The 57,671-nt window shown below is 42.7% G+C and carries 40 protein-coding genes and 2 pseudogenes (1 of these 42 only partly in view); 24 read left to right on the top strand and 18 right to left on the bottom strand.

The window, feature by feature from the left end; genetic code table 11:
* Positions 1–318 precede the first annotated feature (318 nt).
* Entirely contained in the window at positions 319–1,026 is a 708-nt protein-coding gene (gene rpe, locus RMZ42_RS09620) for a ribulose-phosphate 3-epimerase (protein ID WP_094349276.1), read from the bottom strand.
* 244 nt (positions 1,027–1,270) lie between these two features.
* Here rpe and RMZ42_RS09615 point away from each other — a divergent pair, with 244 nt between their 5' ends.
* Positions 1,271–2,866, top strand: a complete 1,596-nt coding sequence (locus tag RMZ42_RS09615) for a S8 family serine peptidase (RefSeq protein WP_322671205.1) — start codon at positions 1,271–1,273, stop codon at positions 2,864–2,866.
* 398 nt (positions 2,867–3,264) lie between these two features.
* Positions 3,265–4,596 (top strand): serpin family protein, encoded by a 1,332-nt coding sequence (locus RMZ42_RS09610; RefSeq protein ID WP_322671204.1) that lies wholly within the window; start codon positions 3,265–3,267, stop codon positions 4,594–4,596.
* A gap of 113 nt (positions 4,597–4,709) precedes the next feature.
* On the opposite strand, the gene RMZ42_RS09605 is transcribed toward RMZ42_RS09610, so the two are convergent.
* Positions 4,710–5,312 carry a hypothetical protein gene (locus tag RMZ42_RS09605; RefSeq protein ID WP_322671203.1) on the bottom strand — a complete coding sequence of 201 codons (603 nt, stop codon included), beginning with the start codon at positions 5,310–5,312 and terminating at the stop codon, positions 4,710–4,712.
* Between the two features lie 264 nt (positions 5,313–5,576).
* Between RMZ42_RS09605 and egtC the strand changes: the two genes are divergently transcribed.
* The 3 genes from egtC (at position 5,577) to RMZ42_RS09590 (ending at position 9,549) form a co-directional block, all read left to right on the top strand.
* The gene (egtC, locus tag RMZ42_RS09600; RefSeq protein ID WP_322671202.1) at positions 5,577–6,389 is read left to right on the top strand and encodes an ergothioneine biosynthesis protein EgtC; all 813 of its coding nucleotides are present in this window, start codon (positions 5,577–5,579) and stop codon (positions 6,387–6,389) included.
* 1,221 nt (positions 6,390–7,610) lie between these two features.
* Positions 7,611–7,820 carry a hypothetical protein gene (locus RMZ42_RS09595; protein WP_322671201.1) on the top strand — a complete coding sequence of 70 codons (210 nt, stop codon included), beginning with the start codon at positions 7,611–7,613 and terminating at the stop codon, positions 7,818–7,820.
* Positions 7,821–7,884: 64 nt separating this feature from the next.
* A complete protein-coding gene (locus tag RMZ42_RS09590) occupies positions 7,885–9,549 on the top strand; it encodes an FAD-dependent oxidoreductase (RefSeq protein ID WP_322671200.1) in 1,665 nt (554 codons plus the stop codon).
* Positions 9,550–9,891: 342 nt separating this feature from the next.
* On the opposite strand, the gene RMZ42_RS09585 is transcribed toward RMZ42_RS09590, so the two are convergent.
* The gene (locus tag RMZ42_RS09585; protein WP_322671199.1) at positions 9,892–10,212 is read right to left on the bottom strand and encodes a multidrug efflux SMR transporter; all 321 of its coding nucleotides are present in this window, start codon (positions 10,210–10,212) and stop codon (positions 9,892–9,894) included.
* Positions 10,213–10,524: 312 nt separating this feature from the next.
* On the opposite strand from RMZ42_RS09585, the gene eis reads away from it, so the two are divergent.
* A complete protein-coding gene (eis, locus tag RMZ42_RS09580; RefSeq protein WP_322671198.1) occupies positions 10,525–11,703 on the top strand; it encodes a GNAT family N-acetyltransferase in 1,179 nt (392 codons plus the stop codon).
* A 1,116-nt stretch (positions 11,704–12,819) separates the two neighbouring features.
* Positions 12,820–14,142, top strand: coding sequence for a serine hydrolase (locus RMZ42_RS09575; protein ID WP_322671197.1), 1,323 nt, complete (start codon positions 12,820–12,822; stop codon positions 14,140–14,142).
* Positions 14,143–14,411: 269 nt separating this feature from the next.
* On the opposite strand, the gene RMZ42_RS09570 is transcribed toward RMZ42_RS09575, so the two are convergent.
* On the bottom strand, positions 14,412–16,421 hold the full coding sequence (locus tag RMZ42_RS09570; protein ID WP_416211804.1) for a cytochrome-c peroxidase: 2,010 nt from the start codon (positions 16,419–16,421) through the stop codon (positions 14,412–14,414).
* 440 nt (positions 16,422–16,861) lie between these two features.
* Between RMZ42_RS09570 and RMZ42_RS09565 the strand changes: the two genes are divergently transcribed.
* From RMZ42_RS09565 to RMZ42_RS09545, 5 genes are all read left to right on the top strand, one after another.
* A complete protein-coding gene (locus RMZ42_RS09565) occupies positions 16,862–17,782 on the top strand; it encodes a DMT family transporter (RefSeq protein WP_322671195.1) in 921 nt (306 codons plus the stop codon).
* A gap of 512 nt (positions 17,783–18,294) precedes the next feature.
* A complete protein-coding gene (locus RMZ42_RS09560; RefSeq protein WP_322671194.1) occupies positions 18,295–20,070 on the top strand; it encodes an alpha/beta hydrolase in 1,776 nt (591 codons plus the stop codon).
* 252 nt (positions 20,071–20,322) lie between these two features.
* Positions 20,323–22,653 carry an ATP-binding protein gene (locus tag RMZ42_RS09555; protein ID WP_322671193.1) on the top strand — a complete coding sequence of 777 codons (2,331 nt, stop codon included), beginning with the start codon at positions 20,323–20,325 and terminating at the stop codon, positions 22,651–22,653.
* A 52-nt stretch (positions 22,654–22,705) separates the two neighbouring features.
* Positions 22,706–23,179: a response regulator gene (locus RMZ42_RS09550; RefSeq protein WP_322671192.1), complete on the top strand. Its 474-nt coding sequence runs from the start codon at positions 22,706–22,708 to the stop codon at positions 23,177–23,179.
* Positions 23,180–23,459: 280 nt separating this feature from the next.
* Entirely contained in the window at positions 23,460–25,202 is a 1,743-nt protein-coding gene (locus tag RMZ42_RS09545; protein ID WP_322671191.1) for an ATP-binding protein, read from the top strand.
* Between the two features lie 277 nt (positions 25,203–25,479).
* On the opposite strand, the gene RMZ42_RS09540 is transcribed toward RMZ42_RS09545, so the two are convergent.
* The 3 genes from RMZ42_RS09540 to RMZ42_RS09530 form a co-directional block, all read right to left on the bottom strand.
* Positions 25,480–28,275, bottom strand: coding sequence for a response regulator (locus RMZ42_RS09540; protein WP_322671190.1), 2,796 nt, complete (start codon positions 28,273–28,275; stop codon positions 25,480–25,482).
* A gap of 2 nt (positions 28,276–28,277) precedes the next feature.
* Complete coding sequence (locus tag RMZ42_RS09535) at positions 28,278–29,423, bottom strand: sensor histidine kinase (RefSeq protein WP_322671189.1); 1,146 nt, start codon at positions 29,421–29,423, stop codon at positions 28,278–28,280.
* Between the two features lie 215 nt (positions 29,424–29,638).
* Positions 29,639–33,250: an ATP-binding protein gene (locus RMZ42_RS09530; protein WP_322671188.1), complete on the bottom strand. Its 3,612-nt coding sequence runs from the start codon at positions 33,248–33,250 to the stop codon at positions 29,639–29,641.
* A 178-nt stretch (positions 33,251–33,428) separates the two neighbouring features.
* On the opposite strand from RMZ42_RS09530, the gene truB reads away from it, so the two are divergent.
* Positions 33,429–34,313: a tRNA pseudouridine(55) synthase TruB gene (gene truB, locus RMZ42_RS09525; RefSeq protein WP_322671251.1), complete on the top strand. Its 885-nt coding sequence runs from the start codon at positions 33,429–33,431 to the stop codon at positions 34,311–34,313.
* A gap of 231 nt (positions 34,314–34,544) precedes the next feature.
* Here the strand turns inward: truB and RMZ42_RS09520 are convergent, their stop codons facing one another.
* The 4 genes from RMZ42_RS09520 to RMZ42_RS09505 form a co-directional block, all read right to left on the bottom strand.
* Positions 34,545–35,324 carry a hypothetical protein gene (locus RMZ42_RS09520; RefSeq protein ID WP_322671187.1) on the bottom strand — a complete coding sequence of 260 codons (780 nt, stop codon included), beginning with the start codon at positions 35,322–35,324 and terminating at the stop codon, positions 34,545–34,547.
* Positions 35,325–35,525: 201 nt separating this feature from the next.
* Complete coding sequence (locus RMZ42_RS09515; protein WP_322671250.1) at positions 35,526–36,362, bottom strand: protein-glutamate O-methyltransferase CheR; 837 nt, start codon at positions 36,360–36,362, stop codon at positions 35,526–35,528.
* A 21-nt stretch (positions 36,363–36,383) separates the two neighbouring features.
* Complete coding sequence (locus tag RMZ42_RS09510) at positions 36,384–36,920, bottom strand: hypothetical protein (protein WP_322671186.1); 537 nt, start codon at positions 36,918–36,920, stop codon at positions 36,384–36,386.
* Between the two features lie 184 nt (positions 36,921–37,104).
* Positions 37,105–37,671 (bottom strand): HD domain-containing protein, encoded by a 567-nt coding sequence (locus RMZ42_RS09505; protein ID WP_322671185.1) that lies wholly within the window; start codon positions 37,669–37,671, stop codon positions 37,105–37,107.
* A 248-nt stretch (positions 37,672–37,919) separates the two neighbouring features.
* On the opposite strand from RMZ42_RS09505, the gene RMZ42_RS09500 reads away from it, so the two are divergent.
* The 3 genes from RMZ42_RS09500 (at position 37,920) to RMZ42_RS09490 (ending at position 40,199) form a co-directional block, all read left to right on the top strand.
* A complete protein-coding gene (locus RMZ42_RS09500) occupies positions 37,920–38,660 on the top strand; it encodes a DUF2993 domain-containing protein (RefSeq protein WP_322671184.1) in 741 nt (246 codons plus the stop codon).
* Positions 38,661–38,698: 38 nt separating this feature from the next.
* Positions 38,699–39,250, top strand: a complete 552-nt coding sequence (locus tag RMZ42_RS09495) for a DUF2231 domain-containing protein (protein WP_322671183.1) — start codon at positions 38,699–38,701, stop codon at positions 39,248–39,250.
* A 571-nt stretch (positions 39,251–39,821) separates the two neighbouring features.
* The gene (locus tag RMZ42_RS09490; RefSeq protein ID WP_322671182.1) at positions 39,822–40,199 is read left to right on the top strand and encodes a hypothetical protein; all 378 of its coding nucleotides are present in this window, start codon (positions 39,822–39,824) and stop codon (positions 40,197–40,199) included.
* 336 nt (positions 40,200–40,535) lie between these two features.
* Here the strand turns inward: RMZ42_RS09490 and RMZ42_RS09485 are convergent, their stop codons facing one another.
* Positions 40,536–43,808 carry an alpha-mannosidase gene (locus RMZ42_RS09485; protein ID WP_322671181.1) on the bottom strand — a complete coding sequence of 1,091 codons (3,273 nt, stop codon included), beginning with the start codon at positions 43,806–43,808 and terminating at the stop codon, positions 40,536–40,538.
* An 87-nt stretch (positions 43,809–43,895) separates the two neighbouring features.
* Between RMZ42_RS09485 and RMZ42_RS09480 the strand changes: the two genes are divergently transcribed.
* Both RMZ42_RS09480 and RMZ42_RS09475 read left to right on the top strand, forming a co-directional pair.
* A complete protein-coding gene (locus tag RMZ42_RS09480) occupies positions 43,896–45,533 on the top strand; it encodes a hypothetical protein (RefSeq protein WP_322671180.1) in 1,638 nt (545 codons plus the stop codon).
* 165 nt (positions 45,534–45,698) lie between these two features.
* Positions 45,699–45,995, top strand: coding sequence for a hypothetical protein (locus RMZ42_RS09475; protein WP_322671179.1), 297 nt, complete (start codon positions 45,699–45,701; stop codon positions 45,993–45,995).
* 3 nt (positions 45,996–45,998) lie between these two features.
* On the opposite strand, the pseudogene RMZ42_RS09470 reads toward RMZ42_RS09475, so the two are convergent.
* Both RMZ42_RS09470 and RMZ42_RS09465 read right to left on the bottom strand, forming a co-directional pair.
* Positions 45,999–46,196: pseudogene (locus tag RMZ42_RS09470) on the bottom strand (1-acyl-sn-glycerol-3-phosphate acyltransferase); the annotation flags it as partial.
* A 2-nt stretch (positions 46,197–46,198) separates the two neighbouring features.
* Positions 46,199–46,375, bottom strand: a pseudogene (locus RMZ42_RS09465) (IS630 family transposase); the annotation flags it as partial.
* A gap of 4 nt (positions 46,376–46,379) precedes the next feature.
* On the opposite strand from RMZ42_RS09465, the gene RMZ42_RS09460 reads away from it, so the two are divergent.
* From RMZ42_RS09460 to RMZ42_RS09445, 4 genes are all read left to right on the top strand, one after another.
* A complete protein-coding gene (locus RMZ42_RS09460; RefSeq protein WP_322671178.1) occupies positions 46,380–46,787 on the top strand; it encodes a hypothetical protein in 408 nt (135 codons plus the stop codon).
* Between the two features lie 291 nt (positions 46,788–47,078).
* Positions 47,079–47,261: a hypothetical protein gene (locus RMZ42_RS09455; RefSeq protein ID WP_322671177.1), complete on the top strand. Its 183-nt coding sequence runs from the start codon at positions 47,079–47,081 to the stop codon at positions 47,259–47,261.
* A gap of 132 nt (positions 47,262–47,393) precedes the next feature.
* A complete protein-coding gene (locus RMZ42_RS09450; RefSeq protein WP_322671176.1) occupies positions 47,394–48,170 on the top strand; it encodes a class I SAM-dependent methyltransferase in 777 nt (258 codons plus the stop codon).
* Between the two features lie 52 nt (positions 48,171–48,222).
* Positions 48,223–48,798 carry a hypothetical protein gene (locus RMZ42_RS09445; protein WP_322671175.1) on the top strand — a complete coding sequence of 192 codons (576 nt, stop codon included), beginning with the start codon at positions 48,223–48,225 and terminating at the stop codon, positions 48,796–48,798.
* Between the two features lie 112 nt (positions 48,799–48,910).
* Here the strand turns inward: RMZ42_RS09445 and RMZ42_RS09440 are convergent, their stop codons facing one another.
* Complete coding sequence (locus RMZ42_RS09440; protein ID WP_322671174.1) at positions 48,911–50,068, bottom strand: extracellular solute-binding protein; 1,158 nt, start codon at positions 50,066–50,068, stop codon at positions 48,911–48,913.
* A gap of 477 nt (positions 50,069–50,545) precedes the next feature.
* Between RMZ42_RS09440 and RMZ42_RS09435 the strand changes: the two genes are divergently transcribed.
* Positions 50,546–50,917 (top strand): hypothetical protein, encoded by a 372-nt coding sequence (locus tag RMZ42_RS09435; RefSeq protein WP_322671173.1) that lies wholly within the window; start codon positions 50,546–50,548, stop codon positions 50,915–50,917.
* A 203-nt stretch (positions 50,918–51,120) separates the two neighbouring features.
* On the opposite strand, the gene RMZ42_RS09430 is transcribed toward RMZ42_RS09435, so the two are convergent.
* The 3 genes from RMZ42_RS09430 to RMZ42_RS09420 form a co-directional block, all read right to left on the bottom strand.
* Complete coding sequence (locus RMZ42_RS09430; RefSeq protein WP_322671172.1) at positions 51,121–52,365, bottom strand: nicotinate-nucleotide--dimethylbenzimidazole phosphoribosyltransferase; 1,245 nt, start codon at positions 52,363–52,365, stop codon at positions 51,121–51,123.
* A gap of 84 nt (positions 52,366–52,449) precedes the next feature.
* Positions 52,450–53,190, bottom strand: coding sequence for a DUF2232 domain-containing protein (locus RMZ42_RS09425; RefSeq protein ID WP_322671171.1), 741 nt, complete (start codon positions 53,188–53,190; stop codon positions 52,450–52,452).
* A 13-nt stretch (positions 53,191–53,203) separates the two neighbouring features.
* Positions 53,204–53,905, bottom strand: coding sequence for a Crp/Fnr family transcriptional regulator (locus tag RMZ42_RS09420; protein WP_094349203.1), 702 nt, complete (start codon positions 53,903–53,905; stop codon positions 53,204–53,206).
* Between the two features lie 634 nt (positions 53,906–54,539).
* On the opposite strand from RMZ42_RS09420, the gene RMZ42_RS09415 reads away from it, so the two are divergent.
* A protein-coding gene (locus RMZ42_RS09415) for a hypothetical protein (RefSeq protein ID WP_322671170.1) crosses the window boundary here: on the top strand, positions 54,540–57,671 show its 5' portion. Its footprint extends 948 nt past the window's final position; the window shows 3,132 of its 4,080 coding nt (coding positions 1–3,132); the start codon lies at positions 54,540–54,542; its stop codon lies beyond the right edge, outside the window.

Here is a 57,671-nt window from a genome sequence, read left to right as displayed (position 1 = left end):
TTGTCCTTGGCTGGTAGAACTAGTAGCTCATACGCTTCTCTTTCGACTATTGTAATCCTAGTCCTCCCAACCTGGATTATCTTTGGTTTCTAAACTTTCAATTTATATAGAAACTACTGGAAGTTCAAAACTTGAATAGCTTCCAGTTTTTTATCTGTATACAAAAATAAATAAGGTAGACAAATTGCCTACCTTATTTTTTATGAAGACTAGACATTTGGTGAAATTAATCTAGAATCCTTGTAGAGACGTAGCACCGCTACGTCTCTACATTCTTTTTCACTTCCATGTTTAATGATTGGTTAATTCAAAAATGAATTAAACCTTGGCTAATTCTGGAGTAGGACTCTTGCTGTTGCGAATTGCTGTAATAGCCTCAGCATAATCTTTTGCGTTAAACACAGCTGAACCAGCGACGATCGCATTGGCTCCCGCTTCCAAAACTTGCCAGGTATTATTTGCCTTCAGTCCCCCATCCACTTCAATCCAGGGGTCAAGACCACGTTCATCACACATTTGGCGCAGCTTGCGGATTTTGGGTAATACACCAGGGATAAAGCTTTGACCACCAAAACCAGGGTTTACGCTCATAATTAGTACTAAATCGCACAAATCTAGAACATATTCAATTAGTTCTAGAGGGGTACCAGGATTAAGTACAACACCAGCTTTTTTACCAAGCTCTTTTATTTGCCCCAAGGTGCGGTGCAGGTGTGGAGAAGCATTATGCTCGCAGTGTACGGAGATAATATCAGCGCCAGCCTTAGCAAATCCCTCTACGTACTTTTCTGGCTCCACAATCATCAAATGGACATCCAGAGGCTTGGTTGTAATCGGACGAATCGCCTCCACAATCAGAGGGCCTATCGTAATATTAGGTACAAAACGACCGTCCATGACATCAACATGAATCCAATCTGCTCCAGCTGCATCTACGGCACGAATTTCGTCACCCAAGCGACTAAAATCGGCTGATAGGATAGATGGAGAAATTACAATGGGCTTTTGAGATAGGTTTTGGGTCATGGCTAGTGGGTTTTTAAGCGTCCTCGTCTGTACGCATTGTAACAAAACATTGAACAAGACTCATAATTTCGATCCCGGTCTTTTTGAGGAGTGGGGAGGTAGGGGAGCAGAGGGGCAGGGGAGTAATGAGTAATGAGTAATGAGTTGGAGCAGGGGAAGAAGAATTATTGACAAATGACAAATGACAAATGACAAATGACCAATGACAAATGACAAATGACCAATGACTAATGACAAATAACAAATGACTAAAAAACTAACCTGGATAATTTGGGGATTAACTGCTTCTTGTCTGAGTGCGCCGGTAATTGCTTCGGCTTTAGAGTCTGCTTTGGGAACTAACGGTATTGATGCTTTGAAGCTACACCAAGCTCCTTATAATTTAATCGGTCGCAAAATTGCTATTGGTCAAGTGGAAATTGGTCGGCCGGGAATGTTTGGGTGGGATAAGGCGGTGTCTAAAAATCGTGCCATATCTTTAGCAGCGGTTTTCTTACGCAATGGCCCAGCTAAGTCTAATACTGGTGTTGACCCCCACGCCTACAATGTCGCTGGTGTGATGGTGAGTCAAGATAAAGCTTTGCCAGGAGTTGCGCCGGGAGCGCGATTGTATTCATCAGCAGTGGGTTCCACTAAAAACATGGGCCAGCCAGAAGAGTGTTTATCGGCACAGCATATAGCGCTGCAAAATGGTGGCGATGTCCGTGCGATTAACTTTAGCTTTGGGGAACCTCTAAGCCGCGATCCTCGACCGGAAGCTACTTTAGACGGCAATGCTTTATTAACTTTATGTGTTGACTGGTCTAGTCGCGCTCATGATGTTTTGTATGCGATCGCAGGCAACCAGGGCAAAGGCGGCATTCCTATTCCTACAGATAATTTTAATGCAATCAACGTGGCTTTTTCATCCCGCCGAGGGGGAGTTTTTAACAAAGTAGACGTGGCTAATCTGGCGGGTGTTAACCAAGGGGTGAATCAAAGACTAGCTGGAAAGGAATTTGACCTTGATGGGCGTCGCGCTATCAGTTTAGTTGCTCCTGGTAATAATATTCCTTTGCTCAATCCAGATGGCAAATTGAACAAGGTTACAGGTACTAGTTTTGCCGCGCCTCAAGTTACAGCTACCGTTGCTCTGTTGCAGGAACTTGCAGACCGACAGATGCGGACAAAACAACCCCACTGGAGCATTGATTCTCGGCGTCATCAAGTGATGAAAGCTGTATTGCTGAATTCAGCAGACAAACTTCTAGATAGCGGCGATGGCTTAAGGTTGGGAATGACTCGGACGCTAATTGATAAGCAAAATCAAAACTGGCTAGATTCTGATGCTTATAAAGATCCAAAGATTCCCTTGGATGCCCAAATGGGAGCGGGTCATTTGAATGTATTTCGCGCTTATCAGCAATTTAGTGCTGGTCAATGGCAAGCATCAGCTGCGGTACCGGCTATTGGTTGGGATTATCGCACAGTTGATGTTGGAGCATCTGTTGACTATATATTAGCAAAACCGTTAAAGCAGGGAAGTTTTGTTGCTGTCACCCTGAGTTGGGATCGATTGGTAGAACTCAATGATAAAAATAAAAACCAGCAATATGATGTAGGCGAAAATTTTCGCGATCGCGGCTTAAATAATCTCGACCTATACTTAGTAAAAGCTGATGCTCAAAATTCTGATGCTGGTGCTGTTTGCTCCTCAATCAGCCAAATTGATAGTGTAGAACATATTTTCTGCCCCGTTACTGCTACTGGCAATTACAAAATCCGCGTCCAATTTCGTCAAAAGCTCAATGAAGCGACTCAACCCTACAGTTTAGCTTGGTGGAGTGTACCTATTAATTGAAAGAAGTTAGCACAAATATCTGTGTAAAATTACAGCGTTTTTCTCGTTCCTATACAGAGCATGGGAACGAGATTTCGTGCCTCTGAGAAATGTTATTCGATCTATAAAAACCTCACAGAAGTGGTTATTTTTGATCGCGTAGCTTACAATACGTTTATACGTAAAGATAAAAATTCTTTAAGAAAAAAGTTTTTTATAAGTCGTCTGTATAGCCGTCTCAATCAAGAATTAGCAACTCCACAAGTTGTGTTTAATTACTCTAAGCTACTAATTTGCTGTTACGAAAACTGTAACAGTCCCATTTTTCTATTGGAGTAAATGCAATAGTTAATCATTGACACAGCATCTGCGTCAACTCTAAGCACAAATCGGGAATCTTTGGCAAGTGAGGTAGCAGAATGAATCGCCATAAATTGAGTGATGCGAAAGAAAATTTCCTGCAAAGACGTTACGGTGTTAGTCTAGGCAGACGTTATGCTCTGGCAGCTGCAAGCGTTGTTCTATTCAGTGTATTAGGGTGTTCTCAAGTCGATAGTAATAAAAGTGCCATTGCCCAATCTAGTTTACCTCAGCCAGAAACTCCATTGCAAAAAAAAACAGCCAACACTGATACAAAAATTGTTGAGTCTAGCAACAAGTTTGGCTTCAAACTATTTTCAGAAGTTCTGAAAAACGATCGGGGTGAGAAAAATATTTTTATCTCACCTTCGAGTGTTGCGATCGCTCTTGCTATGACTTATAACGGCGCTAGCGGCTCGACTCAACAAGCAATGGCAAAAACCCTAGAATTACAGGGAATGAATCTACCAGAAATCAACTCTTCTTACACGGCGGTATTAAAACAGCTTTTAGACAATTCGGATACGAAAGTGCAATTGAAAATTGCTAACTCTCTTTGGGCAAATCAAAAAGTTAGCTTTGCACCAGACTTTCTCAAAAGAACCCAGGACTTCTATCAAGCCAAAGTCAGCAATTTAAACTTTCAAGATGCCGCTGCATCTAGCATTATCAATAATTGGGTCAAAGAAAATACTAACGGTAAAATCACTAAAATAGTTGAAAAAATTGAACCAAATCAGGTATTATTTCTGATTAATGCCATATATTTTAAAGGTAATTGGAGTAACGAGTTTGACAAGAAAGAAACTGCTCCATATCCTTTTTACATCACATCTAACAGGCCAAAACAACACCCAATGATGTCACAAGAGGGTGATTATAAATACTATAAAAGCGAAAAATTTCAGGCAGTTAGTTTACCTTATGGTAAAGATGGTAAGATAAGTTTTTATATATTCCTACCCAAAAAGAATTCTAACCTCAAAACATTTTATCAAAACTTGAATGTTGAGAACTGGGAAAAATGGATGACTCAGTTCAACAATCAAAAAGGGTTTATTCGCCTACCCCGCTTCAAAACAGATTATGAGATTACACTCAATGATGCTTTAAAAACTTTAGGTATGGGGGAGGCTTTCAGCAACAAGGCCAATTTTTCTGGCATGGGTAAAAATTTTGCCATTAGCCAAGTTAAGCATAAAACTTTTGTCGAAGTAAACGAAGAAGGCACTGAAGCGGCCGCGGCTACTTCAGTGGGAATAGTAGCAACATCTGCAAGACAAGAACCAGAACCATTCCGAATGATTGTCGATCGTCCCTTCTTCTGCGCCATCAGGGATAATCAGACGGGAAACATTTTGTTTATGGGTTCAATTATCGAACCACAATGAGGATGTAGGAGGGATTGAAGACTTCATCTTTAAAAAAAAAACTTCCAATAAATAAAATTTTCAGTGAATATAAATGATTAATTTACATTCATTGTATATGCTGATAGTAATTTTTACAAATCATTATCTGTAAAGGGAACTATCGATGGTGAAAATATTTTTAGTGATGGGGAAAATTCTAACCTCGCGGCATAATCATCTGTTTGTGATAGTTCCAGTTCAATTGTTTCTTGGTCTTTTTCATCAGAAAGCAACTGAATTTGATAACTTGTCCAGAATTGTTCGCCTAGTTCATCTTCTAAATCAAAAGGCTGTTCTTCATCACCCCATATATTCGACCAAAGGACTATTTGATTAGCCCGAAAATGGTTTTGACCTTTTGTATCTCCAACTACAAAATATACTTCGACATTTAAATTAAATCCCAAATCATCGACTTCTGCCTCTGTTATCTGACAGCTAACGACAATTAAACTATCTGGGTTAATATCTACTACTTGCTGTTGGCGTTGTAATAATTCTTGAAATACAAAACTAGGTAACAACTTTGAACTCTCCTCAAGTAAGTTTTTTTGAGTTTCTGGAGAGTAACGAGTTTTTAATTCTTGTGCGATCAAATTTAAAATATCTTTACTAGCTAAATTAATAACTATCTGTTTATTTGCAGGATTAAGGAAACATCCTTGATTAAGATTAATGTGTTTTTTAATTGGCATAGTTCTCTAAAATCCTTGGAATGCGAACGGATAATTCACAAATCAAGCTCAAACAAAGGTAAAGAATAAATATTACTTTAGCTTCTGTTCTATATCTTTAGCAAGACAACAAAACCATGACTAAAGTCACAGATCAAACATACACAAGATAAACAATAATTGTTAAATTAGTAATGATTTGCAATAATTGTCCAGTTAAAAGGTTCGATTTCTATCGGGACTTGTGACTGATTTTTCTTACTCTTTCAGCAACATCGTTTTTTTATGTGTAGATTAATTGGCTATCTTGGTAACGCCATCCTCTTAGATGAGTTGCTGTATAAACAAGAGCATTCGCTCTACAAACAAAGTTACAGTCCTTTGGAATTAAAATCAGGAGTAGTTTGTGGAGACGGAGTAGGTGTAGGCTGGTACGACGAAGTGGGTAAACCTTTTATTTACCGAAATACTATCCCGTTGTGGAACGAACCGAATCTGGAAGAGTTAAGCAACTATGTACAATCCAGTTGTACTGTAGGCTATGTCCGATTAGCTGGGACAGGTGAATCGCTCGACATTAGCAATTGTCAGCCATTTCGTAGTGGGAAACTTTTGTTTGTGCATAATGGCGAGATATCAAACTTTCAACAAACTCTTTGTAGACCAATACGTGAGAGCCTTTCTGATTCCACATACCGCCTGATTAAGGGCACGACTGACTCTGAACACATTTTCGCCCTACTAATGGAAATATGGCAGTCGTCTCCAGACAGCACTCTGTTGTCAGCATTAAGTAAAACAGTTCAAAAATTGACTAAGTTGGCATCAGAACACGACACCAGCTTTAGTGCCAATGTAATTGTCAGTGATGGTCAAGCAGTTGCAGCAATTCGCTATGCTTATCGCACACAAGCCCCTACTCTTTATTGGTCTTGCGATCAACTCAAGCAGCCAAACCAAGTTATTGTTGCTTCTGAGCCTTTATCCAATCACCAAAATTGGACTGCTTTTGGTGAGCAAAGTGCGCTATTTGTTGAAGCCCAGTCATTACAGCCAACAATTAGCCTGTTGGAGAGATTTGTTCCGATTGGGGTTTAAAAAAGCATTGCGATTTTGTGGAAATTGAGTTTTTCTCTCTAAAGTTGATGCGATGGTAGACAAGCAACAGCAATGCTTGTGCTAAAAGACAACAGTTGCAGGCAAGTCAGAGAGACAACATACGGATACTGTTGGCGAATGTAATACATTATTGTCTTATTAAGTATTACGTAAGCTCAAACCTTCAATCTGTAGTTGCGGCTTTGAGTTGTAACACTTTTGTCCGTGCGTTTGTAACACTTTCGCCAACAGTATCACATACGTCTTTCAACTCTTTTGGGAGCTAGCGTCACCGATAGCGAACGCGAGTGCGTCTTGTAGAGTTGCATTAACGATTCATATCATGTCCGCCAAATTACCCATAATAAAAGAACCCCACCCCCAACCCCTCCCGAAAAGCCTACGGTGTATACACAAGTCCTAAAATCATTGCCTGGTAAGATACAAGCCTTGGTAGGCAAGGTTTTGAGTTAAGCGAACTGATTATCAATAGTGTCAGCTTATTGATAGAGTCCTAACGGAAAATCAAAGATTTTAAAAAAAATTTTCTGTTGTTTTTTGTTGATTTGATTGCCAACTCGACTTGTGTATACACGGTAGCCCGAAAAGCGGGGAGGGGAGACAAAGCACAGCTTTGGCGGGGTGGGGTTCTTCGGGTTTAATAAGCAATCAAGCGGACATAATATCATCGGTGACGCAATCATCATTCCTCTATGGCTCGAATGGCACTAAGTTAAGATACAGCCCTTATCGTGACTGGTTCCCAGCCTGGAGGCTGGGAACTCATTCTGGGAGGCTCCGCCTCCATAGCTTGACAAGAGGTAGAACCTCTTTTGAATACATTCCCAGCCTGGAAGCTGGGAACGAGTCTAAACAAGCTTTTGGGCTTTACAAGCGTGCCATTCGGTCATGCATTAATTTTCGGAGATGTCTCTTGTACTCTGTCCACCACTATACTCATGCAAGCTAGAGCGATCGCATACTTACTTATAATTTGTAAGGAATGCCCTGTTGCCTGATTCAATCCAATTTTAGTTACCCTGAATGACCCAAATAGTTTTATGATTCTCTACGAAAGTATATTTGAAATTATTTTAGGTCTACCACCAAAATATTCTCAAGCTGATTCTGGAACATGATAAATCACCTTTAAGTGATTCGTGCAATACTGGTTTTGAACCTTCTTCCAGGGTCAAATAAAGTACAGGGAGATGCAAAAGTATGGCTGAACACTCATTTCACGACCAACTGAGTTTAGAGGAACAAGCTGAAAAACTCGGCAAGCAAGCATTAAGCTTGGGTTTGATTCCCAGCTTTGTAGTGCATTACTTTCCTGATACTTGGGTATTTTATATACCCAATGAAACTAAATCGGAACCGCTGACACCAGAAGAGGCATACTTTCGTTTAAAGCAACTGGTTAAACAGTAGATATTTTGACGACAAATTTTTGAAGACAACGGCTAGACACTGCAATTGTTAAGTAACAGTAGTTATGGCGAAACCAGCAATTTTAACCGTCGATGACGATCCAGAAGTATTGCAAGCGGTGTCACGAGACTTGCGTCATCAGTATGGCGATCGCTTCCGCATTGTTCGGGCAGATTCCGGGATCGCGGCTCTGGATGTGGTGCAGCAACTAAAATTGCGGAATGACCCAGTTGCTCTATTTCTAGTGGATCAACGTATGCCCCAAATGGGAGGCGTGGAGTTCTTAGAACGAGCAAAAAGTATTTTTCCCGATGCGAAACGTGCCTTGTTAACGGCCTATGCAGATACGGATGCTGCGATTAAATCGATTAATAGTGCCAAACTTGATTATTACTTACTCAAGCCTTGGAATCCACCAGAAGAGAGATTATATCCAGTTTTAGATGATTTGCTAGATGACTGGCTAGCAGGATTTCGCCCACCCTTTGAAGGCATTCGAGTCATTGGTAATCGCTGGTCGCCTTTTTCACATCAGGTGAAAGACTTCCTAGCACGTAACCAGATTCCATTTAAGTGGTTAGATGTTGAACTGGAGCCGGATGCAGAAAAATTAGTGGAATTCGCCCAAGCTGATTGTAGACAACAATTACCCTTAGTGCTATTTCCCGATGGTTCCCGATTAATTCAACCATCTAATTTAGAAATTGCCGCCAAAATTGGGCTGCAAACTCAGGCAGAGCGTCCCTTTTATGACTTAGCGATCGTCGGTGCTGGCCCTGCCGGACTGGCAGCTGCCGTCTATGGCGCTTCTGAGGGATTGAGTACTGTCTTAATTGAGCGGGAAGCGCCAGGAGGACAAGCAGGTACGAGTTCGCGGATTGAGAACTATTTGGGGTTTCCGATTGGCTTGAGTGGCAACGATTTGGCAAGGCGGGGAGTCACCCAAGCGCGGCGATTTGGAGTAGAAATTCTCACTCCTCAAGTAGTAACTGGGGTTCGACTGGAAGATCCTTATCGGGTTCTGCAATTAGCAGATGGTAGCGAGATTAGTTGCCATGCACTTTTAGTTGCAACAGGCGTTTCCTACCGTTGGCTCAATGTTCCAGGAGCCGAGAAGCTTACAGGAGCAGGAATTTATTACGGTGCTGCCATGACTGAGGCGATCGCCTGCACCAATGAAGAGGTTTACTTGGTAGGCGGGGCAAACTCTGCTGGACAGGCAGCAATGCACTTTTCTAAGTATGCCAGCAAAGTGATTATGTTAGTGCGGGGTCAGTCACTAGCATCAAGTATGTCTCAATATTTGATTGACCAAATTGCTGCAACTGAAAATATCCAAGTTTGCACGGGTTGCAGCGTCGTGGAAGTCAAGGGAGAAGAATATTTAGAAGCAATTACGATCGCCCATGCTAACACTGGACAAATCGAAACCGTGCCAGCGCGATCGCTGTTTATTTTCATCGGTGCTAGCCCCAAAACTGATTGGCTCGATGGCGTTATTCAACGCGATACTCAGGGGTTTATCATCACAGGGCCGGACTTAGCGCATAATGGCAAATCTCCTCGTGGTTGGTCTTTAGAACGCTCTCCTTTCTTATTAGAAACCAACATTCCCGGAATCTTCGCAGCCGGAGATGTCCGCTATGGCTCAATTAAACGGGTAGCATCCGGTGTGGGAGAAGGTTCGATCGCCATTCAATTCGTTCACCGCTACCTAAGTAATGTTTAGCTAAAGCAGCCAATACTAAGCTGTATAAAATAGATCTGCCTTAAAAATAGGGACTGGGGACTGGGAACTGGGGACTGGGGACTGGGGACTGGGGACTGGGGACTGGGGACTGGGGACTGAGGAAGAGATATTTTTATTGTTCCTTGTGAGTTCCACTCATAGAGTCTCTTGCAAAAGTTCTTTTTGCACTCTTGTGGGAAAAGGGAAAAGGAAAATAACAAACCTTTCCCCCTTTCCCCCGCCCCTTTTCCCGACAAATGCCAAGAAGTCTAATCTGCAAACCCTCTCCCTTGCTCCCCTGCCTCCTGCCTCCTGCCTCCTGCCTCCTGCCTCCTGCCTCCTTCATTGACTTGCGTTGATCCCAATTACCCCGATGATGATTAAGGCGATCGACACAAGTTTGATGAATGTGGCAGATTCCCGAAACCAAATAATCCCAATAAGAGCTACTAGAATAGTTCCTAATCCAGCCCAGACAGAATAGGCGACACTTACTTCAAGTTTCTTGAGAGCAAAGGTCAAAAAAGTAAAACAAAGTCCATAAAAGACAAATATTAATACTGAAGGAACTATTTTAGTAAATCCCTGTGATAATTTCATGCAAGTTGTGCCTGAAACCTCAAAGAGGATTGCTAATATAAGGTAAATCCAACTTGTTGACATATTTTTTGTAAGTGGTTAGTTAAGAGCAACTGCCCTAAAAATAGAATAAACACTCCTGAAGTAACTCATTAAAAATTTTTACAAGTGTAATATCAATTCTCGATAAAGATGCTTTGGAGGGAAGGCGTAGCCGAGAGATAAATATATGCAGCTTCATAAAGAAACAGTATAGGTATTCCAACATTTAAAACCAAACGTGCAGTAGTATAATTGAGGCTGATTCCGGGGCTTTATGGCGATGAAATTGCTCAAGCATTCGAGCAACATCTGCTGTAGTGTGATTGTGTTTTTGTCCTACTAATGGTACAAGAGATGACGGCTCAATTTGAATACAGCACTCTTGCCGATCCACAGGATATTCAACAGCTGATATATATCCTTGAGCAGTGTTTCATCAGCGGAGTTGGTGGTGAAGAAGCTTATATCAATCTCATTGGCGTAGAAAATTTCCGTATTATTCGGGGATTTGGGCAATTAGTTGGTGGATTGGCAACTCTGGATATGGGTCAATGGTGGGGTGGTGTGCGCGTACCAATGACAGGAATTGCCGTTGTGGGTATTGCTCCAGAGTATCGCGGTTCGGGAGCTGCGATCGCTCTCATGCAGCAGACGCTCAAGGAACTTTATGCTAGAGGTATACCGCTCTCTGCTCTTTATCCAGCAGTTCAAGGCTTGTATCGAAAAGTCGGGTATGAGCAGGGGGGTAGCTGGTGTAATTGGGAAATTGCAACTAAAAGTATCCAACTGCGGGAGCAACCTCTACCTTTACAACCAATAGTGAGTATCAATCATCAAGTCTTTCATCAACTATATCAGCAGCAGGCGAAACTAACGCATGGATATTTAGACCGACATCGAGCAATCTGGGAGCGCTTAATTCAACCAGATGAGAAGGAAACATTTTACGCATATTTTATCGGTACTAAAGAGAAACCCGAAGGTTACATCCTCTTCAGTCAACATTCAAAAGAAGATGGCGCAATTTTGCGAATCAAAGATTGGGTAATTCTCACAGTTGCGGCTGCACAAACATTCTGGTCTTTTCTTGCCAGTCATCGCTCCCAAATTGAACACGTGCGATGGAGGAGTTCTGCAATTGATTCTTTGACATTGCTACTACCAGAGCAAACTGCCAAGCTTAAGAATACGATGCGTTGGATGTTGCGGGTAGTAGATGTAGTCAAAGCGCTGGAGATGCGGGGTTATCCATCGGGAATTGAAACTGAACTGCACTTAGATATTCAAGATAATTTGCTACCTGGAAATAATGGTAAATTCACTCTCTCTGTTGCTAATGGACGCGGTGAAGTTACAAAAGGTGGAAAAGGTGAGTTGCAGTTAGATATCCGAGAACTAGCACCACTATATACAAGTTTGTTCGCTCCCTACCATTTGCAAATAGCCGGAAAACTGCATGGGACAGAAACCGCTATTTCAGCAGCTACGCAAATCTTTGCAGGTAGTTCTCCTTGGATAGCTGATTTCTTTTAACCTGAGTTGTCAACGAACCTTTCTTTAGTTGAACTAAAGTTCTCATAGCTCTCGTTTACCTGAGGTACACCCATAGGGGCACGACGACACTGCCCATAGGTGTTAACCTTAAGCTCAAATGCGTGTCCTACAGGCGTTTTAGCCCCTTAATCCCCCCGATGTATTGGCTACGACGGTGTACACACAAGTCTGAAGTTGTTCAATAATCTGGGTTTTACCTCACCCTAACCACTGCTTGAATTCAATAAACGACCACCCGAATTCAATAAATGACTGCCCGAATTCAATAAATGACTGCCCGAATTCAATAAATGACTGCCCGAATTCAATAAACGACTGCCCGAATTCAATAAACGACCACCCGAATTTAATAAACAACCACCCGAATTTAATAAACAACCACCCGAAATCAATATATTTATTGCATAAATTCTCAAAACCTCACCTGAAACCTGATTTACTTAGGTTTTAGCTTTAGTTTTACCCCACCCAACCATCACTGTGATTAAGTAGGTAAGTAAGTAGGTGCAATAAAACCAAACTGTGTAAAGAAAAGTAAATAAGCCTCAAACTCTTTCTCCCCCTGCGTCCTTAATGATAAGTCTTTCACCAGATATGATATCAAGGGGGGAAACAGGAAATTTGTTCCCTCCCCTTGACAAGGGGAGGGTTAGGGTGGGGTGAAGCGGATAGTGATGGGAAGCCAGAGAACTGAATATCACGTCATTACAAGGGTTTCACCTTAAGTGAACACCTATGGGCAATGCCGTGCCCCTACGCGAACAAATCTATATATATGTATAAGGGTTTTAGTGAATGGGTTTTACTTTCTCTCTATACAAAACATCAGCTGGAAACATAATTAATCCTTCGCTCGTCCTTGCGCTAGATTAACAATTTCTGTTGTTGTTAACTCACACCACAAATAAAACTATCAGCGATTTACTTTTAATAAGTAATGATGATTTATCGTGCTTATTTAATCCCAAACCTCATCTGGTAAAAATAACTCAACGGGATTTATGACTTTTTCTCCGGAAGTTCAGCACAGTCATCAGAAAACAATCTAAGTAAACCTGATTAGTTTCTCCTTACTTGCACACCCACATTCACAACATGAAATCACATCTACTGGCGATTGGTTTAAGCAGTTTGGTTCTAGTTGCAGGACAAGCTAAAGCCTCACAATTACAGTCTTGGTACTATGATTCTAGCCAAAACCAATTAGACCTAACTACCACTTCGGGAATAGAACCAAAAGCCTTTTTATTAGATAATCCGAATCGATTAGTGATTGACTTACCTGGAACTAATTTTAATTCCGATACTGTCAAACAAAGTTTTGGTAAGGCGGTGAAAGAAATTCGCCTCGGCAAACCAGACTCTCAAACCACTCGTTTTGTCGTCGAGTTAGCTCCGGGTTATGATGTTACTTCCCAAAATATATCAATTAAAGGAGATTCCCGTTCTCATTGGATTTTCAAATTCAATTCATTTAACCGTCAAAATAACCCCATTGTTGGGGAAAATCGAGAAGATATTGCCATCAAATCCACAGATGCATCGACATTTGCTGGAGTTGTGAATCTTGGTCAAGAAATGGTTGGTATTACTTCTCAGATTCGCAGTTTGTTAGCAAGTTATAAAACATTAAATCCTGGAATATTTTTCTTGGATTTAGATACAGGAAACTATATAGATATTAATGGCGAAAAAAGATTTGCTGCTGCCAGTACAATCAAATTCCCCTTATTAGTGGCTCTTTTCCAAGAAATAGATGCAGGTAGAATTAAACTTACCGATAAATTAGTGATGCGGCGCGATTTAAAGGTGGGCGAATCTGGAATAATGCAATACAAACCCATCGGCACTAAATTTAGTGTCCTGGAAACTGCTACTTTGATGATGACAATCAGCGATAATACCGCCACAAATTTAGTTCTCGATCGCTTGGGTGGTGCCGCAAAAGTTAGTCAACGTTTTCGTAGCTGGGGATTGCAAAATACAGCACTTCGCAATTTACTTCCAGATATCGGTGGCACAAATACAACTAGTTCTAAAGATTTAGTCAGATTAGCGGCGTTAGTTTCTAATAATCGTTTGCTATCCCCAACTAGCCGCGATCGAGTTTTAGGCATTATGCGTCATGTGAAAACCAATAGTTTACTACCAGCTGGTATCGGCCAAGGAGCGATCATTGCCCACAAAACTGGTACATTGAGATTTATCATTGGTGATGCCGGTATTATTCAAATGCCCAACGGCAAAAGCTATTTAGCAGGTGTTTTGGTGCAAAGACCAAACTACGATCCCAAAGCTGGAGATTTTGTCCGTGAAGTTTCCAGAAGAGTCTATAATTACCTAGACAATACCAAAGTTAGCAATATACAACCCAAATTTGGCGATGCCTCCAACGGGCTACGCCTACGCATTCGTTAGTCAAGCGATCGCAACTACTAGTCCACCACATCAACTTTGAAGAGTACTGTTAGCGGTAGCGGGGCGTTTAGCCCGTGCTGAGTATTGAGTAATTTACTCTCAGCCAAGGTACTCACTACTCAGCATTGAGTAGGGTGAATAAGTTTGTAGTAAAGACTAAAGTCCTTACTACGAACTCCGCAATTGCACCCAAATCGCAAAAATAGGGACGTACATTTGTACGTCCCTACATATCTATCTGTATTCAGGTATTTCGTCGTGAAATGAGATTAACTCAGAAAATTTGGTGTACCACTATTACCACTCCTACCAACAGCAGGAATTTCCACTGTGTCATCTGTAGCTTTACCAGTGCCGTCATTGACAACGTAATTAGTGTTACCCACATGTCCATTAGGGATAAACAATTGTGGATGGTCAAAGGGCGCTTTATCAAACCGAACTCGGTCATCAGTCAGTCCTTTTAAAAAGGCAACCAAATCCTGTTTTTCTGCTGGTGAAAGATTTAGCGGCGGGAGTACTCCATAATCACCACCACGATTGTAAAAATCAATCACTTGCTCTAGAGTCGCCTGACCTCCATTGTGGAAGTAGGGAGCAGTTAGTTCCACATTGCGAAGTCCGGGTGCTTTGAAAGCTCCATTTGCAAACACAGGTTCACTGGAATTCAACGGTGGATTGAGGGTTGGGGGATTTTCGCCAAGGAGATCCTTAAATTTACCCAACTGAGCCAATCGTGCCTCTGAAAGCGGATTACGTTGACCTTTACTCTGCAAACCGTCATAACCACCCAAACCGGGGTCTTCTGTGGCAGGTCTGACACCGATATTGAAGAAACCATTGTCTTCGGGAGATTGTGAGCCAAACGGCGCACGTTTGATTCGTCCCTCTTTAGCCACGCTGCTGACTGAAGCCGCAGTTAATTCTACTCCAGTGTGGCAACTAATACACAGACCTTTGCCCTCAAACAGTCCTTTCCCTCGTTGCTGCTGCGCGGTTAGGGCGCTGGTGTTTCCTTCCAAATAGCGATCGTAGGGCGTATCATAGGAAATGAGCGTAGACTCGTACAACTGAACTGCCAGCCCAAAGAATAGCGAGAAGTTGTACTCTAGCAATGTGTACTCATTAGTCGTCAAGGAGCGATCGGGCCTTTTAACAATAGTCCGTTTACCGTCAGAGTCAACTTGGATGAGGCGAGTAGAATTCCACCACTCCGGCTTGAAGGCATCTTGAATCATCTGCTCGTATGTTTTATCTTTAAGTCCAGGTTTAGGCGAGCTACTATCTTTACCTAAAACGCTGTCTTGTGGATGCACAATCTGTTTAGCTAGGGGTCTAAGAGGTAATAACTTTTTCGCAAGTTTTCGGGGGAGCTTTTTACCCTTACCAGCGGTGAAAGATATTCTGTCAATTAGCCCCAACTTATCACTCCCGAACTTATCACCAATTTCTTCAAAAGTGCGACCATCTGCGGATGACTCAAAGGAACTGAGTGGCGGCCCGACAGCTTGAGATGCCAAAGACGAGTTTTTGAGGCTGACTTTGACAAATTCTGCCCTAATTGGGTTTATAGCCTTGACAACAGTGGCGTTAGGATCTCTTAAACCGAAGGGATTCACCCCATTAAAGATATCTTGTGCCCTTCCGTCCCAAAAGTTGCGGAAGTTGAATGCAGCATTAATCACGGTTGGCGTGTTACGCGGCTCAACGCGCCGCACATTGATACCTTTTACGTTAAACACCGGATCTGGCTCGGTTGTAACTTTGTCTTCTGCATTACCAAGTGTGACATCCACAAACTTCGTATTGAAGATCCCCTGAGAAGAACTGACATCGTTACGGTCAGATACAACAGTCTTAGGATCGTTGGGGTTTGACAACTTGTGGAAGGGGAAATCTCCTGGTTTAAGCTGATAGTTTGGTAGTCCGCCGACATTGAAAACTGAATCTGGATTCTCTGTACCATCGGCGTTGACCCGCAAAAGCCCAGGAGCAATCTGATTTTTGGATCTATTGTCGGCTCCAGCATGAAAGTGACAACTAGCACAGGAGGTCTTTCCATCGCTCCCAATCTGCATATCCCAAAAAAGAGTCTTTCCTAACTTGATTGCAGCTGTTTTGTCTGCTACAAAGTCTCCAAGATTGTCAGGTTCTGGAACCGATACGCTTTTGAGCGAAACTGGAGACGGGCCTGTAACTGCTGATACAGTATTTCCAGCTATTACCGCTGCCAGAATAATGGCAGCAATGGTTATAGTCCTTGAAAATCTCGATCTCAAGTAATTAGGCTTGCCATATCTGAATCTCCACTCTTGCCGCTTTATTTTTGTCACCAAAGATTTGAGCAAAAATCGACCTCTTGAGGTCAGCAATAAGTAACATGATAAAGCGGTGGCGAAGATTACTAAACTGATTATGGGTATAATCCCCATAGTTTTTTTCTAAAGTAACACCGAGATAAAGTATACATTTACGAAGAAGTTTTTAATTTAATATTCATGTAAAATGAACACGCAAATTACGAATTTTACGTGAACAAAAAAATACACCCTCTTCGGGCTACGAATCATAAATTAATTTGGATAAATTGATGATTATTCTATATTGAATTTGCATTAACTAAACTATTAATATATTTTATCGATAAGAGTTTGATAAAATGTTCAGATATTTAAATTAGATATAACTTACTTATCAGTCCTAATTTTTGGATATTTTAATGTTACTACATCAAAGTTCTGGTCGGTGGCGCTTAGGGCTAGCATTATCGCTATTGACAGTCTTCTTATGGGGAATTTTACCTATTGCTCTTGCAGTAATTCTACAAGTACTTGATGTCTATACCGTTATTTGGTTTCGTTTTTTAGTATCATTTGTATTACTTGCTATGTATTTAGGGATACGCGGTAAATTACCAAAATTAGAACAATTGCGCTCTGCTTCTGGAAAATTATTAGCGATCGCAACAATATTTTTAGGGATTAATTACTTCTCGTTTACCCAAGGTTTAGCATTAACATCGCCTGCTAACGCTGAAGTTTTGATTCAATTATCTAGCCTTTTATTAGGTTTTGGAGGGTTAGTAATTTTTAAAGAGCGTTATCGGCTGTCTCAATGGATTGGCGTTAGTGTCATGATTTGTGGTTATCTTTTATTTTTTCACGAACAACTAACGAATTTAATTACAGCACATGGCACATATATACTAGGTAGTGTTTTAATCGCGCTAGGAGCAACGGCTTGGGCTATTTATGCTTTGGCACAAAAGCAGTTATTACAATCTTTATCTTCCACCAACATCATGTTGATCATTTATGGGGGCTGTACTTTATTATTCACTCCTATAGCTAAAGTTAAATCACTTTTTATACTCGATAGTTTCCATTTAGTAATGTTAATTTTTTGTGCCTTGAATACCTTAATCGCTTACGGTGCTTTTTCTGAATCATTACAACATTGGGAAGCATCACGAGTAAGTGCAGTAATAGCTTTAGCTCCCATTGTGACATTAATAGCAGTCGCAGTTGTATCAGTTATTGCACCTGATTGGATACCACCAGAACACTTCACCCTTACAGCAATATTGGGAGCAGGTTTAGTAGTTACAGGTTCAGTAGCGATCGCACTTGGGAAAAGCTGATTAATCGCCATATTTTTCAGAAATTTTACTGGATTTTTCAGCTAGTGAATTTGTGCAATATTCAAAGCTACAACATAAATACTGAGGCAGACTATTTTTTATTTGTTATGATTTAATAGTGAAGGCAAACTACTGAAGTCATCTAGATACTTTACTCATCTGCGTGACTTTGTAGGATTTAATTGTTGACTTGATAGCCGAAAAAACCTTGAAGAAGAATTCAAAAATCAAAATTCAGGAGTCAGAATAAGATTACTAGGGCATTGGGAATCACTACTTTTTTGACTACTAAATCTTAGATTTAGTGGAAATTATAAACCCATTTATACCCTTTATTTTAAGCCAGCTACATTTGCAAGTCATACATTAATTCATCCTGAATTATAATTACTGACTCCTAAATTCTGTTTTGATAAAATTGAGGCTAATAACTTTAAGTAAACCAAGCAGGGCGCCCGAATAACTACCAAAGCCAACACCCGATAAAACCAGACCACCGAAACAGTTGAGCGATGAATAGTTTGTTTGGTAATTGGGCCAGCACCCTCAGAAAAAATTCTTTATTGCTGGTTCTTTCAATGGTGCTGCCAACGTTTGGAATTAGTAATTCTGTTTTGGCAGCAGAGCGGATTTATGCATCTTATTCAGCTTTAGAGCTTTCCATTTCAGTCAGGACTTTAGAGAACTACGCTAAAACAGGTGTAATTAACGAAGACTTAGCAGCCTATCAGCGATATCTGCCTTTAGAACAGCTTCAAGAATTGCGGCGGATTTTGCTTAATCGTGTGAAAGTTAGTCCGGTAGTAGTTTCGCAACTTCTCTACACACCCCAAGGAGAATTTTTACTGCATCGATTGGCGCAAGTGATTAAAACCAATCAGCCAGAACCAGGATTGAGTACTTTGCGTTCGGCGCTAATTTTAGCCTCTGGTGAATCGGGAGGCTTGACACTTTTAAATGTGTTGCGTAAATATCCCACCAGCAGCATTCGCCTTGATGTCGCCGAGACTTTTGAAATAGCTACGGAATTGGAGAAACTTGTTAACCAAACCCATCTGGCGATCGCAGTTGTTTCCCAAAAGTCTAAAATAGAAGCTGAGAGCATTTCTCAACCAAATTTCTCGCAATTGCCCGATTTAAAGGTTCCGGGAAAATTTAAGTCGCAAAAATACATCCTGAAGTTTTTCGACTCAACCCGCAATCGACTTTTATTGACTGATGTTTACATTCCCAATGTCCAAAAGGCTGCACCGGTAATTGTCATTTCTCACGGCTTGGGTTTAGACAGCAGTAACTTTCAATATTTAGCCACTCACTTAGCTTCTTACGGATTTGCTGTCGTTGTTCCCAATCACCCTGGTAGTGATGCGAAACAATTGCGTTCTCTGTTAAAAGGACGCGCTATTGAAGTAGCAGAACCAAGCGAATTTCAAGACCGACCTTTGGACATAACATATATACTGAATCAATTGCAAAAAGGTAATCAATCTGATTCACGGTTTAAAGGTCGCCTAAATCTGCAACAAATTGGAGTATTTGGTCAATCTTTGGGAGGCTACACAGCCTTAGCCCTGGCAGGCGCTAAAATCAACTTTGAGCAGCTAAAACAAGACTGTCAACCAGCAGCACTCCAAAATACCTGGAATATGTCTTTACTGCTCCAGTGTCGCGCTTTAGAATTGAGCATCAGCAAGTCTGGCAAAGATTATAACCTGCGGGATGAGAGAGTAAAAGCTGCGATCGCAGTTAATCCTATTACTAGTTCGATTTTCGGCAAAGCTGGCTTAAGTCAAATTAAAACTCCAGTGATGATTGTCAGTAGTAGTGATGATACAGTTGCCCCAGCTTTATCCGAGCAAATTTTACCTTTTTCCTGGTTAACGAATCCTCAAAAGTATCTCGTCACGCTTGAAGGTGGTACACACTTCTCCACCATTGGCAATGCAAACCCTGCAAATCAACAAGTAGCATTACCTGCTGATATGATTGGCGATGCTTCTCAAGCGCGTCGTTACATGAATGTTTTAAGTTTACCTTTCTTCCAAACATACATTGCAGGCAAGCCGCAATACACACCGTACCTAAACGCCGCTTACACTCAAAGCATTTCTAGTAAGCCTCTTGGCTTGAGTCTCGTTAAGTCATTGAATACAACTGAATTAGCACAATTATTGGATATCAAAGCAGCCAAACTCGTTCAAAAAAAAGTTCCCAACACCATAGTCAGCTTCGGATTTTGGATGTTGGATATTGGTGTTGCGTTGCTGCATGTAATGATTTTTATTTGATTTGTACAGACGTAATTAATTACGTCTGTAGAGTTGATTTTCACCTTTAAAAAATCAGAGGCTCAATTTTTGCTACGGAAGCCTTGCCACGTTATTAGACCATCCTCTAATTATTTTCACTTACATTAGTAACTGTAAAAAGCGTAACAAGCACAGATAGATACGATCGCATTCATACTTATCAGCATATACTTTAAAGAAATATGACATTTAATTACGCTATTTTAAAACTAGCTTTACATAAGTTAAGTTATGAGCCAGCCGGAATATACTACAGCCCAAGCTAATGCCCTGACTAACCACGATCGCAAACCCATTCACATACCTGGCTCTATTCAACCTCATGGCATTCTCCTGGCACTCAGTAATCAGTTAGAGATACTGCAAGTTAGTAACAATACCCAAGTGTATTTGTGTAAAGCTCCAGAAGATTTGCTCAGTAAACCTTTGAGCTATTTACTTGAACCTCAGCCAGTGGAAATTGTCAAGCAGTGCTTAGTAAAAAAGGTTGGCAGCGCTAATGCGTTTAAAGTATTAATAAATACTTTGTATGGAGAAATATACTTTGATGCTATTGCTCATCGTACAGAAGAAGCTGTGATTCTGGAGCTAGAACCAACTGACTCGGAATTTGAGATGAGTTTCTTAAACTTTCATAGTTTTGCGAGTGAAGCGATCGCTAAAATGCAAAAGACATCGAATTTGGGAGAATTTTTGCATTTAGTAGCTGAAGAAGTCCAAAAAATCATCGGTTTCGATCGGGTGATGGTTTATCAATTTGACGAGTCAGAAGCGGGTTCTGTGGTTGCAGAAGTTAAACGGGAAGATTTATCACCTTATTTAGGACTTCACTATCCCGCTACAGATATTCCAGCGCAGGCTAGGGAGTTATACACGCGTTGCTTTCTGAGATTTCTCCCCGATTTGACTGCCGAACCTGTCAAACTAGTTCCAACGGAAAATCCGACAACACATCAGCATCTTGACTTAAGCTACTGTCTGCTACGGAGTTTTGATTGGTGTTGTACTGAATATCATCAAAATATGGGAGTGAAGGCTCTTTTGGTGATTTCAATTATTCAAGAGCAGAAACTTTGGGGATTAATATCCTGTCACCATCAAACACCAAAGTATATTTCTTACGAAGTCCGCAAGATGTGCGAATTTTTGGGACAGATTGCATCTTCAGAATTAGCACACAAAATTAGTAACTCGGAATGGGATTATAAAGTAAAACTCAAATCGCTACAGTCTGAGTTTCTAGAATCTATTTCCCAAGCAGACAATTTTATCGATGCCTTAATTAAACCGGAAATTCGCTTGCTCGATCTTGTTAGTGCTTCTGGAGCTGCGGTTTGTCTGGATAATGAAATTACCCTTGTGGGAACAACACCAAATATTGATGAAGTTCGGGCACTCATTGAATGGGCGAATACCCAAGTTAGTGACAATCTGTTTGCTACTGATTCTCTGCCGAAGCTTTACCAAGAGGCACTAGTATTTAAAGATACTGCTAGTGGCTTGTTGCTACTGCGGATTTCTAAAATTCGGCGCTATTATATCCTTTGGTTTCGCCCTGAAGTTCTTCAAACAGTACACTGGGCAGGAAATCCACAAGAATCCATGCAAGCACAGGCAGACGGTAGCTATACCCTGTCTCCCCGAAAATCCTTTGAACAATGGCAAGAAACGGTTAGATTAACTTCTCTACCCTGGAAACCTTGCGAACTAGACAGTGCGATCGCTTTGAATAATGCGATCGTTGGTATTGTACTCTCGAAAGCGGATGAATTAGCTAAAATCAACCTGGAGTTAGAGCGCAGCAATCAAGAACTAGCATCCTTTGCCTACGCCGCTTCCCATGACCTCAAGGAACCTTTGCGAGGCATTTATAACTTTTCAACAGTGCTGCTAGAAGACTATGCCCAAGTATTAGATGATGACGGAATGGAGTGCTTGCAAACAGTAGTATCCTTGTCTGTACGCATGGAAACTCTGATTAATGCTCTGCTGCGATTATCGCAGTTAGGACAAGCACAACTGCGCTTGCAAGCAACTGACCTCAACGAATTACTCAACCAAGTAATCGACATTTTTCGTGCTAGTCGCCAAGACTCTGGGCTTGTGGATATCCGCATTCCTCGACCTTTACCAACAGTTTTGTGCGATCGAGTGCTGGTTAATGAAGTCTTCAGTAATCTGCTTGGTAATGCGTTCAAATATAACGATAAGACAGAGCAATGGGTTGAGATTGGCTACTTAGATGAGGGACTGGGGACTAGGGACTGGGGACTAGGGAAGATTTTTCTTAACCCAATCTCCAATCCCCATTACCCCTTATCCCCAGACGGGGCCCCACCTTCCCCAATATTTTATATCCGAGATAACGGCATTGGAATTCCCCAGCATCACCTAGAAACTATCTTTAGATTATTTAAGCGGCTCCATTCCCAGCAAAAGTACGGTGGAGGAGCAGGTGCAGGATTAGCTATTGTTAAGAAGATTGTTGAGCTTCATAACGGTCACATTTGGGTTGAATCTACCGTAGGCGTTGGCTCAATTTTTTATTTTACGCTGGAATAGTTTAAGATAATGACTAAATATATATTTTTGTTAAGCTCTTTTAATACCACGAATGACAAAAAAACTTCATGAACCGCTGCTCGTTGTTGAGGACAGCAATGAAGATTTTCGGATGCTGCAACGTCTGATGCGGCGTATGTCCGTCCAGAACCCCATACACCGTTGTACGAATGGGGATGAGGTTTTAGAGTTCCTTTATCAACAGGGAAACGATGCCTACGCTAAGGACGAAGACCTACCCAACTCAAAAGTAGCATTACGACCCTCTGTAATCTTGCTCGATCTCAATTTGCCAGGTATTGATGGGCGTGACATTTTAGATCGGCTCAAGCAAGATAAGAGTTTCAAGGGAATTCCCATCGTTGTTTTTACCACATCATCTAACCCCAAGGATATTGAATTGTGCTACCAAAAGGGCGCAAATGGATATCTGGTAAAACCGATGGATGCTCAAGAACTAAAAAAGACGATCCAGGCATTTGTAGACTACTGGCTTGAAGCTAATACGCCGCCTGTGTTGGATTAATTTATTTATTTTTTGTCGATCTAGCAGTAGGGAAAAAAGGATAATAAAGGAGACGGCTCAGAGGACACAGAGACATTTTCCTCTTTGAGTCACTGTGTCTGTTTGTCTCTGTTAGATTCCTTTTCCCGATTTTTCTATTTTTTGACTATTTGGTATTTCTTTAGGATTACTAAAGAATTTAGATTTTATTTACAGTTATTTTATATTATTTTTAGAATTATGCAAGAAAACACAATCTGGATAAAAGGGATCTATATAGCTCCCTGATCCTCATAACCTTATGTTGGACACATGGACGCTACTTATCATCGATGATTGTGCCGCAGATCGGAAAATCTATCGTCGATATCTTTTGAAAGATCCGCACCAGTCCTACCAGATTTTAGAGGCAGACTGTGCAGAAGAAGGACTTGCTTTGTGCCAAAAAGTACGCTGTGATGTGATTTTGCTGGATTTTTGCCTACCTGATATGAGTGGGTTAGAATTTTTCGATCGCATCCAGCAGGAGATATTTAAGACTTCTGTCCCTGTGATTATGTTGACAGGGCGCGGTGATGAAGAAATCGCTGTGCAGGTAATGAAACGGGGTGCTTTGGATTACTTAGTCAAGCAAAATCTGACACAGGATGTGCTGCAACTAGCAGTCCGCAACGCCATTAAGCAGTCGTGCTTGCAAGCCCAACTGCTCAAAACTCAGGAGAGACAACGCCTAATTGCCACAACTGCTTTACGAATTCGCCAGTCTCTTAACTTAGAGCAAATTTTGAATACGGCTGTAGCTGAGGTTCAGCAACTTCTGAAGTGCGATCGCGTCATGGTTTATCAGTTTGCCCCAGATACAGATGGTAAAATAGTCGCCTCATCAGTTGAGTCATACCGCACTGTGGCATTGTGCGATCGCGTCGGCGCTGGGACTGGGGAGCAGGGGAGCAGGGGAGCAGGGGAGCAGGGGAGCAGAGGAGAAGTTGCAGTAGGTCTTTCCCCTCTGCCCCTCTGCCCCTCCGCCCCTCTGCCTTTTGTGCCTAATTCCCAATCCCCAATCCCTTATATCTATGAGCTTGGCTTGTGTAATTGTGTCAGCCTAAAAGAGCAATTTAATACTAAGGCAAATCTGGTAGTTCCGATTAATCTGAGCAACAATGGGAACCCAACACCCAAGCTTTGGGGTTTATTGATTGCTCACCATAATTCCGGGGAACGACAGTGGCAAACTGATGATGCAGAAATGCTTAATGAAGTATCAGTACAGTTAGCGATCGCTATTCAACAGGCGGAATTGTTAGCCCAAACTCAAGCAGCCCTTGCCAAAGAAAAGCAACTCAATGTATTTAAATCCCAAATAATTACAACGGTTTCCCATGAGTATCGAACACCCTTAACTTCAATTCTGGCTGCGGCATCAACTTTGGTAAAACATAGCCAGCAACTAGATGAGTCTAAACAACACAGGTTCTTAGGAATCATTGAACAGAAAGCAAGGTATATGTCCAAACTCGTGGATAATATGCTTCTGGTTAACCAACTTGAACTGGAAAAACCCAAGTTTCAACCAATCTCAGTCGATTTACTACAATTTTTTTCTGACCTTTTAGAACAAGAGCGAGAAACAGTAGGCGATCGCCACGAATTGATTTTTAAAATTACTGGTAATCATCATGGATTTTGGGGCGATCGCGGACTTTTGCAGCAAATTTTTATTAACTTAATGTCCAATGCAATTAAGTACTCTCCAGATGGAGGTAGTGTAGAATTCCACCTGATTGGCAAAGAATCAGAAACCATTTTTTACATTAAAGACTGTGGAATTGGTATCCCGATGGCAGATCGAGAAAATTTGTTTCAATCCTTCAGCCGTGGAAGTAACGTTGACACAATTCCTGGTACAGGCTTAGGACTAGCGATCGCTAAAGCTTGTGTCGAGTTACATAGTGGCAATATTGCCTTGTCGAGTGAAGTGGGACAAGGAACTAAAGTTACAGTTAGCTTACCGAAATTATTCCCAATGGGTCAAAATAATTCGTAATTCGTAATTCGTAATTCGTAATTATTACCCCACACCTAATACCAATTTAATGTGATACCAATTTGAAAAAAGAATGCGACAAATAGACCATTTGTAGAAACGCGATTCATCGCGTCTCTACCGAAGGATGTGTTGCAATCATTAATTAAATTGGTATAAATTAAGTGGCTTGTACCCTTAATGAATTAATTATTAATTACGAATTACGAATTACGAATTACGAATTACGAATTATTCGGTCAAGTATCTCCATCATCAACTTGACGTTTTAAGCATCTTAGTTGTGTTCTAGCAGGTTGACAATCTTCCTCACTAACTCCTCTGGTTCTAATGGCTTGGTAATATGAGCTTGAAACCCGGCAGTTAAGGCTTTTTGTTGGTCAATATCTGCGGCATAACCGGTAAGTGCGATCGCCAAAATCGTTCCTCCTTGATTGGGTGGGCGCGAACGAATCTGCTGGATCAGCATATAGCCATCCATATCAGCCATGCCTACATCACTCACAATTACATCAGGAATGAAACTATCAAGTACTTGCAATGCTTCTAGCCCAGACGCTACGGCTGTGACTTTTGCGCCATTTTCTTCTAGCAAAAATGCTTGAAACTCACGAGTATCAGTATCATCATCCACGACCAAAATTTCCAGGTTGCTTAAAGGAGTCTCTGCGTTTTCTGCATCAGCGCGATCTGACTCAAGTTCAATTTTTGCTGACTGGTTCAAGATCGGTATTTGAACTGTAAAGGTTGCGCCCTGATTCTCACCCAAGCTTTCTGCTTTGACTGTGCCACCGTGCAGTTCTACAATTTGGCGGACGATCGCTAGCCCCAAACCCAAGCCACCAAATCTGCGTGTCGTTGAGCTATCCTCTTGTCGGAAATAATCAAACACATACGGTAGAAATTCCGGTTGAATGCCAATGCCTGTATCGATCACCCGGATTTGAGCCTGCCCTGCAATTTGCCTTAATTCAATGATTACTTGTCCGTCATCTGGTGTAAATTTGACGGCATTGGTAAGCAAGTTCCACACGACTTGCTGCAAGCGGGCAGCGTCACCAGAGATAGGTGCAGTGGGTTCGAGATCGATCTGTAAGTTAATATTTTTTGCTTCTGCTGCTAAACGCACTGTTTCTAGGGCAGCAGAAATAACAGAGATTAAATTAAGGGGAGCCACTGTTAAGGACAGCTTGCCCTGCATAATCCGCGAAACGTCGAGTAAGTCTTCAATTAATTGTGATTGCAATTTGGCGTTGCGCTCAATCGTTAGTAGTGCTTCGCTTTGACGGGCGGGATTGAGCTTGCCTTTTTGCAGCAGTTGTGCCCAGCCCAAGATCGGGTTGAGGGGCGATCGCAACTCATGAGACAGCACCGCTAAAAACTCGTCTTTAATTTGGTTAGCTCGTTGCAACTGTTCTGCTTGTTTCTGAATCGAAACAATTAGGTTGGCTCGGTCGAGGGCGATCGCTATTTGCTCAGACATTAATTGCAGCAAATCAATTTCTTCTGAGGTAAAGCGAGTGCGGGTGCAGCTAGCAAAGCAGATAGTTCCCAATAACCGTTCTTGGACAATTAACGGTTGACCGACATAAGCGGTGGCACCCAGGTCGCGGTGGGTTTGGGCATGAGGATGAGTGGCAATTTGGGCGCGATCGAGAACGAGTTGCTGTCGTTCTTGAGCTACCCATCCACAAAGGTCTTCACCGAACTCAAGCCACTCGATCGTCTCTGCCATCTCTTGACTAATGCCCTCATAGTTTTGCAAATGCAGTCTGGGGCGATTGTCTTTTGACTCGACGATGTAGCTGTAGTAATAGTCCAACCCTAGCGGGGGTGAGAGTTTGCTAAATAAATTGTGCATCAGCGTCATCGGTTGCTCAACCGCAAGTAAATTGCTGGTAATCTCATAGAGCAACTGCAAGCGTTCATCGGCTTGCCGCTGTGAGGTGACATCGCGCATGATTTTGATAAATCCTTGCACGTTGTCGGCTTCATCGCGTAAGGGCATCACAAAGCCACTACCCCAAAAGCGGCTACCGTCCTTTCGCATATGCCAGCACTCATTTTCTGCCTGTCCTTGAGTTTGGGCGGTCTGCAATTCTCTTCCAGCGCGGTCTTGGGCGTTGTCTTCGGGGGTGTAAAGGCAGCGACTATCACAGCCAATTATTTCTGCTTCTGAATACTCCAACAAGCTTTCCGCACCAGCATTCCAGCTTGTAATCACACCGTTGGGATCGAGGGTGAAAATGGCATATTCTTTTGCACTTTCCACCATTAACCGAAAGCGAGCTTCACTTTGTTTGAGGGCAATTTCGATTTGTTTGCGAACGGTAATGTCGTAGGACATTGCCAGCACAGCATCAACTTCACCGCGAGCGTTGCGTAAGGGTGTGCCATGAGAGATATAGTAGCGATCGTGGCTGTTGTGTTCTAAGGTAAATGATTCGCCATTGAGAGCTTGGTGGTAGTAGGGTTCGTAGCTGGCTGCCAGGGCGGGTTCGAGGGCTTCCCAGAGTGTTTTGCCGACAAAGTTTTCCGTAGTCATACCGACCCACTCCAGCGCTTCGCCTTCTGCCAGCTGGTAGCGCAAATCTCGATCCACAATGAACACAGCACCATGAGGCAGTTTGGCCGCAACTTGACGCAGGCGGGCTTCGCTTTGGTGCAGTGCTGCTTCGGCAAGTTGGCGATCGCGCTTTTCTTGGGCTTCTCGCAGCGCTCGTTGGACACAAGGAACCAACCGCCGTAAGTTGCGCTTTAGCACATAGTCGGTAGCTCCCAGTTTCAGTGCTTCAATCGCCAATTCTTCGCCCATACTGCCAGAGACGAAAATAAAGGGCGTCTCAGGACACAGGTTTTGGGCAATTTTCAAGGCGGAAATGCCATCAAAACCGGGCAAAGCATAGTCTGCCAAAATCAAGTCAAACGCATTGCTTTCTAATGCCTTCACAAACTCAGCGCGAGTTTCTACCCGGAGCAGTTCAAAATTAGCGCCGCCATCGGTTAGGGTGACATCTATCACCTCTGCGTCAAGGGGATTGTCTTCCAGCAAAAGAAAGCGCAGTGCTGTCATAACTACACCTCATGTTTTGGCAGCGAAAAGTAAAACGTTGCGCCGTGGTCGATTGCGCCTTCTGCCCAGATGCGTCCGCCATGTCGATGAATGATCCGCCGTGCAGTAGCAAGCCCGACTCCCGTGCCAGGAAACTCTTCTTGGGGATGCAGCCGTTGAAACATGCTAAATAGTTGATCGCAGTATTTCATGTCGAACCCTGCACCATTATCTTTGATAAAGAAAATCACTTCTTGCTCCTGCTCAATCCTACCAATTTTGATGGCAGCTTCGGTGTTATTGCGCGTATACTTGACAGCATTCGACAGCAAATTTTGCAGTACTAGCCGCAGCAGTACTGGGTCAGCCTCTACCGTTGTTAATGGCTCGATTTCCCAGTGGAGCGATCGCCCAACCAGTTCTGGCTGCAATTGTTCTCGCACCTGCTGCACCAATTGACTGATATTAACAGTAGTCAAATGAATTTCTGTCTTCCCCAGGCGAGAAAATTCCAGCAGGTCGTCTACCATTTTTTCTGCCTCAAGAGCAGATTTGGTGATAATGTTGAGACTTTGCAAACTGGATGCATCAACGAGGGTTGCATTGAGCTTGCCTTGCAATCGTTCGGCAAAGCTGCTGATGTAGCGTAGCGGCGTTCGTAAGTCGTGGGATACCGAGGAAGAGAACGCCTCCAGTTCTTGGTTGATGGCTTCTAGTTGAGCAGTCCGCGCTTTCACCTGTTGCTCCAAGCGATCGTTGAGCGTTTGTACTGCCTGCATTACCTGTTCGCGGTAGACTGCTTCGCGTCGCAGTTGTGCTAATTGGAGGTTAGCATTGACTCGCGCTAACAATTCCCGTGCCGAGAAGGGTTTAATTAAGTAGTCATCTGCGCCAGTTTCTAAACCCTCCACCCGTGATTCTTCGCCAGCACGGGCAGAGAGCAAAATAATCGGGATTGTCTGGGTATTTAGTGAAGCTCGTAGCGATCGCAGTAACTCAAATCCATCCATTCTGGGCATCATCACATCTGCTAACACCAAGTCATAGATGGCACTTCCACCAGAGCGAATCGCATTCAGTGCGGCTAACCCATCATTTACAGCTTCCACCTCGTAGTACTGGTTTAACAACCGCCTGAGATAGCCGCGCATATCGGCGTTGTCATCCACTAGGAGAATACGCGCCCTCTTAGAGCTTTGTGCTTGAACTTCCGAGTTCTGAGCTTGAACTTCCGAGTTCAGAAGCTCAACGTCCGAGTTCAGAAGCTCAACTTCCGAGTTCAGAAGCTCAACGTCCGAGTTCAGAAGCTCAACTTCCGAGTTCAGAAGCTCAACGTCCGAGCTTTGAGCTTGAACTTCCGAGTTCAGAAGCTCAACTTCCGAGTTCAGAAGCTCAACGTCCGAGTTCTGAGCTTGAACCTCCGAGCTTTGAGCTTGAACTTCCGAGTTCTGAGCTTGAACCTCCGAACTTTGAAGTTGAAATTCTGTGCTTTCGTCAAGGGCAGTTCCCCCTGCCCCCTGCCCCCTGCCCCCTGCCCCCTGCCCCCTTCCTCTTCTTCAGGTAGCCAACGTAAGGCTTCTTCAACAAAAGCGTTTGCAGTTACAGCCGACGATACCAGTGTAGAAGCAAGCCAAATTTGGTCGGCGGGTAGATGGGCGGTTCCGGTGGGGATGGTGACGGTGAAGGTTGTGCCTTGGTCTACTGCACTCGTGACGGCGATCGCGCCGCCGTGCCGCTTGACGAGTTCCTGCACCAGAGACAAGCCAATGCCTGAGCCTTCATAGCTGCGCCCCTTCGCGCCTTTGACTTGATAGAACCTCTCAAACAGGTGAGGCAGTTCGGAAACGGGAATACCTACGCCCGTGTCGCTGACTATCAATTCAACTGTGTTTGCTTTGGGTTTGAGCGAGACGGAAATTATACCCTCGAAGGTAAATTTTAAGGCATTGGAGAGCAGATTCAAGACAATCTTTTCCCACATTTCGCGATCGACGTAAATGGGATCGGGCAAGGGAGGACAATCGACGACTAACTGTAAATTGGCATTCTCAATCGCCGAGCGGAAAACACTTGCCAGTTCCGCCGTGTAGGTGGATAAGTCGGTGGGTTCGTAGTTTGCCTTCAGGCGATCGGCTTCGATGCGAGAGAAGTCGAGCAGGGTATTGACCAGTTTCAGCAAACGCAAGCTATTGCGATGTGCTAGTTCTAGCCGTTCCCGTTGTGAAGAAGTTAGGGGATTTACCGAATCGCTCAAGGCATCTTGCAGGGGAGCGAGTATCAACGTTATCGGAGTGCGGAATTCGTGGCTGACGTTGCTGAAGAAGAGGGTTTTGGCGCGATCGAGTTCTGCCAGAGATTCGGCGCGTTGGCGTTCTTGTTGAAGGGCAGCTTGTTCCTGAATCAGGCGAATTTGATCGGCTTGTGCCTGTTTGCGATCGGTAATGTTGTTGAATACGACGACAATGTGGTATTTATCTTCGTCGATGCGCGACACCAAAATATCGAACCAGCAATCTACACTGTCGATGTAGTGTTCAAACCGGGTTGATTCCCCTGTTTGAGCCACCGTGCCAAAGGTTTGCAGCCAGTTCTGATTCAACGGTTGATTCAGTTGAGTCGCGTTTTTACCTGCGACATCGCGCAGTCCGGTTAGGGACTCGAACGCTGGGTTGACCTGCAAAATTTTCCAGTCGATCGCCTTTTCATCGTCGTCATACAGCAGTTCGCAGAGGGCGTAACCTTCGTTGATCGAATTGAACAGCAGCCGATATTTTTCTTCTGATTGGCGCAACCCTACTTCGGCGCGGGCGCGTTCAAGCCGCGTCCAGATGCGGTTGGCGAGTTCGCGGGTCAGTTCGATTTCGTCGTCGTGCCAGTCATAGGGTTCGCTACGATAGATAACGAGCAGGAATTGCCACTCGCCATTGCGTATAAGCGGTATGCTGAGGAAAGAGCCGATATTCAGAGTCGCAAACTGCTCGCCATCGGTCAGGGGGTCGTCGAACACATCACGGATGACGATATCAACTCCTGCGAGACAAAGTTGCATAACTTCGGGTGTTAAAAACTCTTGCATGCGATACGTGCCACGCAGGCTCGGCACGTCGCTGCGATGCCAGTTGTAGTCGATGACTGCAATTCCAGCCGACCCATAAAGTTCGGCAAAGGCGCAGGCTGACAGGCCGAAATGTCTGCCGATTTTTTCGCCCAGCGCATTCATCGTCTCGTCAATGTCCGTCAGACGTGCAAGGTCTTGGCTGACTTCGGCTAAAAAGGCGAGATTTGCATCGTGCTGTTTGCGTTCGTCTTCGACGCGCACGCCTTCGGTAATGTCGGTAAACAGAACCGCTACACAACGCCTTTCGGCTTCACCCAAACGGAAGGCGTAGAGATCAAAGACCCGATCGAGCGTTTTTTCCTTCTCCTCAACGCGCACAGGTTCCCCTGTTTGGGCGACTCGACCATAAATTTTCGCCCAGGCGGGGTTTGGCGTTCCCAAAATCTCGGTGGCTTTGCGTCCAACTGCATTGCTCACTGCCGTTTGTTGCTCAAATGCAGGGTTCACTTCCAAAAAGAGAAAGTCGTTCCATTCGCCGTTGTCGTCTGCCAGAACTTCGACGACTGCATAGCCCTGATCCATTGATTGAAAGAGCGATCGATATTTTGCTTCCGACTCACGCAGAGCTTCCATCGCGACACGCGCTTCGTGAATATCGGTCGCCGCGCCGTACATCTTGATGACCTTGCCGCTCTCATCCTTGAGCGGAAACGCATTGACAACGAACCAGCGGTACTCTCCATCGTAGCGGCGAATGCGGTGTTCCTGTCGTAGCCGTATGCCCTGTTCGGCCGCTTCTCGGTAACGCTGGGCAGATCCTTCGCGATCGTCCGGATGAATCGTATCTACCCAGCCCCAGCCGATCGCCTGCTCAAAGGTTTGCCCCGTATATTCCAGCCACTGCTGGTTATACCAGTTGGTAAATCCGTTAGGTTCACTATCCCAGAGCAGGTCGGGGACGAGGTTGGTGATAAGCTGCATCCGGGCTTCTGATTCACGCAATGCAGCTTCGCCCTGCCGTTGCTCAATCAAATCAGCGGCTTGGCGGACGAGTAAATCGAGAAAGCGCAGTTCGCGATCGCTCGGTCGGCGGTGTTCGCGCCAATGGGTCGAAACGATACCGATCAATTTGCCCGATCGAGCGATCAACGGGGTTGACTGCGCCGAGAGATATCCGGCATCAACGTGTATTCGCATTGAACCATCGGAGTCTTCGCTCTCAGGTACGTCGAAATCAACAAACATACGAGCGCCGTTCTTAAGTGCGATGCCGCAGGGCGTGTTGGAACTCGCATTCACGCGGTAGAAATACTCGGTCATATTCCGCTCAAAGCCCTGCGTCGCCAGCAGCACCAATTCTTGTGTTGCTTCGTCGATAATTTGTACTGTTCCGGCATCCGCCCGCGTCAGAGCGATCGCGGCAGCTATAATCTCCTGGTAAAGCGTCTGAATGTCGCCTTCGGTTACAAGCCTCGCGCTCAATTCGTGCAGTAGTTGCGTATCTTTCAGGTCTGACTCAATGGCTGATAAAGCTTGTTTACGTTTGGTAATATCTTTGTCAAGTTCTTGGGCTTCCTGCAATGCTCGTTGTACCGATGGCACTAACCGCCCTAAGCGTTGCTTGAGTACATAATCTGTCGCGCCCTGTTTGATCGCTTCAATCGCCAATTCTTCACCCAAACTGCCAGAGATGAAAATAAACGGTATTTCAGGACGTAGGCGACGGGCGATCGTTAGTGCCGCCATCTCATCAAAATTAGACAAGGCATAGTCTGCCAAAATCAGGTCGATGGCGTTGCTCTCCAGTGCCCTAATAAAAGCAGCGCGAGTCTCTACCCGCAAGAGTTCACAGTTAATACCGCCCTCGATCAGCGTGGCTTGCACGACTTCTGCATCGGTTAGATTGGCTTCGAGCAAGAGAAACTGAAATGCTGACATTATTTTCTTTTTACTGTTTTGGTAGTACCCAGTGACCAAAAGGCTCTTGAGCAGGGGGCAGGGGAGCAGGGGAGAAAGATACGCTCATTCCACATTTCATGGTTTCAGAGCAAATAAATTTATATATATTTTGCCAATTTAATGCAAAATTTTAGAAGCTGTAACTAATGATTTTGTGTTGTTATTTCAAGGTTTTCTCAATTTAAACAAACCATTTGACTGGACTTCCCACGATTGCGTAGCGCGGGTGCGAAAGTTGTTGCGCCTCAAACGTGTAGGACACGCAGGAACCTTAGATCCAGCTGCTACAGGCGTTTTACCGATCGCACTTGGTAAAGCCACAAGATTATTGCAATATCTGCCAGAAAACAAAGCTTATAAGGCTACGATTCGTCTGGGTATGCGGACTACAACCGATGATTTAGAAGGTGAAATCATTAGTTCTCAAGCTTGTGCAGGATTGAGTTTGGCAGAGGTGAAAACTGCACTGGCACAATTTGAAGGCAAGATTGAGCAAATCCCACCGAATTATAGTGCAATTCAAGTGGATGGGAAACGTCTCTACGACTTAGCACGCCAAGGAAAAATGGTGGAAGTTCCAGTGCGAACAGTGGAAATTTTTCAGATAGATATTTTGGACTGGAGAGAAGGAGATTTTCCCGAATTGGATGTGGCGATCGCCTGTGGATCTGGTACATATATTAGAGCGATCGCTCGTGACTTAGGTGCAATCTTAGAAACTGGCGGCACACTTGCGGCTTTGCTCCGTACCCAAAGCAGTGGTTTCGATTTAACAAATAGTCTCACTTTCGCCGACTTAGAAGCTAAATTGCAAGGCGGGACGTTTCAACCTCTTGCCCCTGATGCAGCGTTACAACATTTGTTGTCTGTGACTTTACCAGCAATACCTGCTCAAAAATGGTGTCAAGGTCAGCGAGTTTCTCTAGATTCTGATATTACTGGGATAGTGAGAGTTTATCAAGAAGAGACTCACTTTTTAGGTATTGGACAATTACAAGATGAAGTGTTGATTCCGCAAATGGTTTTTGAGGCGATTTCTTGAAGAAGAATTCAGGAGCGGAGCCGGAGACGCTTTCTACCAGACGCACAGAATTCAATTCTGAATTCTGACTCCTCACTCCTGAATTCTTTCTGTTATATCATATCCGCTTGATTGCTTATTAAACCAGGAGTTCCCCACCCCGCCAAAGCTATGCTTTGTCTCCCCTCCCGAAGAGCGAGGAGGGGTTGGGGGTGGGGTTCTTTTATTATGGGTAATTTGGCGGACATGATATTAAACCAAATAACTCGTATTAGGTACGATCGCAAAGAAGGCATACTCGTACCAAGCAGTCCAGATGAAACTGCGAATCCATCGCTGACGCTTGTCGAAACTCAATTCATATTCAAACGCGCCACGAGATACATCAATAGAAGATAGATGAGAGTTGCAACCGCAGCCATGCTGATAAGTAAAACCGTATTTAGAGGCAATACTTTGCACCTTCATTTGAATAGCAAATACCTTACCTGCATGGAGTATGGCATCCCAAGCACGTTTATGCTCAATATCGCGTCGATCGAATCGCAAAGCACGTTCTTCAAAAACATGATCGCGGTAAATTGGGGCTAAATGCACGTGATAAAAGCTAGCAGGTAGTTCATAACCAAATTCATTAAATAAATCTATGCCGATGCGAGCCACTTTTACTTCATCAGCGTAATCGATTCCTTTTGACTCCAGATCGCAAAGAATTTCTGTAAAGTTCGGATAGCTGTGTTTGAGAAAGTCTTGCCCAAAAAACTCTAAGGTTTCCCATGCTAGTTGTGCAAATAGCTGAGAAAATGATGGTATTAGGTGAGCTAGTTGGGGGCGATCGCTAAATAAATCAACATCACCACATTCTAATTTATACAAAAATAGCTGTGCCATCTCAACATAGCTTTGGGGCTGGGAAAGTCCGACACTCGTGGTTCCTCTAGCAATGTCTTGCCATATAGAAGGTAGTTGAGAAACATGAACCGCATTTTCTCCAGCAATGACTGCAACATGAGGACATTCGAGAAGTTGCATCGACAATCTCCTTAAATACTTTAATGTGTAATTTACCTTAAGAGAGCGTTAAATCTATCTTCTGAACACAATAAAAAATGTTTGACAGACTGTCTTTTGACAACGAGCGCAATTTTATTCCTAATTTTCGGGGTATTGGTTATTAGTTATTTTAGAATAATTCATAATTCATAATTCAATTACCCATTTAAAGCATTCTTTTCACTTACCTGCTATTTTCCTATATATTTTCTCTCCCTTGACTAACTCTTCATAGTACTGCTCATAAGAGGTGAACCTGATAGATTCTTGTCTTCCTAAACCCAAGATGCCAAAGGTGCAAAGGCTATTATAAAACAGTTCGTGTACGCGTTTTTGAAGTGCCTGATTAAAATATATGAGGACATTACGACAAAGAATCACATTAAACTCATTAAAAGAACTATCAGTGGCTAAATTGTGCTGGGCAAAAACAACATTTTCTCTTAGGGACGCTCGAAAAATAGCATTATCATAAGCTGCTGTATAATACTCTGAGAAAGATTTCTTGCCGCCTGCTTTTAAATACAGGTGAGTATATTCCTGCATCATTTTCAGCGAGAAAATCCCACTTTTGGCATTTTGTAATACCTTCTCATTCGTATCAGTGGCATATATACGGCAACGGTGATAAAGTCCTTCTTCTTGCAGTAAAATTGCCATTGAATAGACCTCTTCACCAGTTGAACATCCAGCGTGCCAGATCCGAATAAACGGATAGGTTTGTAAGAAGGGAATAACCTGATTTCTGAAGGTATTATAAAAGCTGGGATCGCGAAACATTGATGTGACATTCACCGTCAGAGCCAGCAAAAATCTTTCTAAATAAGCGCGATTATGTAGTAATCGCTCTTGCAATGCAGAAATATTTGCTACCCCTTCTAATTGCATGAAGCCCTGAATACGGCGCTTGAGTGATGAAAGAGCATAATTGCGAAAGTCATAACCGTAATATTGATACACACCTTCCAAGAGTAGGTGTATTTCTATGTCCTCTAAGATCGGTTTGGGCAGAGGCATGATATTCATAATTCATCGGTTTCAGTTTAACCAAGTGGCTTTTATTACTAAAACAGCGATCGCAATTATTGAAATTCCAGCTAGCCATCTAACCTGATAGCGCAGATTTTTTATCTCTTGACTCAGGCTTTCTCTTTGTGGGATGGAATATGGTTCTAGTTGTACAACTTCAATAGCTACTTGTTCGGGTGTCTTTTGGAGATTTTCAAACGAGACTTGCGTGTGTAGCCAATTAGTAATCAGTTGCGGACAGTTCTTTTTAAACCAATTTAAAGCTATGATTCTAAAAACTGGTTTAGACATTCGGGCAATTAATTTCATCACCCTGTTTAAGGGTTTCAGGCGAAGCTTTTGATTAATCAAATTGACTGAACCAACATCATAAAGACAATCCAGAATTAGTTTTACAGTGGCTTCTTCACTGTTAATCAAGTTTTGCAGTAAAAGCAGAACATCACGCATCCGCTCTGCTTCTGCATACTTTTCTGGCAAGTTTTCTGGAGGATTTACTGAAGGATTTACAGTTGGATTTAGGGTGTTTTGTCTTACTATCGTCATATTGGTAACATACCAGTCATAATAATATCAGTACACCTATCTGCCGAGAGAAAGGTTTTTTATCTAGAGAGAGAACCTAAAAGCCAAAATTTATTCGTAAGAAACATGACTATATCGTGTTTGTAAAAAATCCGTTTGTCTAGTTCTAATAAATCTTTTATCTACTTCTGGGTAAATAAATTTTTTATGTAGATGCTAAGACTTCAATTTCCGAAACCACCCGTTCTAATTCCTCAATTATTACAGTGCTTTCAGTTTTTTTAAAAGCCTCTAAAAGCGCCCGATAATACCAAAGAGTACCTTCTTTACGCCCATGAAAACGTTCCCAAAGTGATTCGCCCAAAATGCGATAATCTTTGAGAATAGACTGGGCATTGTAAAGTTTATCAGCGGATGACACCAACAGTACTGATGGGGAAGCTGTAGGAATATGAGCAATATATGCCTCCTTGCGCTGTCGCCAAGGGGGTTTTGGAGTTGTATCAGCGTCAGTACAACCATCTACAATTGCCGTTACATTGTCACCAAAGCGACGGCGAATTTCTTCTCGTGTTGCAGCGCCACCTTGATCTTCGATCGCATCGTGTAACAGAGCTGCGATCGCTTCATCTTCATTTGCCCCGTATTCTAAAGCAATACTGGTGACACCTAATAAATGGGCAACATAAGGGACACCTGAACCTTTACGAACTTGGTTAGCGTGTAGTTGGGTGGCGTAGATCAGGGCTGCGGTAAAACGTTCTGAGAGCATTGTATAAATAAAAAAGTTTTAGCAGTCAGAATAACTCAACTGAAATATTGGGTTTGTGTCAATTTTATAACAAATCGCTCCAAGTGCAGAGGCAGTAAAGGATAAAAGTAGTATATAAGTAAAATTTAAATTTCAAATTAGATAGATAACATTTAAATCTATATTCCATCGACAGATAGATAAAACTCTGCTGTTAGTTTATTAAATTTACTCAAGGATGTGCTTTTAACTAGGAGTTAATTTACATAATGCCAGACAATCCTGGATTAGGAGAGCAAGCTCTCAATAAAGCGGCAGAAATAGGATTATCTAGTCAATTAGATGAAGTAGAAAATTTAGATGTAGACATCAAAACAGACCCGCTGAAACTGGTTCAGGGAGAGGTGGATGAAGTCACGATTGCAGGTGAAGGTTTAGTTATGCAGAAAGACCTCCGTATGGAGGAATTGGATATGAAAATGAGTAATGTTGCCATTAATCCTCTAAGTGTGGCTTTTGGTAAAATTGAACTAACTAAACCGACAGAAGCTAATGCACAGGTTGTGTTAACCGAAGCTGATATTAATCGTGCTTTCAACTCCGAATATGTGCGATCGCAACTGCAAAGTCAGAAAATACATATTAACGGACAACTAAAAACAATTGAACCTCAAAATGTAGATTTTCGATTACCGGGTGATGGAAAAGTAGCACTAAATGCCAGCATAAAATTAGTAGAAACTGGGGAAAATCAGCAAGTTGCTTTTTCCGCAGTCCCCAGGATTAGCAGCAATGGAAAAAGTGTTGCTTTGGAAAATGTCGAGTATGGCGAAAGTGAGGAAATATCGCCAGAGTTGACCAAAGCTTTGATCGATCAAACTAGCGAAATTTTGAATCTAAGTAACTTTGATTTAGACGGCATAAGTTTGCAAGTCAACCAACTAAAAGTAGAAGTAGGTAAACTAATATTACAGGCTGAAGCTTATGTTGAAAAAATTCCTTCAGCTTAAAATAGTAAAGCAAGGTTCATAAATTCAGGATACTAATAATGGAAACTACAGAAACAACGCAAACAGGTTCAACACCTTTTCCAAATATTCCACCAGTTATTGAAAGTAACGACAGTGAGTATCGTGATACCGGTGTACCCAGTACAGTTGCGATCGCCGGACATCCCCTACACCCCTTGAGCGTGATCTTTCCCATAGCCTTTTTAGCCGCCGCTTTGGGTAGTGACATTGGTTACTGGTTAACTGGCGATTTCTTTTGGGCTAGGGCTTCGCTATGGTTAATCGGACTTGGATTAGCTGGAGGCGTTCTTGCATCTGCGATCGGTCTGAGCGACTTTGTGAAAATTGAACGCGTCCGCAAGCGCACCGCCGGTTGGACGCATTTGATACTTAACGTTTCTATATTAGTTTTATCACTCGTTAACTTTCTCCTACGTTTAGGTGACGCTGAATCCCGAATACTACCTTGGGGACTGTTAATCTCGCTTGTTGTCGGTACGCTAACCAGTGCTTCTGGTTGGTTCGGCGCTGAACTTTCCTATCGCCACAAAATTGGTGTAGTGGGTGGAGGTAGCAGAAGATATCCTTAAAGGACGTGTAAGGCAGTGTTTCGACTACGCTCAACAATCAGACAGGAGGCAGAAAGCAGGCGATCGGTGAGCGTAGTCGTTGCCGCAGCCTCTTGTAAAGAAGTTATGCAGAAGATAGGAAAAACGCAGCACTTAACAAGATAGTTGCCTGAAACTAGAAACTTAGTGAAAGATTATTATTTACAGCTTCCGCTAAGAATATTTAGCAGTTATCCTTTGTATTTGATACATCTTGTGGAATCGAGATAAGTCCGATTTAAAGATTTTATAAATCAAAATTTGTGAGGGCATTTACCTTGCCCAGCAAGCCTTTTAAACTAATCTTACAATAAAAAATTAGCTTGTTTAATTAATAACTGTATACTTTATCTATGTGGTGAAAAAAATTACATCCTGTTAGATACTAGCTATTTATATACACAAAATTATAAAAATTGCAATTATACAAAAGAGTGAAATTGCAATATTGAATTTCATCCTAAATTAACTTTAAAAAAGTGCGCGAGCGGTAACTTTCAGACTTTAAAGTGTTTTAATAAAGTTATTACCGAAAGTTTAGAGAAGCAAAAACATGAAAGGTTTCAGGAAGTTATCTTCAATAGCAGTATTGCTATTTGCCTTTGTGTCTCCGCCCTCATTAGCTGAAGCGAAAGATATTTCTCTAAGTAATACTCTGAATGAACAGAGCGTTGCACCAGATGCTAACCTGGTTGGAAATAAAACCGGAGAGCTTTTGATTGCTCAACGGTCGTCAAGACGATACCAGAGAATCCGAGGACGGCAGAGAATCCGCGGACGGCAGCCCTATGGACGATACCAGAGAATCCGAGGACGGCAGCCCTACGGAAGACGGCAGATAATCCAACGACGGCAGGGCTTTGGACAACGCCAGATTATTGAACGACGGCAGCCCTACGGACGATATCAGATTATCCGCCGACGCTATTAGAGATAGAAGTGAAAATGACGTAGGCATAATACCCTTCTCCTAACGGAAAGGCTACGCGTAGCTTGCTTGCAGAAAGTGCTATGGGAAGCCTCCAGCTACATGAATTTTGCCTACTAAATATTTCGGATAACACATATTTAGTTCACCAGATATCTAATGGTTAGTAATGGCGTGACAAGACTAAAATGTTGCAATAAATTTTCTTGTGGGGCGGGCATCTTGCCCGCTAATTAGGACGGGCTAGAAGCCCATCCCACAAGAGTTTGCTAATGCACAAATTTAGCCTTGCCACGTTAGTAGTTGTTCTATTAATCACTAAACATTAACTATGATGGCTCACTTCAGACTGGGATTAATCGCTGATATCACCTTAAAATTGGCGATTTTCCAAGGTTGTATCATCAAATTTTGTTGCTGAGATGAAAATTCACTACTGGCGGAACGCTCTAATAAATCTACTGTATTTCCAAGATTTAACCCTAAATCACTTTGCAAAGATAACTCGGCTGTTTCTCCGTGAGATTCATAACATCGCAGAATTAACTGCTGTGGATCGTCTTCAGATGGCTTCAAGGCCATTAAGATTAAATTTTCAGCTGATAAATCTAGGAAACTTACTCCTTCAATAGTGCCGATAGCGGTAGCGGAGGGTTTAGCCAGTGGCCAATTGAATATCACTTGCAACGGTATATTCAATTCATAGCCACGCCGTACTGTGTGGGCTGATTCCCAACTATCAGCATGAGGATACAAGGTATATTTGAACTCGTGAAAACCTCGGTCAGCTTTTGAGTCTGGCCAATTAGAACTGCGTAGCAGTGTTAGACGGAGTTGATTTGGTTTGCTGTCATAGCCGTATTTACAATCATTGAGCAAACTGACACCATAACGATTTGGGATTGCGGTATCTTCTGTCTGTGTGTTTTCTGCTGTTAAATCAGCCCAACGCAAAGCAGGAACTTCCCATTTTGCTTGTTCTGCGGGAGTTTGCGGTTTAGTTGGGCGGCGAATCGCGCCACAGGGAATTTCATAAGTAGCAAAGTCAGCTTCAATATTTAGAGGAAAAGCAGCTTTCACTAATACATGATTTTCTTGCCAATTGACAGTTGTAGCAATGTTCAGCAGAGGTGAACCAGCTTGCAGAATATAGTCTTGGCAAAATTCTGATTCACCCAACTGACGCACCACGCGCACGCGACTTTGCACTGGGCCTTGTTCTAACCACTGAATAAATTGAAGATTTGTTGAGGGTAAGGGATGTTGAGCATAATTGGGGTCGATATTCCAAGCATCCCAATATTGCCCACTGTCTTTAAAAGCTTGCAGTTGATTCCCCGCCCCACTTAAAACTTCTCGCTGATAAGTTTTGTCAAAAACACTTGATAAATCTCCGGTGTCGGGATCTATAACAACTCGCAAGAATTCATTTTCTAAAATCCATTCTGGGAAGAGTGCGGGAGATAAGGGAGAAACGCGATTCATCTCGTCTGGATTGGAGAGTGAAGGGGAAAGCCAAAATATGCGGTAGCCTACGGGAGGAATTTCGCTGGCGAGAAATAGTAGGGTTGATGGTTCAGATAATTGGGAGACAAGCTGGTTTCCAGAAGCATCGTAAATCTGCCATTCCTGGGTAGTTGTTGGTGGTGTGGGTAAGGCTACAGAGATTACCTCAGAACGTTGCCAATTGAGAGAATTGAAAACAAAAATAGGCAGACTATCGGGTTTTGGTGGTTCTGATAGGGTAATGTGAGATGCGATCGCTAAAAGTGATTCTTGTAATATTTTCGTTCCCACTTGTTCCACTTGCTGCCATTGAGGCAACGCATCGGTGTAAACTTGGGTAATTGAAGAACCAGGTAAAATATCGTGAAACTGTTGAAATAACACCTGCTTCCAAGCTGCTTCGATTTCTGCTTTAGGATATGTCAAACCACAGCTTACGGTTGCCAAAGTAGCAAATAGTTCAGCTTGATATAATAAATTTTCACAACGCCGATTCCAGCGTTTTTGATCTCCGTGGGTAGTGTAGCAACCGCGATGAAATTCTAAGTATAGTTCGTCATTCCAAGTAGGGAATGACAGAGAATCATCACTACTGCCTACTGCCTCCTGCCTCCTGCCTCCTTTACTGATTTGCTGTAAATACTTTTCAGCCGTCGTAAATTCTAAGTCTGGAAATAAAGGAGACTTTTGCCAGCGTTGGGCGGTTTCTAACATATCACGGGTGGGGCCGCCGCCGTGGTCGCCGACACCGGGAAGCCAGAGAGATTCTGATAAACTAGTTTGGGTTTGCCACTCAAGAGCATAAGTTGCCATTTTAACTGGGTCTATAGCTTCACCGATGGGTGCAGACATCAAACTAAAGACTTCACTGCCATCAGGCGATCGCCACCAAAAAGCCCCATAATCTAATTTAGTAGTATCATTCCACCGCAACTTCTGCGTCACAAAATACTCAATTCCGGCATTAGCGAAAAACTGCGGTAAAGTGGCACAAAAACCAAAAGAATCTGGAACCCATTCTACAGTTGAAAGCTTGCCAAATTTCTCCTGGATGTAGCGCTGACCATACAATAACTGACGGACTATTGATTCACCTGCAATGATGTTGAGTTCTGGTTCCACCCACATTCCGCCGACAACTTCCCAACGTCCAGCAGCTACCTGTGCTTGAATTGCCCTAAACAAATCCGGGCGATGTTCTTCAATCCAAGCATAAAGTGCGGGACTTGAATGACAGAAAATTAACTCAGGAAAATCTGCTTGCAACTTCAAAACCGACTCAAAAGTATTTTGCGCCGCATTCCAAGTTTCACTCACAGGCCATAACCATGCTAAATCTAAGTGAGCATGACCCAGTAAAAAAATTTTAGATTTTTGATCCCCCCAACCCCCCTTTCCAAGGGGGGCTAAGATGTCGGATTGAATTAAATTTTGACGTAGAGACAAAAACGATCTTACTAACTCTTCCTTGGCGTCCTCTGCGCCTCTGCGGTTCGTAATCTCCCCCACCATCGCCGCCAAAACATCCAACCTCTCCGGCGCAAATTTTTCTAAATAAAGTTGCACTACAGCTAACTCATCAGCCACAAAACCCGGATCGGGATTATTATCAACATAAGACTCATAAACTAGGAGCGATCGCACTAAAGCACCATCACAATGTCCCGGACTCACTAACCGCAAAGCCACAGTGAATTCTTCCCCTGGCTTCACCCCCTCACACAGAAGCACTCTCGGCGAACAATCAAATAAATCACCCTCCAGCACTAACTCGCCATTTATATAAATCTCAGCAGAATCCGCCCACCAAACCAACGCCAGCCGCAAAGATAACCCAGCTAAGGGATAACCGTGTAAATCTTGGGGAACCACCAATCTTTGCACTAGCCATAGCACTTTTCTCCCACCCGTCCAAGCAATATGTTCTTTAGCATTCAACTGGGCAGGTTGCCAATCAGACAAATCAGCAGCTACAACATCAGTAATAACTAAGTCAGATTCCTGATACAGCCACGTAGACTGGATATTAACTTGACAAAAAGAGCGCAGTTGCTCAATTGCTTGTGAGATAAATTTGGTCTGGGATTGAGAGACAGTCGGGGTCATATATTCGCTAATATGAGGTGTTGGTCGTTTTTATTGTTTGGCGCGAGTCTCACAACTTAACAAGACTTGAACTAAAAAATTACTACTATGTCTTCTGGTTCCTCTGGTCGTTATCAAAGCAGACTATTTAACTTTGTCCACCAGCAATCTCGGCGGGTGACACAACAGTGGGAACATACCTTTCGGCATTTGCAAGTCGCCACTAAGTGGGGTGTCGAGGTACTACTTTACCCAGTGTATCTACTGTTTAAGTCATCTGAATCATCTGGGAAAACGCTACATACTAGAGAACCACAAACTAGATTAAAGTTACAACCAAATGATACCGATTTCCAGCCTGAAACTCTACCCAATGCTGATAGTCCCATTCAAAATGTACTAGAGGCTGTTAATTACCTGTCACCAGATGAACCCGCCTCCACTCCTACGAAAGCATCTGAACATTTCAATCCCCTGGCTTTATTGGGAGTTTTTCGGCTGAAATTCGTTGAAAAGAACTCTAATCTTACTCAATCATCAAATATTACGGCTAATCAAGCTCTCAGTCTCAACCCTTCACAATTAGACAATGCCCTTCAACAGCGTCTTCCAATAGTGCGAGGAATTGCCACAAATTTGATGAATCGAAATTTAGTACTTGTTACTGCCAACAATGAAATTCTGGATATCTTAACACCAGAACAACAGGCAAAATTAGAAGACCGAATTATTAACGAAGTTGCTAATTACTGGCAGTGTTGGCGTTTGATTATAGCTAAAAAAGAAACGCAGTTATTACCACAAATTGACCGATTATTAGCAAAACTCACTGACGTAAATCCAGCGAAAATTCCAGTTTTAGCCGAGAGTATACCAAAAAATTTACTTAATACAGATAGATTATTAGCATTTCTAGATATAGCCGTTGCTAAGTTGGAATCGAATGCTTTAGTCCCAGCGCAAAAACGTAGCCAGGAAGTTATCCAAGTTGCCCAAACCCAGTTAAACATATTTCTTTATGGCAAAGATCAATTAGCTGCCAAAGGAGAGATTGCCCCCAACGCTGATGGTTTAGAAACTCATTCACAGAATTTTCAGGCTTTGATTGAGGCGGCGCTTAATTACTTTTTTGGTGTTGGTAATAGAAAAACACTTGAGACAACGATTAGTAATGAGATGCCAGGTAAACTCTTTTCGTCACGCCTTAGAAAAGCCTTATCCAAAAGCCCTCTAGGAGAGAACCAGGATTTCACAAACGATCCTTGGCTAACGTGGAATGATTTATTTGGTGACACCGAAACCATTGCTGACAAGCCAGTTACACTTTCTGAAGAAAAAAATCCTGCTTTAGCCCCAAGTTTATCAATAAAGCATTTTCCACAAAAGAATTTGAGTGTAAAACAACCTAAATTTGGATCGGGTTTGATACAAAGAAAACAACCAAGTAGTAATCTCGCCTCAAGTCAAAAAACATCTGGAAAAGTCGCCTCTGTAAAACAAATTAAAACCCGTATTTCCCAAACTAAAAGCGAGAGTCGTAAAGGGGAAATGTTGAAACAGCAGTTTCACCAAAGCAGTCAAGTTGAGGCGCAGCCAGACTGGATAGAAACCACAGCAACTTCAACTGGCTATGAAAAGCACCCCTTAGAGCAACTTTTGGAATGGCTTGATTATATTATGGTCTGGCTAGAAGAAAGATTTGTAAAGGTTTTTCAGTCGTTGCGGCAGCTATGGCAAGGGAAATAAGTTAAGAGATATTTTTTCAAAATTTACTATAATATTCACAATTTTCCAATTCAGATTTTTGGAATAAACGTAGGGTGCGTTAGTAAAACGTAACATACCCTACATTTACTCTTAAATTTTGAATTTTGAATTTTGAATTTTGAATTATTATTGGTGGTTGTCTAAGTGAAAATTATTGTTTACTGTAAATACTTCAATTTCAAAAATCCATTAGATAAACCGAAAATTGAGACGTTTGTGGTAAATCTGCCTCAAATTCCGAAGATAGGTGAAACAATTGTAGTCGAAAGAATTTCACCGCAAAAGCAGTTTGTAATTATCTTTGAATACATTGTGACAGCAGTACAATTTAATGCATCTAGGGAATCGGCTGATTCAGTAGATGCCCAGGTAAGTGCATTTTTGAACCACTGTTGGGAGGGAACATCAAATTTCAAAGTTACAAACTTTTTAGAAAAATAATCTCTACCACAATAGATGATTGAGTAAATAACGTAACAGCTTTAATCCAGTTGGTTCAGGGTAATCGGTTGGCAACAAAGCCAGCATCGCATTTTGCAATTTTTCCAAAGCAATGTCTACTTGCTGGCGCTTTGGTCTAGTTATTTGGGGAAAGTGTAACGGTTCGCCTACTCGAATTATTAACTCTTTTCCTAAATATAGGACTAGTATTTGATTTCTGAAAAAGCTCCGTACATTTGAAGAGTCGCAAAATCAAAGTTAGTGTGTCGGAGAAACCACTCAAACATCCATTTGAGATGAGAGAACGAAGGAATCAAAGCAGAGAAACGCCGCACCCAGGTTTTAGCTTGTAACCAAATATCCTCAATTGCTGATGATATTGTTTTGACTAATGCTCACTGTGTAATTGATTCTGAGACTCATCAACTTAGTAAAGAACTTCGGTTTCTACCCAATGTGATTAATGGTAAACTCCAGAGTCAAGAAGATATTGCCAAAGTAGAAAATATTGCAAAAAACGTACTTTATGGTACAGATTTCAAGAATGGTGGTTTTGATAATGTCAAGAATCAAAGCAATGACTGGGCGTTGATGAGAATTAATCAGCCCCTAGCTCGCAAATATGGTCGTTTAGGATGGAAGTCTGTACCTAGTTCTACTTTGATTAAACAAAAGCAAGGTAAATTATTCTTTGTCGGTTACTCTGGTGACTACCCAGACCCCACCAAAGAAGGAAATGAATCGTTAAGGGAACTCCAAAAAATAAATTATCCAATTTGTCTACTCAACTAGACTTCTTTCTTCCTTGTCCCCTTGTCCCCTTGCAATACGGTTCGGTTAACGTTTTCATATTTTGAAGATTCCCCCAACCCCCCCGATAAATTGGAGCGCTTCCAAGCCTCTATTACCCCTTTTTTTAAGGGGGTCGCCGTAGGCGGGGGGATCTTAACCGAAACCGTATTGTGTCCCCCTTGTACCCCTGCGATTGAATATTTTTTTACTTGGAAGTCCCTAACTGCTGGTCAGGGCTGGACAGCAAGTTACCAAGATAATTGCAGCATTGTTGGTGAAAAGTCGAACCTTTTGTATCATAACTGCGCTACCACAGGCGGTGCTTCCGGCGGGCCAATCGTTGATTGGATTGATAATTGGCCATATATTGTCGCTCTAAATAACGGTGAAATTACAATCCCTGCCACAGGTCAGGATATTATCAACTTTGCTCTAAAAATGGATTTCTTGGATAAGTTGAGTAGTAGAAAGTAAACTCTTATCTGCTATAACAATCATATTGATTTGTGAAATTCACAGATCCCCGACTTCTTAAAGAAGCCGGGGATCTAACCACCACAAGAAAAACATTTTATTATATTCAATTAAAAACTACTATAGTTGTTTATGAATAATATTTCGACAAGCAATAATTGGGACACTTCGCTTTACGAAGATAAACACGCCTTTGTTTGGCAATATGGCGAAGACTTGTTGCAATTACTCAACCCTCAACCAGGAGAATCCATTTTGGATCTCGGCTGTGGTACTGGACAACTCACAGAAAAAATTGCCCAAGCTGGGGCTGAAGTAATGGGAGTTGATTATGCATCTGAGATGATTGAGAAGGCAAGACAAAACTATCCCCATATTCGCTTTGATGTTGCTGATGCTAGAAACTTTCAAGTAGATAAGCCATTAGATGCTGTATTTTCCAACGCTGTACTACATTGGGTAAAAGAAGCAGATAGCGCGATCGCTTCCATACACCAATCTCTAAAACCCGGAGGGCGTTTTGTCGCAGAATTTGGGGGTAAAGGGAATATAAAGGCGATCGCCACAGCTTTATACAGTGCTTTAGAGTCCATTGGTATCCCTCAAGCACAAGTAGAGAATCCTTGGTATTATCCCAGCATTGGCGAATACGCCAGCCTCTTAGAACATCAAGGCTTTGATGTGATTTATGCTATCCTGTTTCCTCGCCCAACTCCCCTAGCAGAGGGAGAAGCAGGCATTGCAAACTGGATTAAAATGTTCGCCAGTCCATTTTTAACCGGACTTTCACCTGAGCAACAAATACAAATAATTCCCGTCGTTGAGGAATATCTGAAGCCAACACTATATCAACAAGGAACTTGGACAGCAGATTATCGAAGAATTCGTATAGTTGCCATTAAACTTTAGATTGTGCCCTAATTACGAATTATGAATTACGAATTACGAATTAGTATCAGTTATGCATATACCTAAATTGTGCGATCGCCCTACAGCCCTTTGGGCATCCTACGGCAGGCGTTGGCTGTGCCATCGCCAAACATCATTTTCATTACTATTAACTATTAGTCTCACCACTTTACTAGTCCCACCCTCACTAGCGCAAACCCCCTCAATACCGTCGCCTTCTAGTGCGCCTTTAGAATTAGACTTATTGACCAAGCCAAAAGACTATATAATCACAGCCACCACCATTCATCCAGAACGATTGACCGTTCCCAGTTTATGGTGGGCACAACAAAACTCTGAAAAAAAGCTATTAGATAATTGGATCGCATATCCAGCTTCTAACAAAGAACCTGCACGAGTAGACTTGATCGTAAATCAGCAAATTTGGAGCTTACTAGAGTATATAGAGCGCTACGACTTCGTAAATCGCTTGGGTAGCGCTGCACGAAACTTTGGTTACAACGTCCGGGTATTTAATTATCAAAAAGAACCCTTGGCAACCTACACTTGCAACTTTAGTATAAGTCCAGCTTTATGCAGTATCCAAACAACTGTTAAGAACAAGATAGGGTTACAGCGTTCTTTGTAGGGACTGGGGACTGGGGACTGGGGACTGGGGAAGATGAGGGAGATGAGGAGGATGAGGGAGAAATAATTAATGCCCAATGCCCCATGCCCAATGCCCCATGCCCAATCCCCAATTAAACTTTCATTTTGGCGAATAAAGACTCGTATTGTTTTATTGCTGATGGAGGTAAAGGAAGTAAAAATTCACTCTTATCGAAAACTTTGCGATCGCTCTCTAACAAACTCCATAATGGTTCTTGGATATCGGAAGCGGCAATATTTGTAGAAATTGGCGAATTAGTTTTAGTCAGCACCGAAATTTGTTTAGCTGTGCTTGGTTGCCAACAAAAATCAATCCATTGATCTGATAAACTATCCTTAGTAATCCCTGCGGGACGTACCCATAAGTCCGCCCAAATTGCTGTTCCTGACTGGGGGATAACTGCGGCAAGCTGCGGATAACGTCCCAAAATAGGCAATACATCGCTTGACCAACCAACCGCTAGCCAAGTGTCTTCCATAATTAGAGGTTCCAAATAATTATTAGAACTGTAAAACTTGACCTGTTGGTTTAAAATCTGTAATTCCTTTTCCAAGTCTGGTACTTGGTCAAGATTGTCTGTATTATAAGATTTTCCTAACTTTTTTAAGACCAAACCAATAACTTCTCGTGGTTGATTGAGTAGAGAAATACGCTGCTGCATTCCATCTCGCCACAAATCACTCCAATCTTTGGGTGTCCATCCCAATTTTTGCAATTTGTCACGGTTATAAACAATTACTGTACTACCCCACCTGTAAGGCGCACCCCACACCTTCCCTTGAGTATCCAAAATACCCTGGTCGTTGCGCGTTACCAGTTGTTTCCACCTTTCATTTAAAGTAGACCACTGCTTTAATTGGTTTCCCTGCATTTCTTGGAGTGGTTGAATCAATTTCTGTTCAATAGCTGCTTGTAGCCAGTAATCTCCCAATGTCACTAGGTCTGCGTCAGCGGCTTTTTGACCTTGCCTAAAAGGTATAAAGCGTCTCCATCCCTGCTCATCGCTGGTCTTTGGCTTCTGCTGCCAATTTTGTAATTGGTGAAATAAATCCTGTATATGCTCAACTGGAGCAAACTTTAACTGCACCTGTTGCTGCAAACCTTTGTGGAACCGATTCACCACCTGACCAGGTATAGAACCTTTTAATAACTGTACTTTTAGTTGCGTTTGCTTGTTTCCACCACAGCCAAAAAGCAGTTGTGAAAGCGCCAGTGTGCTTGTACCCAGCAAAAAAGACCGTCGATCCATTGATTTTGGATTTTGAAATTTTTGATTATACCTAATATTAAGCAGAGATTCACCAGTGGCTGACTAGCTGAAAAAGTGAATCTGGAGAATTATCGGTATTTTTTCTTGGTAATACGGGTAATTTTGAATATTTGACTCAAATTAGCGAGTTTTTAGCAAATTTATACCTCAAGATTAATTATTATCCATAAATTTACTTCGTGGTACTTATGCAGGACTTACGCACTCAGATCCCCCAACCCCCTTAAAAAGGGGGCTTTAGAAGTTCCCCCCTTTTTAAGGGGGGCTAGGGGGGATCTAGGTTTCAGGCTTCAGTGCGTAAGTCCTGTTATGGTGAAACCTTACTTGTATTTAGAAGTAATGATTTAAATGTCACATTTTCACCAAAAATTATCAATACTTAAATAATCCATAAGTATCGTTAAGTTTGAGAGTAAATTGAATAACATAGAGAAAATGTACGAATAAAGGTATTAAATGGAGCTATTACAGCAGCAGATCCTGACTTTAAGCCAAAAGCTGGATGACCTGTGCCAAGTAATTGAGCAGCTTGATGGTAAAGTCACTCAAACTTTCTCAGAGTGTTCTTTAGCCAATACACAAGCAAAGGATAATTGCCAAAAAAATGACGCGGCTGGAGGCTACCAGTTTAAAGGACGTAACAATTTAAATCCAGAAATGGAACACAAGGATGTATTGACAGATGGCATTTATCTAGACATGCATCGTCAAAGTGGAGATAATATAACACCAGAAATTCAAATACAACGACTGACAGCGCAATTAACAGCAGCGTACAATCGCATTGCTGCTTTAGAAGAACAATTACTTAGAGAGAGAATTCATTAAATTTAACCTGAAGTTCAACGAATTAAAAAAATGGATTGAGGTAGGTCAGACAAGCCTTTAGGTTCAGTTTTGAGTGATGGTTTGATAAGTATATACTTAGATACAAGTAAGTAATCCAGCCATCAAATTGATAAAAAAGTTAAACATTTACGTAGTAAAACCGTCCCTCTCCGAGCCGGAGAGGGAAAAACAAACTTTAATCTTTAGTTCAAGGCAGTACTTAGGCGTTCAAGTTGGGCTTCAATGGCTGCCAAAAGTTGGTGTTGCTGCCAATCTTGGCTAAGATGAGCGGCTATGCAAGCAGCTCCAGCGCCCATGCCTTCTTTCACAAAGCCCTGCTCATATGCTCTCAGTTGAGGATAACGAGAATCAGCAAAGCTCAGATAAGTTGCTAATAAAGGAGGAGTTCCTCCATTATGAGTTAAGCTGTTTTTTCCTAAGTTAAGGGCTAAGTCAACTGTAGCGCCAGTTGGATCTTCTGCTACCCAGCGGGTTGTGCCTACAACTACTGCTTCTGGTTGCCATGATAAAGCGTAAGCTTGAGCGATCGCACTCATCAACGCATAAACCGCCAGCATTTGCGTCCCTCCAGCCAGCATTACACCACAACTACGGCTAGCAGCGATCGCCATCCCAGCTACCACCACTTGCATCGGATCGCCCACGGCGGCGACGAGTTGTAGCGGATCGACAGAATTTTGGATTTTAGATACTTCTCTACGAGAGGCTGCGCCAACGACTTCGCTCAGTACAAGTTTTGGATTTTGGATTTGAGATTGGAAGTTTATCTCCCCCTGCCCCCTGCTCCCCCTCATCTTCTCCAGTCCAGCTTGCACTAGTGCCCACTTTTGCGCGTGGTTACAAACAGGGTGGCTACTGTTAACTTTTCCGGCAGCATCTATACCTAAACCAGTTAATATTGCCAGGGCAGTTGTAGTACCTCCGACAACGCACTCACCGACAATCAGATACTTCTGTTGGATATTGGCAGCTAGGCGTTCTCCCCAAAGTAATCCTTGTTCAAACAAGTGATGTACTGTTGTAATTTCCATAGCAGCCCCTTGACTTAAACACTTAGCAGGAGCACCACCCAAATCAATTACTGGCACAGCAGGAGCTTGGGGTAAACCAGCATTAAATAAATAAATTGGTATCTTTAATGACTCAAATACAGCGCGAGAAATCAGCACAGGTGAAGCGCCAGCGGTCAATGGTGGTAGGGGATATTGGGCTTTATGTTCTGGGCCGTAATACAAAAACTCAGCATCGGCACAAGCTGTATATTTTCGATCGTCTGGAGTGCGACCAGCTGCTGAAATCCCTGGAATTAAACCAGTTTCAGTAAATCCTAAAATACAAGCAAATACGGGTAGACAACCACGATACCTTCGCAGCCATTGTTCACCCTGTTCTTTATGAGTATAGATACTAATTTGGGAATTGGGCATTGGGAATTGGGCAAGGAACATTGGTTATTAGTTAGAACCGATCGTTTAACCAATGACAAATGACAAATGACAAATGACTAATAATTATCCTTCATAATCCATGAGAACTTGTACCCAGTGTGGTGGGCGGGGAATAGGGTTGCCCAAGCGGTCAAAAAGCAACCATGCTGCCAGGTGTACCACAAAAAGGTAGATAAAGTTGTTGAGTATAATTAAAGCGATCGCTCCCACTTGAATCAAAAATACACTGGGACTCGCCAATAAACTCAAGTTAAAAAATACCCACTCAATGAACTCAGTCACTTGGGTAATTACATAAATCCATAGGTCTTCACCCGACAAAACAGACAACAACCACAGCCTAAAAAAGACTCCTAAAGTACCCAATAGCGTACCCAAAGTGATAGAAACAATCCAGGGAAGACGACGACGACACCATGTAGCGCCTAAAAGGACGCCCATGAACCCGTAGGGCATGACAAACAGCAAACTGCGGGCTGGCCCCATCAGTACCGTCAGCAGTAACCCAGAGGTGAGTGCTGCCATCCATGCCGCACGTTTGCCCCAACGCAGATAAACTAGAGCGATCGGCACTGGAAAAAATATCCGCAAAACTGGGCCCAAAGGAAAGTAAAAATTTATAAACCAAATTAAGCTAGCGGTACTGGCTAAAAATGCCGTTTCCACCATCCTCAAGGGCGCATCAGCTTTGATTTGAGGAGGCATTAACTGCTGTTCTTTATCTAACCAATGATTCTGAGGAGTTGGAGATTCAGAGGATGGATCTTCCTCCGGTTCATCTGGGAGAGAATCTAAAATACTCATATCTGACAAGTTTTTAAACGATCATTCTTTCTAAGGCTGACAAATCGGGAATACAAATAGTGTCTTGATCCCGTTTAATCAAGCCTTTTTTTTCTAGCCTTGTCAATACTCGTGTCACCGTTTCCCGGGCCAGTCCGCTCAAACTACTCAATTCCCGATGAGGTAAATTGGGAATTTCGGTTCCAGTTTGCCCTTTTTTTCCCTGTCCTTCTGCCAAAAATAACAACGTATCTGCTACCCTTGACTGGCTATCAGATTCCCGCAACCGCAATCGGCGATTTACTTGCCGTAAACGTCGTGCCATTAGTTGCGCCAATCGAACTCCCGCCAAAGGTTCTATCTGAAGTAATTTGACAAAATCCTGAGCAGGCATACTACCAATTACCGTTGGGGCCAAGGTAATCACATCCGTGGATCGAGGTGCTTCATCTAGCGCCGCCATTTCACCAAACAATTCACCTTTGCCAATAATATTCAGCGTTACCTCTTTTCCTTCCAGATTGTAGGTGCGAATTTTTACCCATCCGTCCATAATAAAATACACAGAACCACCCCAGTCATTTTCCAGTAGAATCACCTGATTGGCTGGGTGAGTGCGGGTAACTAGATGGGTGAGGGCTGATTCTACAGCAGTTTCTGGCAACCCTTGAAAAAAGGGAGCGGAGGCGATCATCCAGGAATTAGCCTGTGCTTGCAAGCTATATCGATCTTCCATTACGACATCTTTAATTCAAGCTGCTATGTACACACAAAAAACAGGAGCGCCATTTGTAGCCTAAGCTATCATTGCACAGCTCCCTTTCAAAGAAAAAACTAAACTATGCTACACAAGAAAGCGACAATAAGTTTTTCTAAATAATCTTTACCTATAAGTTTAAACGGGGTAAAAGTTTTGCAAAAAGTAGTTTATAGCCTGCGGTTGGATTGCTTAGGGGCTAGCTGCACTGCAAACTTGATTAGTTATGAATATAGGCAAACAACATTAATGATACTAAAGGGAGTAAATTATTGCTCAGGTATTTTAGGGATTTTCAAAAATAGGGAACCAATGACCTGCAAAATTAGGCTTTTCGAGCAAAGGCTGTCTGAAGAGGACAAGGAGAGGGGGAGACAAGGAGATGGGGGGACAAAGAGAAACTTTTTTCCTTGTTTTCTTCGATGATTGAAGATTGCCACGACTCCCAGTAATCCATAACATAATGACTAGTCACAATTCCAAGTAGCGGCTTTGGCCACTCAAAATTTCTTCTATGGTCGACGCTGCGCGTAGCAAGATCCCCATAGGGATACGGTGATTGTAAATTAATTGTCACATTAGTTGACATACATTTTTAAGTAAGGTAATCAAAGTGACTTTTAGTACAGATGAAATTCAAAAGCTGATCGCAGACATTGACAACTTACTTGCCAGCGGTGGCAAGCGCCTGTCTAGATTTTTGTCTGGTCAGGCGCAAGAGCCGAAAGAAGTTTTAGAGCGAATTCGCGACTTCTTGGTGAGGTTACAAGAAAAAGAAGCATTAGAGAGCAGCATCCCAAATCAGTCTTCTGAAGAACCGCGATCGCCCTTGGGGGAGCCATCGCCTTTGTTAACAAAATTTATCGATCGCGGTAATAATCAGTATCCACTACCACCGCCCGAACTCACTCAGGAAGAGAATACTGTTGGCACCGGACAATTAAATAATGAATTTTCGAGATTGATTCAGCCGTTGCGATCGGAATTAGAATTGCTTTTGCAAGAGCGAGCCACTCTCATACAAGAAATTCGGCAACTAGAGCAAAAGCGATTGCAAAACTACTCCTTAGCGCAGCAGTTGACAAACCAGGAGCAAATGATTACCGAGTTTTTACAGGTACTCATGAGTCGCCTTGTGCCAACTTTAACACCACTGCTTGGACAGACGAGGGAAAATTCCGCCAGTTCTTCAGAAGCTATTAATTACGCAAATTCTGCAACTCAATCTTTATTAGAATCCTCTGACGATGTGGAGCGCTTAACCCAGCTAGCTAGGGAGTTAGATCGACGCCTATTATCACTAGATGGGACAGTGAATGTAGTCTTTGAAGCACTACAGCGCAATATTAATACTTATTACGAATCCCTGTCGCAAGCACTGGCAAGAATGCATAGCAAGGGGATGCAAGGCGAACAGCTGATGGCCAGCTTTGTCAACAATTTGACCCAGCATTTGCAACAAGAATCCCCTAGTTCGCAGTCATCTTTCCTGGGAGGAGAATCTGAGACACTACCATCATTGACTGAACCAAGCGAGATGGCTGCTGGAATTGCGCCCCAACCATTGGAGCTTATCCAGCCAGAAACTTCATCTCTACTCGCAATTGAGCAACAGGAAACTACGCTCACAGAGGATCTAGATGCAGTGCTGTTGCAGCTTGGTGTATCATCTGAATATTCTCAAACCCCGACCGAATTACCGGAAGATATTTCTGCGGCAATTGGTGATGAAGTAGACCAACTTTACGCCAGTTTGTTTGATGCTGGTGATGTTAATAATCCCAGCCTCGATATTCCCACAAATGACTTATCTGCTTCCACAGCCTCTGCATCACAGTTGAACATCGCCCAGACCCCGCCTGTCTCTCCAACCGTGGATTCTGCGGTTATTACTCCAGATACGGATCTTTCAACCCCAGAGACTTTAGGAAAAGAAAGCACAGATTCATCAGAGCCACAGGAAGAACTATTTTTTGAAGAAGAGACTGACCTAGATTCACCTCTTAGCTTCTCTACTCCACAAATAGACAGTTTGTCAGTACAAATCGGCACTCAGCCAGCTAGTGTTGATACAATTAATACCCTAACTGAGTTATTACCTGATACCGATAGTGAACTGCAATTGCTGGAAGTCTCATCTTCTTCTGTGGATAATGCCACAGCTACAGGAACTGACCTATTGCCTGATAGAGATAGTGAACTGCAACTGCTGGAAGTGTCATCTTTTATGGATGATGCCACAACCACAGCACCAGTGACTCCAGAAGTACCAGAAATTGCCTTGGCAGAGCCTAGCGAAAATATCGCCACATCGCAAGTATTAATTAACAGCGATCGCTCCGAACTGTCTTCAGATAACTACATTGCTGCTTCACCCCAAGAAAACTTACTTTCTATTGAATCAAACCAGTCTCCAGCCGTACCAGATATTTCTTTAGATGAAGAACAGTTGCAGCAATTAGATCGGGATTTGGCTAATTTCGATCGGCAGCTAAATTCTGAGTCGCAGCCAGCTAATAACTTGAGTGCTTTCTCGGAACCATTTGATAACATTCAAAATACAATCCCCACAACTTCCCCTGAAAATCTCCAAATAACGGAAAATACATCAGCTGTTTTCTCCAGTTTGGCAGTTCCCCAGGTAGAAACTGAAAAAAAAAAGGAAGTCACAACTCCTGTTCCCGAAAGTTCTTTACCTCCGATTGCCAACTCCATAAATAATCCAGAAGTTTCGTTAAATACTTTAGAATCAGTCTGGTATTTAGGAATTGATTTAGGTACAACAGGAATTTCCGCTACATTATTAAATCGCTCGACTTTTGTTGTACATCCTATCTACTGGTCAGCAGAAAATCCGCCAGGAACAAGTTCCTTTCAGCAATCGTTTCGTTTACCAACAGAGGTTTATCTGCCTACAGCTTCTGTACCCCACGGTGAAAACGAAACTATCGAAGCACATGAGCAGACAGCACCTGCGGCTGTTGCCCAAGATAAAGCACCCGATCGCTCGGCTACTACTCCTGCAACACCAAAATCGACAGCAGATCCGACGAAAAATAACCTCTACTCAGCGCAGTTGAAGCCTTACTTACAAGTAGCCATTCCCTACAAGAGCGAACGACAGAAATGGGAACCTGTTTTGCAATTAAATGAATTTTCGGCAGGGCCTTTGATTTGGGTTGTGCGATCGCTCTCTAAGTTACTATTAACCCTCAAATCCGAAAAAACAAGTACTACCCCTAGTTTAATGGCTGCCGCTATGGGGATCGGCGAACAAGATTTTCCCCAGATTATCAATAATATTGCTGGTGTAATTTGTACCTGTCCATCTAGCTGGTCGGAACAATACCGCTTTAATGTGCGGGAAGCTTTACTCACTAGCAAACTCATTCAACATCCGCAGCAAGTCTTTTTTGTTGAAGAAGCGATCGCTAGCCTACTTTCGGAACTTGATGCTGCTAATGGTGAGCAAGTAAAACTAAGCGATGCTCAAGGTACTCATCCAGCAAAAACTAGCGAACATCCGATTGTTGGCAACACCCTGGTGATTAACATTGGGACAACTGCCACAGAAATGTTGCTGGTGAATCTACCAGAAACCTTGCAGCAACTGACATACAATGATTTCATGCTCCATAGTTTTGCTTATGCTGGCAAGGGTATTGAACAAGATATAATTTGCCAACTGCTATTGCCACCGAAATCTCGGCAATCACGCAGAGAAACACCAAGCGATGGCAAAACT

This window comes from Nostoc sp. DedQUE05 (genome assembly GCF_034530955.1).
In the GTDB taxonomy this organism is placed as follows: domain Bacteria; phylum Cyanobacteriota; class Cyanobacteriia; order Cyanobacteriales; family Nostocaceae; genus Nostoc.
Note: the sequence above shows the minus strand (reverse complement) of the source record. Positions and strands in the feature narration are given on the sequence as shown.

Coding starts and splice junctions, on each gene's coding strand:
- RMZ42_RS09605 (WP_322671203.1), bottom strand. CDS start 5,312: ATGCCAATTAAAAAACACATTAATCTTAATCAAGGATGTTTCCTTAAT.
- RMZ42_RS09510 (WP_322671186.1), bottom strand. CDS start 36,920: ATGACGATAGTAAGACAAAACACCCTAAATCCAACTGTAAATCCTTCA.
- RMZ42_RS09560 (WP_322671194.1), top strand. CDS start 18,295: ATGAATAGTTTGTTTGGTAATTGGGCCAGCACCCTCAGAAAAAATTCT.
- RMZ42_RS09490 (WP_322671182.1), top strand. CDS start 39,822: ATGAAAGGTTTCAGGAAGTTATCTTCAATAGCAGTATTGCTATTTGCC.
- egtC (WP_322671202.1), top strand. CDS start 5,577: ATGTGTAGATTAATTGGCTATCTTGGTAACGCCATCCTCTTAGATGAG.
- RMZ42_RS09500 (WP_322671184.1), top strand. CDS start 37,920: ATGCCAGACAATCCTGGATTAGGAGAGCAAGCTCTCAATAAAGCGGCA.
- RMZ42_RS09615 (WP_322671205.1), top strand. CDS start 1,271: ATGACTAAAAAACTAACCTGGATAATTTGGGGATTAACTGCTTCTTGT.
- RMZ42_RS09445 (WP_322671175.1), top strand. CDS start 48,223: ATGCATATACCTAAATTGTGCGATCGCCCTACAGCCCTTTGGGCATCC.
- RMZ42_RS09540 (WP_322671190.1), bottom strand. CDS start 28,275: ATGACAGCACTGCGCTTTCTTTTGCTGGAAGACAATCCCCTTGACGCA.
- RMZ42_RS09545 (WP_322671191.1), top strand. CDS start 23,460: ATGTTGGACACATGGACGCTACTTATCATCGATGATTGTGCCGCAGAT.
- RMZ42_RS09575 (WP_322671197.1), top strand. CDS start 12,820: ATGAAATCACATCTACTGGCGATTGGTTTAAGCAGTTTGGTTCTAGTT.
- RMZ42_RS09505 (WP_322671185.1), bottom strand. CDS start 37,671: ATGCTCTCAGAACGTTTTACCGCAGCCCTGATCTACGCCACCCAACTA.
- RMZ42_RS09450 (WP_322671176.1), top strand. CDS start 47,394: ATGAATAATATTTCGACAAGCAATAATTGGGACACTTCGCTTTACGAA.
- rpe (WP_094349276.1), bottom strand. CDS start 1,026: ATGACCCAAAACCTATCTCAAAAGCCCATTGTAATTTCTCCATCTATC.
- RMZ42_RS09435 (WP_322671173.1), top strand. CDS start 50,546: ATGGAGCTATTACAGCAGCAGATCCTGACTTTAAGCCAAAAGCTGGAT.
- RMZ42_RS09610 (WP_322671204.1), top strand. CDS start 3,265: ATGAATCGCCATAAATTGAGTGATGCGAAAGAAAATTTCCTGCAAAGA.
- RMZ42_RS09555 (WP_322671193.1), top strand. CDS start 20,323: ATGAGCCAGCCGGAATATACTACAGCCCAAGCTAATGCCCTGACTAAC.
- RMZ42_RS09565 (WP_322671195.1), top strand. CDS start 16,862: ATGTTACTACATCAAAGTTCTGGTCGGTGGCGCTTAGGGCTAGCATTA.
- RMZ42_RS09425 (WP_322671171.1), bottom strand. CDS start 53,190: ATGAGTATTTTAGATTCTCTCCCAGATGAACCGGAGGAAGATCCATCC.
- RMZ42_RS09485 (WP_322671181.1), bottom strand. CDS start 43,808: ATGACCCCGACTGTCTCTCAATCCCAGACCAAATTTATCTCACAAGCA.
- RMZ42_RS09440 (WP_322671174.1), bottom strand. CDS start 50,068: ATGGATCGACGGTCTTTTTTGCTGGGTACAAGCACACTGGCGCTTTCA.
- eis (WP_322671198.1), top strand. CDS start 10,525: ATGACGGCTCAATTTGAATACAGCACTCTTGCCGATCCACAGGATATT.
- RMZ42_RS09420 (WP_094349203.1), bottom strand. CDS start 53,905: ATGGAAGATCGATATAGCTTGCAAGCACAGGCTAATTCCTGGATGATC.
- RMZ42_RS09480 (WP_322671180.1), top strand. CDS start 43,896: ATGTCTTCTGGTTCCTCTGGTCGTTATCAAAGCAGACTATTTAACTTT.
- RMZ42_RS09515 (WP_322671250.1), bottom strand. CDS start 36,362: ATGCCTCTGCCCAAACCGATCTTAGAGGACATAGAAATACACCTACTC.
- RMZ42_RS09595 (WP_322671201.1), top strand. CDS start 7,611: ATGGCTGAACACTCATTTCACGACCAACTGAGTTTAGAGGAACAAGCT.
- RMZ42_RS09550 (WP_322671192.1), top strand. CDS start 22,706: ATGACAAAAAAACTTCATGAACCGCTGCTCGTTGTTGAGGACAGCAAT.
- RMZ42_RS09430 (WP_322671172.1), bottom strand. CDS start 52,365: ATGCCCAATTCCCAAATTAGTATCTATACTCATAAAGAACAGGGTGAA.
- RMZ42_RS09520 (WP_322671187.1), bottom strand. CDS start 35,324: ATGCAACTTCTCGAATGTCCTCATGTTGCAGTCATTGCTGGAGAAAAT.
- RMZ42_RS09495 (WP_322671183.1), top strand. CDS start 38,699: ATGGAAACTACAGAAACAACGCAAACAGGTTCAACACCTTTTCCAAAT.
- RMZ42_RS09585 (WP_322671199.1), bottom strand. CDS start 10,212: ATGTCAACAAGTTGGATTTACCTTATATTAGCAATCCTCTTTGAGGTT.
- RMZ42_RS09590 (WP_322671200.1), top strand. CDS start 7,885: ATGGCGAAACCAGCAATTTTAACCGTCGATGACGATCCAGAAGTATTG.
- RMZ42_RS09530 (WP_322671188.1), bottom strand. CDS start 33,250: ATGTCAGCATTTCAGTTTCTCTTGCTCGAAGCCAATCTAACCGATGCA.